This window comes from Paraglaciecola arctica BSs20135, assembly GCF_000314995.1.
Lineage (GTDB): Bacteria > Pseudomonadota > Gammaproteobacteria > Enterobacterales > Alteromonadaceae > Paraglaciecola > Paraglaciecola arctica.
In genome coordinates this window covers 230,686-288,356 of record NZ_BAEO01000027.1, presented here as the reverse complement: position 1 = coordinate 288,356, position 57,671 = coordinate 230,686, and the positions used below count along the sequence as shown (strand labels likewise).

Sequence of the window (57,671 nt, the reverse complement as noted above, 5' to 3'; positions counted from 1 at the left end):
CAAACTAGTCTATTTTGAGCAACTTGAAGATATGGATAGCGCAATACTTCGAGAGAAAAGGCTCAAGAAATGGAACAGAGAATGGAAAAACCGACTCATCAATGAGTTAAATCCTAGCTGGGAAGACTTATATTTTGACTTGGTTGGGTGAGAATCGATTGAGCTTACTGAGACTATTTAGGGGTTCCCGCCTTCGCGGGAATGACGTGTAATAGCTTGTAAATCTTCACCGTCTGAAAATGCTATAACCACTATGTCGGCCAGCGAGCTATGTCTGTCGGGTATTCGCACAAACTTCACCATCAGGCTTAACGCTCGACTGTCTGCTATTAGGCTCTTTTTTGTCAGTCAAACTAAGCTGCGTTTTATCTGATTTCTTAACAACTATATTGCAGTTCCTCATTAAAATTATCAGACTTTATTATAATTCAAAGCAAACAATGCTTGAAAAAAAGATCAAACATTAAAGCTGTTTTGCTCAGATAGACCGCAAGTTTTTATCAAGCTTTAATATGTTCGTACACTTGTGGTTTACAAATAATGTTGGAAAGTGACGACGGTCTAACCGCAGTCACATTTACCCATACAAATCAATGACTTAAAAATATGCATTTTTACTTAGTCACTGATACGATGGCAAAGATGGTGAAGATTTAACGCTACTTTTTCATCATTACAGTGCAGCAATACAAAATAATCTAAGTTGATTCAAGGACACGGAGAGTATTTTATTTTGACGAAGAACATCGAATTTTCCTTACCTTGATGAACATGACCCGTTATTTTTTCAATTGTCTTAGAATGCTGAGCAAGCTTTCGCTGCCGATCCTACCAGCAGTTTAATCAAACTACGCCAGCTCAGTGGAGCCTTTTCTCAAGAAGTTGCCGTTCATTGTGGGGTGTAATGCTCTAGTGATCTTGTAGAGGTTTTCTTGGCTATTACGGTTAAAAAAACACATTAAACATACATAAGTGCTTAATCATGTATAGAAATTGGGATGATCTATGCAGGTTTATTAGCTTGTGTTTATAAAACCGAACTTTATCGACACAACATGCCTTCATATCGACGGCATCGACATTGAATCAAACGTATCGAATTAATTAACTTCTATCGACATAAGAACTTACCTGTCGATCTCATCGACATTTACTCACTTCATATCGACAAAACAAGATAAAACAAACATAAAATGGCAAGCCGATATTCCATTTAATCAACTCCACCACTGCCACCCGCAGCAAAGGTGGTGGATTTTATTGCTGTGCTTAAAGCTTGTATTCCGGCCCGGGCAGCCTTAACCGAACTTAAACAGGCAGAGACATTATTACCCTATCAAGCTTTACTGATTAATTTATTGCCCTTGCTAGAAGCAAAAGACAGCTCTGAAATTGAGAACATTATCACCACCTCAGATAAGTTGTTTCAACATGCGCAAGAAGATAGCCAGGCAGATCCTGCCACCAAAGAAGCTTTGCGTTATCGGACTGCTTTGTATGATGGCTTTATACGTTTAAAACAGCGGCCTTTGTGTACCTGAACTAGTCATACAAACACCAACTGTAACAAATACATTGAGCACGTCATGGACTTGGTTCCATTTATTCAGCTCACTGTTTTTGAGTCATGACCATACGTGTAGTTCCCATTTCGTGGATACAAGCACCAGGTGCTGTTAGGTTATTACTCACTTGAATGTTCACAGCTCCAGCCGTTTCGAAATATTTCCTTATTGCAGCATTTTTTGAGAATATAGTGACGTCAGCAACAAAGCATGAAAGTCTGTAACTTTAGTTCATAAAAGGTGCTTTAAGTTTGATTGGTCACAAATAGCAGGATCTAGTTCGAAAGTGGCCTATATTCCTGTTACAACAGTAACTATTTAAATGAAATTGGTGTTTATATTTGATTTATATCAGTCCAAAACTTTATATCAGAGTAGCGCTGGCCATCGCATTAGTGGCAGTAGTTGTATCGTTCTTCGCTTCAGCACTATCCTACTATTTAGGTTTGGAAACTCGGCAACAAAGTAGTTATTTGCTTGCAAAACAATTGTCAAAAACAGTAGAAAAAACAGCCGTGATTGCGGCATATGTAAATGATCCGGAACTCGCCCAAGAAATTGTTAACGGCCTAGCCATCAACCCGTCAATAAAAGGCGCCAAGCTTAGTAATGACAAAGGCTTAGAAGTAATATCAGGCGAATTCACTGGCAACTCAGATCGGATTTCCAGTACCTTAAACCATCCTTTTATTGCGATTGAACAAGTGGGTGTTTTAGAAATTTATTTAGACGAAAAATTTATCCAACAACAAACAAAAAATGCTACTAAAATAGAAATATTTAGTTTGTTATCTCTTTCGTTAACCTTGGCTTTTTTTGTATCAGTGCTAGTTCACCGCTGGCTTACTAAACCCATTCAGAAACTAATCGACAACGTCGACCAGATCGATCCACGCAGCCCAACCACTATGCGCATGTTGCCCTACCAAGGTAAGGATGAAATTGGCAAACTTGTCATAGGGATCAATGCATTGATGCATGAGTTACACCATTCGTTCAATATGGAAAGAAACCTTAGGGTAAAAACGCAAATTCTTGAAAGTAAATTCAGACTAATATTTGAACAAGCAAGTGCAGGAATTTGTTTGGTAGATGATAAAGATAACATCAGTACTTTTAACCCAGCATTTGCTGCCTACTTTACGGCACAAGGTAGCGATGACCTTAGTTCTCTACATTTCCCCACACTGATGACAAATCCTGATAAGTTACAACAATTGTTACGTGAGATACGCAACAAACCCGAAATAGCACAAGTTGCCTTGGATATTGAATGTCAGGTGGGTGATAAACAAAAATGGATGCATTGTTTGTTTGCCAAAGTCACAGATCAACGGCAACAGCCAGACATTCCAAGCTCCATTATCGAAGTCATCTTATACGATGTAACCGAAAGAGCCGAACGAGAGCTGCAGACTCGTTTTGAAGCAGATCACGACCTACTAACCCATTTATTAAATAGGCGATCTGGTGAGAAAAAACTAAACAAGATGTTATTTTTTAGTATTAAAAATCAACAACCTTTTGTATTGATGATGATTGATTTAGACAAATTTAAGCCTATCAACGATACCTATGGTCATGAAGCTGGCGACAAAGTACTCCAGCAAATATCCAAACGAATTACCACAATGTTTAGCCTTGATGTTGACGTGTGTATTCGCTGGGGAGGCGATGAATTTGTTATCGCTTTTCATATGCATGATGCAGACAACCAAGCTATTAAAAAACAAGCCGAAGCATTGTTAGTACAAATACAACAGCCTATTCAAATTCAACCCGATCTGAGTTGCACCGTAGGCGTAAGTATTGGAATAGTCATTGCTCCTGAGCATGGCAAAGTACTCCATGAATTATTGGTCAATGCAGATAACACTATGTACAAAGTAAAAGAACAGGGACGTGGTCACGTCGAAATTTATTCACCTATAAATTAGTCCTTATTTATCTGTCTGACTAACATGAATTACATTGCTTAAACGCCTCTAATAAACTTAAACAACAATGGCTAATGACTCACCAATAAGCCGCTCATCATTTTCAAATCTAATGCGCAATGCTCTCTCCGATAAAAATCACTAGAGCATAGCACGCTGAATTTATTGCATTTAATTGCCGAATTTATATTAGGCTTGAATAGCTACAATGAGCTAGCATAATTAACATAAATTTAACTTGTGATTATTCGGCTGATCCACTCAGTGAATATTAGGTAACACTATGCAACAGCCTAGAAAAGTAAGAATGGGAATGGTCGGTGGCGGTCAAGACGCTTTTATTGGTGCAGTGCATCGTATGGCAGCCAACCTAGATGGCAATATTGAATTAGTATGCGGCGCTTTCAGTTCAGATCCAGCGAAAAGTATATCCTCTGGGCAAAGCTTATATTTGCCTGCTGAACGCTGTTATGCCAATTATGCACAAATGTTTACCGAAGAAGCGAAGTTACCAGAGCAGCAAAGAATGCAGTTTGTCTCTATAGTTACGCCTAATCATTTGCATTTTCCTATTGCCAAAGCGGCGCTAGAAGCAGGGTTTCATGTACTAAGTGATAAACCTGCCACTTTCACGCTACAAGAAGCCTTGGATTTAGCTGATGTATTAAAGACATCCAAGCAACTATATGGCCTCACCCATACGTACAACGGCTACCCTTTGGTTAAACAAGCCAAACACCTAGTTGCAACAGGGGTTTTAGGAAAAATCACTAAGGTGGTAGTGGAATACAGCCAGGGCTGGCTGGCTAACAAAGAAGATGAAGGTAGTAAACAAGCACAGTGGCGTGTTGATCCTAAAAGAGCAGGTGTTAGCTGCTGCATGGGTGATATCGGGGTACATGCTGCCAATTTGGCTGAATATGTCCTAGATGCCAACATTTCAGCCATGTGTGCAGATCTAAATGCTGTGGTTGAAGGCCGGCAACTCGACGACGACGGTACCGTTTTATTGCGTTTTGACAACGGCGCTCGTGGAGTGCTGATGTCTAGCCAGATATCAGTAGGTGAAGAAAACAACCTACGTTTACGAGTATACGGAGAAGAGGGCAGTCTTGATTGGTCACAAATGGAACCCAATAGTTTATGGCTTAGAACTAACAATAAGTCAACGCAACTTATCCGCACTGGTGTTGGGGATTTGTGCCCCGCTGCACAGGCCGCCACACGCACTCCCGCTGGGCACCCAGAGGGCTATTTAGAGGCTTTCGCGAATATTTACCAAAACTTTGCCATTCAAATACAGGCATTTGAAAAAGGTGTTCCATGCTCAAATGAAGCTTTTGACGTACCTGGAATCGAACAAGCCATCCGTGGCATGGCTTTTATCGAAAACACAGTGAAGTTCAGCCAGTCTGAGTTGAAATGGCATGACTTCGATTTATCCCCCTTAACAATTTCAGGATCAGACTAATGAAACAAATCAAAGGCCCGGGTATATTTCTCGCGCAATTTGCCAGTGATGACAGTCCATTTAACTCTTTTCCAGAAATTTGTGCTTGGGCGGCAGGATTAGGTTTTAAAGGTATTCAAATTCCGTCATGGGATGGCCGATTATTTAACTTAAAAAAAGCAGCAAGCAGCCAAGACTATTGCGACGAAATCAAAGGCATTGCAAGCCAAGCAGGGCTAGAAATTACTGAGCTTTCTACCCATCTGCAAGGCCAATTAATAGCCGTAAACCCAGCTTATGACCAGATGTTTGACGGCTTCGCTCCTACCCAAGTACATAATAATCCCAAAGCACGTACCGACTGGGCAATTCAACAAATGATGTATGCCGCTAAAGCCAGCCAAAGATTGGGTTTAACGGGTCATGCAACTTTTTCTGGCGCACTATTATGGCAAACCATATATCCATGGCCACAGCGTCCAGCAGGTTTGGTTGAACAAGGTTTTAAAGAATTAGCGAAACGTTGGTTACCTATTTTGAATGCTTTTGATGAAGCCGGTGTAGACCTTTGTTATGAACTACATCCAGGTGAAGATTTACACGATGGAGTGACCTTTGAGCGCTTCTTGGAAGCGGTCGACAATCATCCTCGAGCTAATATTTTATATGATCCCAGCCACTTCGTATTACAACAACTCGACTACCTAGCCTTTATCGACATTTATCATGAGCGGATCAAAGCCTTCCATGTAAAAGATGCAGAGTTCAATCCCAATGGACGCAGTGGTGTGTATGGCGGCTACCAAGATTGGATAGACAGACCGGGTCGTTTCCGTTCTTTAGGTGATGGTCAAATCGACTTCAAAGCTATTTTTAGCAAAATGATGCAATACGATTTTGATGGTTGGGCAGTGATGGAATGGGAATGTTGCATTAAACACCCCGAAGATGGCGCGGCAGAGGGCGCTAAATTTATTAGCGACCACATAATTAGACCTACAGAAAAAGCGTTTGACGATTTTGCCGGTGTGGAAAAAGACGTTGAAATGAATAATAAAATACTAGGCATTAAATAAGGTAAAACAATATGAATGCGACAACGGCCATTTCAGATGAGGACGCTAAACGCGTATTTAAAATAAGTTGTATAGCCCTAATAGTAACCGCTATGACATTCGCAATTCGCGCGGGGATCTTAGGTGAATTAGGTGAACAATATGGTTTAAGCGGTAAAGAACTAGGCTGGATAGCCAGCATGGCCTTTTTAGGTTTCCCTCTTGCCATGATATTTGGCGGCGCACTTTATAATGCAATTGGCGCAAAACTGATTGTATGGTTAGCATTTATCGGACATGCCTTAGGGTTAATACTTACCATTGTTGCTGATGGTTTTTGGGGCTTAATGATTTCAACTTTTCTGGTAGGTTTTGCCAATGGATTAGTAGAAGCCGGCTGTAACCCCATTATTGCGCAACTTTATCCTAACAATAAAACGGCTATGTTAAACAAGTTCCATGTATGGTTCCCAGGCGGCATTGTAATTGGCTCTCTTGTATCTGCAGGCATGAACAGTTTAGGTCTAGGCTGGGAAGCACAAGTAGCCACTATGTTAGTGCCTACTGCTATTTACGGCATCATGATGTTAGGTTTTAAATTCCCTGAACTAAAAACCGAAGACGATTCAACTAGCGGTAATTTAAAAGCATTACTTAACCCAATCTACATTTTCTTAGCTGTTTGTATGACTATGACAGCAGTAAGTGAGTTTGGTCCAGGACAATGGATAAACAAAATTCTAGAAGCATCTGGCGCCACTCCAATGCTTATATTAGCTTTAATTACCGGTATCATGGCTCTTGGTCGATTCTATGCTGGCCCCCTTGTACATAAACTAAGTCCCCCTGGTGTTTTATTAGCGTCTGCAGTTTTAGCTAGCATAGGTTTATTCTTAATGACTCAATTGCAAGGTACTGCAGTCTATTTTGCCGCAGTTGTATTTGCTTTAGGTATAACCTACTTCTGGCCAACTATGATTGGTTGTACTAGTGAATACGCTCCTAAAACAGGCGCGTTGGGCATGTCTTTAATGGGTGGTGCAGGTATGTTTGCAATGGGCATATGGAACCCGATTATTGGTGGTTGGATAGATTCAGCTACAGCAGAAGCCGCAGCTAAAGGCCTAACCGGTAATGACCTAGCCCTAGCTTCAGGTCATGCTGCTTTAAACAACCTGATCCTGTTCCCACTTGTGTTGATAGTATTATTTGCTGGGTTTTATTGGATTATGCGTAAAGTAAATTCTAAGTCGACCACGCATTAATGAGCTGGTATTGCTAAATAAAGCGATTGTTTAAATAGAATATTGAGGAGATGGGTATGCCTACTAATTCAAACAAAACCGAATTAGAAAAAAGAACATATGACGAGGATAATCGTCGAATGTTTATGAAAAAAATGGTCGCTTTATTTGGCGCCACTACGGCAGCAGCGGTGCTGTCGGGTTGCAGTGTGCCAGTGGCTGAACAATTTGCAGCGCAAAGGTCTAATCCGCCCAAGGACGGCAACTTGTTTTCAGAGCAAGAATTAACAGTTCTTTACAGCTTATGCGAAACCATATTACCTAAAACAGACACGCCTAGCGCAGTCGAAGTGGGATGCCATGAATTTGTCCCTCATCAGTTGCTACATTGCCACTCCAAACAGCAACAAGATGATTGTATTCATATTATTAATACAGTTGATTTGCTGGCGACTAGAGAATTTGCTAAATCATTTGTGTTGTTGCAACCACAGCAACAACAGCAGCTATTGGTGGATTTTGAAACTAATAGTATGTCTACAGATAGTGAAAAAGACCAATTTAGATTTTTAAAAGCACTGATCGTATTTGGTTACTTCACTTCTGAAGTTGGGGTGACAAAAGCACTCAATTACCAACCTATTCCTGGTGGTTTTATCGGCGCTATCCCTGCCAATGCAGAAACAAAATCTTGGAGTCCGCAGGCTTATTATTAATTTTTGATAATGACAGCAAACAGACATAACAAACAGAATCACGAGTAAATAACATGACGACAGATTTATATATTCAAGAAAGTGACCAAGAATACGATGTCATAGTGGTAGGTTCAGGTATCACTGGAGGTTGGGCTGCCAAAGAGTTTTGTGAACGTGGTATGCAGACATTAATGATAGAGCGCGGCCGGGTAGTCGAACATCGAAAAGACTATATTGGCGAAGGCAAAGGCCCTTGGGAGTTTGAAAACAGAACCAAGGTCGATAATTTGCTCATTGAAGAAAAATACGCTGTACAAAAAAAATGTTATGCCTTCAGCGACGCCACTAAACACTTCTTTGGTAACGACAAGGACTTACCCTACACTACCAAAGAAGGAACAGGGTTTGATTGGATTAGAGCCAACCAATTAGGAGGAAAGTCTCTTCTGTGGCATCGTCAATCTTATCGCCTTAGTGATTATGATTTTTCTGCCAATAAAGCAGATGGTCACGGAAATGATTGGCCTATTCGTTACAAGGATCTTGAATCTTGGTATAGCTACGTAGAAACATTTGCAGGCATAAGTGGCAGCAATGAAGGTCTAGAACAATTGCCTGACAGCGAGTTTTTACCTCCATTTGAAATGACTGCACCCGAGTTACATGTTAAACAAAAAATCGAAGAACAGTTTCCCGACAGACATTTAATCATGGGCCGCACCGCCCACTTAACACAGCCTACACAACTACATTTAGAACAAGGGCGTGTTACTTGTCAGGCAAGAAACGAATGTCAAAAGGGATGTTCTTTTGGGGCTTATTTCTCTACCCAAAGTTCTACTCTGCCCGCTGCGGCTAAAACAGGTAACTTATCAATTGCCCCAAACAGTGTGGTGCATAGCCTAATCTATGATGAAAAAACCCAACGAGTGAAAGGTGTCAGAGTTGTAGATAACGACAACCTAAGTACTCGTGAGTATTTTGCAAAGGTAGTGTTTTTATGTGCCTCGACCCTAGGCTCGGCACAAATCATGTTGAACACCAAAACTAAGTCGTTTCCAAACGGAATTGCGAATAGTTCTGGAGTGCTTGGCCATTATTTGATGGATCACAACTACAATGCGGGTGCCGTAGGCACAGTAGAGGGTTTTGAAGATGAGTACTATTCAGGTAGACGACCGTCAGGCATATTAGTCCCTAATTTTCAGTACAAACCATCGTTATACAAGAAAAATTATGTCCGAGGGTATGGACTTTCGGGTGGCAGTCAACGGGATAACTGGCAGGGTAACGCGAATCAAAATGGCATAGGTGCCGATTACAAAAATAAGCTCAACAAACCAGGAAAGTGGAGTATGGGTCTTCATGCCCAAGGTGAAATGTTGCCCCGTTTTGATAATTACATGGCGCTACACCCCACTAAAACCGACAAATGGGGTATTCCCCTTATTGATATTGATTGTACTTGGTCAGAAAACGAAAAATTAATGATGGCAGACGCCGAGCAAACGGCCTTTGATATGTTAACCAAAGCAGGGCTAACAGAAGTTAAGAGTTATAACTCTATCGGTGAAAACAACCCAGGTCTTGCCATACATGAATTAGGCACAGCACGGATGGGACGCGATCCAAAAGATTCAGTGCTAAATGGCTTTAATCAATGTCACGACGTGGACAATCTGTTTGTAACTGATGGCGCTAGCTTTTGCTCAAGTGCAGTACAAAACCCTTCTCTAACCTTTATGGCAATAACAGTGAGAGCTGTAGACTATTGTGTGAATGAGATGAAAGCCAAAAGGATATAAATGCCTTTCAACTCGGGAGAAGCAAGCTTCTTGGTACTGCTTTCATTCAAAGTGAACAATTTTAAAAGGGCTAAGACTAGCTAGTTTTAGCCCTTTTTTCTGAGTAATAAACGCTTCAATTTATTTTTAGCCGGAGTCCATATGGTAAAGGGTTTTCTAGGTGCCACTGTCAAAACATGGGCAAAATCTCGCTCAGAAAACTCCACTTCACCACCATGGGCCAGCATAATGGAAGCAGGTCGCAAGGCTTGCAGAGTTAGAATTGAAGCGAGATACTGACTAGGATAATTCACTGGAATAGGTGGAATAAAGCGGTCTTTAACTTTGACCAATAAATCTCCTACATAGATCCGTTTTGAAGCTAGGTGCAACACAGATAAATCTCGATCTGTATGACCTGGAGTCAACAACACACACCATTCATCAAAACCGGGGAGTTTAGCTTGATCTGCTAAGGCATAATCAATTTTAAGATGGGCTGGATACCATAAATTTTTTCTGGTTTTGCCCATTCTACTCGCCACCCACATGGCTAGAGCAATATCCACCAAATGCATAAACCTGCCCCTTAGGCCTTTATACCATTGGCTCGACATATTCGCACTCGCAATTTTACAACCTGTAATTTTACGCAATTTGTGAGCGGCCCCTGCATGATCAGGGTGCATATGGGTGACAACAATCAGCTTTAAATCAGAGAATGGCCGAGCTAATTCCCCAGCAATAAACTGCTCAAGTTTACTGATATCTGCACGACAACAACCATCAAGTAATAACAATTTTTCGGCATACTCCACCAAATAAATGGTTTGAATATGCCCTTGCAACTTATGGACTTTCAAGAAAGAAAGGCTTTAATTCTCATCATTAGAATCTGCGTGTTGTTCAATATACTGAATAGCCTTTTGTAAACTGCCAAAAGCACTGATCAAGTTTTGTCGGCCTTTATTCATCAGTTCTGGATCATTGTTTTCGGACATCATCCAAACCCAAGTGCGGATCAAAGATTCTGGGGGTGCATTGTTCATCGCGGACTGTTTAACTCTTAATATTTTTGATTAATCGACTGGCATTATATCGCGCTAAATCAAGGTAATCGAGTAGAGTTTTAATAAACCTGAAGTCGGGATAAGCCATACCGTCCAGCACCGCTATTATTGCGCCTATCTTCGTTGAACTTGCTCTCAATAGCTGGCTATTGCTTCACAAGCTCGCCTTGATAAACACAATAATATCGGCACTGGATGAATTAAATAAGCTACAAAACAAATAGTAAGCTTCTAACCTATTGTTTTTATTATAGTTACTTTAAAAGAATCGGCACGTCTTAACCCGAATTCAGATTAATAAAGTGCTTAATGCTACAATTTTGTCATTTAACTTAGATTAACTTAGATAATTAACCGAGCAACTGAATGATAAAGATTGTAGTGGGATCAAAAAACCCAGTAAAGATTAACGCGGCTAAGTCAGCAATATGCGATATGTTGGCGCTAGAAGAAGTAGAATGTGTTGGTGTAAACGCACCATCAAAGGTAGCGGAACAGCCTATGACGAGTCCAGAAACACAGCTTGGCGCCATCAATAGGGTCAAATATTGTCAACAACACAGTCAAGCCGACTTTTATGTGGCTATTGAAGGCGGTGTCGACCAATTCGAATACGGTCCCGCCACCTTTGCTTTTGTTGTTATCGCCAATCAAAAACACATGTTTATTGGGCGCAGTTGCAACCTACCTTTACCACCCGTAATTTATCAAGCATTACAAAACGGCGAAGAACTAGGTCATGTGATGGACAGGTTATTTAACACTAACAACATCAAACAAAAAGGAGGCGCTATTGGCTTATTAACCAACGGCTTAGCCACTAGGGAGAGTGTATATCGTCAAGCGACTTTACTGGCTATGGCACCTTTTATTCATGCAGATTTATATCTTCAATAATAGCTGGAATAGTTGTCCCAATTAATGTGCCCTGCGTTTGTGAAATCAAGCTTCAGTCTGAAAACCTTGGTTTTCTGGAATTAACTGGTATCGTGTCGCTAAATAAAAGCCAATGTATTTTGAGTCAAAAAACCATAGAGGTTAAACATGCAGAAAACCCCAAAAGAATCGAATTTTTTCCTCTCCAAATATTTAAGCAAAGTCGAAATGTTTGGTTGGGGACTGTGTATTTTTTCGATGCTTACAATCATCTTTGCCAAACAACTTTCACCCGAAACTGAAGCTTATGCATGGATAGGCGCAATAATAGGTGCAGGTATCATAGGTTGGGGAATGGCACGTAAACACAAACAAGGCTAGATCTATACCTAAGCCTAAGAGAAGTGGCTCGGTATTATTCTTTAAACCTGTTTCCTTGTTAAGAATACTCTGGTTTAATATTTCATCCGTCTATTACAATAGTTCGTTTTGAAATTTTATTGATTTTTTGCTAATGCATCACAAACTATTAATTCCCCCTCAATGTCAGGTTAGTTTTCCGTTCTACAATAATAACCAATGCACCACTGTGGCCTTTGCCAATAATCAGCTCAATTTCCCAATCACCAATTCGACTTATATCATCAACAACGTGCGGGCGCTCATCAATACTTATGCGCTTCTTAATAAACCCTCTGCCAGCTTGTTTATCCTTACTACGTGATTGATAAACTTTACCTTTAGTTGTTTGGCTATTTTATTTTGGCTCATACCTATTTTACTTAAAGTATAAATCCGGCATCGTGGTTCATAGGTCAGTTGTTTATATATATTCATTGGTGCACATCTTGCCGGAGAAAAAGCGATTAGCATATATTCAGCTGACCGCTTTTTCTACCCTTTCAAGTTATGCACTTATTATTTGAATCCAAGCGCCTTAAAAAATCGATTCCATTCTATTTAGAGCGTTTTTGATAAAAAACTGCCCGATTCAGATAAGCATTAGAGCTATTTTTCTCCTATCATAAAAACCTAAATTTAATGAAGAACCAAATCATACTTCGGTGTTTATTGGTTACACCAATTCCGGTATGGATACAAAACCCTAATTAAAGAGTAGGGCCAATGTTTCATAAACACCATGTTAAAAGGTTAGGTTGATATTAGAAAAAGAATGGTCAACGTAGTGCATATTCCGCAAGGTAGATAAGGACAAATGTATTCAAAAACAATCTAAATATTAAGTATTTACCACTTGCTGAAATCAAGTGCAAAAAGCCAAAAACCACTAAAAAAAAGAGGTAAACAATATGGTGCAATTTGTACCATCAGCAGTTCTCGCACACCATCAAATTAAAAATATATAAAGGAAGTATTTTGAAAAAATTATTTATCACAAGTCTGTTACTTGCAAGCACAAACTCATTTGCAGGGCTTGTTTCTCAAGAAGTTAGCTTCGGAAATCAGGGAAGCACAAATGATGTTGAAATTGGTTTCTTAAATGAAACGCTATCAATTAACTCATTTGATACTGCCCTTGGCACGTTAACTGGTGTCGGCATCACAGTATTTGGTCAAATGAATAGCGAAGGCTCTTAGCAAAACACAAGTATTGCTAACGGACGAGCTGATGTTGGTATTTCTATATTCCAAGATTGGAAAGTTAGTACTAGCGTAGCAGATGACTTTATATTTCGCTCATCGACAGAGACCAACCCTTTTTTAAGTGACTCAAGTGCTTTACCGGGGACGTTTAACCTAATTACAAATACTGTTGACGACACTTTCAACTATAGCTTATCAAGTGGAGAAATTAGCTCAGCCTTAACAAATGTTGATTTTTCAGCATTCACTTTAGGCAATGATATTGAATTTAATTTTTCGGGTTTTGCACAAACAATTATTACTAATAACGTTGACTCTGGGACTGGTTTTTTTAGAAATTCATTTCAAACCGGTTCATGGGGTAAAGTTGCAGTAAATTATACCTATGAACCTGATGCTACGACCGCTGTACCAGAGCCTTCTACATTTGCCATTTTTGCATTAGGCCTTATGGGATTATCAGCACGTAGATTTAAAAAACAATCTTAATTTTTAGAATATTTCGAACTTAAATTGGTTAACAATTTTTAATGAGAGACCAATAGTATTTTTACTTTTGGTCTTTTTTTAATTTAGTGCTTTCATTCTCCAACTGAAATTACTCCATTGCATTTACAAAGTACTTAAAAAACAGACACCATTCTATTTAGAGCGCTTTTGATAAAAAAACGCCCGATTCAGATAAGCTTTAGAGTTATTTTTTTCCTATCATACGCACCGAAATTTAGTGTTGGGATTCATCAGCAACATCAATAGTATTTAGATGGTTTAATGAATAACCAAATCATACCCCGGTGATTATTGGTTACACCCATTCCGGTAACAACAAAGAATTAAGTGCAGAATCTTAACTCAAAGGAAAGCAGCCTATGTTCAACAAATTTGCCATAAAACGGTATGTTAAAAAGTTACGTCCATTATTAGAAAAAGAGTATGGGCAACGTAGTACATATTCAGCAAGTCAAATAAGGACGACCGTATTCAAAAAGAACTTCAATGCTAAGTATTTACCACTTGCTTACATTATGTGTCTCAAAAAGGAAGAAACTCAATTGGTATTATCTGTGGAATTCCCTGATTTGTGTGTCTCTGCTTTTAAAGAGACTATAAATAATTTGGTTGATTCAGCAGAAATCACGCAGTGTTTCAATACTTTATCCTCCTAATCATAAGAATATCATTAGGGTAAAATAAACTCTCTTGCTAGCTGTTTATGCTAATCCGCATAAGTATTTGCTTACACTTACTGGTTAAAACTAACAATGGCTACGTTGCTTTCAATCGCAATAGCTCGCCATTACTCAATCAAGCGTCTTGCTCTTGTTAGTTTTTCCTGCGCAATCATTGATCACCTATTTATACGCAATGGTATTATTGCTATTTTAAGCATTACACAATAATTATAAATGTGAATATATCTGGTTCATTGGTTTCTCGTAACAATGAGTTCCCGTTGAACCTGTTTGGGGGGGTTCTGAAACTTATCTTTAAAGCATTTCGAAAAATGTGCCAAGGTTGTAAAACCACAAGATAATGATATTTGCAAAATACTGTCGCCAGATTTTAGCATCTCATAAGCACACTGCAGTCGGTATTCTCGGATTATATCTTTGGGCTTTTGTGACAAATAAAGTTCTGCTTTTCGCCTCAACGTTCTTTCATCCATAGCCAATAATTCTGAAAGCTTCTTTACATTAAATTCAGGGTCGGGAAAATGTACTTTTAAAAAGCCCTGAGTCCGTTGAATAAAACGATTGCGCGTGTCATCTTTTGACAGCTCTACTTGAAAGCGACTGGATGCTGATTCTGTAATCTTGTTTCTTGTTTCAGTTGATGAATCTAATAAATTAGCTATTTTTAATTTTAATATTTCGCCGCTAAAAGGCTTACTTAAATAGTCTGTTGCCCCAGCCTGTAATCCTTGTTTTTGGCTTAACATATCATTTTTAGCAGTGAGCAAAATAATCGGAATTTTATTATAAGGCTTATTGCTTTGCCTGATAAATTGGCATAACTCAAACCCATCCATTAGCGGCATCATAACATCGGATAAAATCAAATCGGGTTGAAAGTCATCAATAAGTTCAACAGCTTCTTTACCATTGTGTACACTTAATACTTGATAGCTTGATGCTAATAACTGCACCAGAAATTGGTTTATTTCCAAATTATCTTCAACAATAAGCAGTCTTCTTTTATCTTGATTTGGAGCTGTGTTTGTTTGCAAACTCGCTGCTATTTCATTTTCAACTAATGTTTGGTCGATATTAAAAATCAGATCAATTGGCAGCGAAACAATAAACTGAACCAAGTTGGGCTGGGAATTATCCAAAGTTAACGTACCTTGATAGGACTCAGTTAGCTCTCTACTAGACGCAAGTCCTATTCCTTGACCTTCAGATTTATAATGATGTTCTAGGCGGTAAAATTTTTCGAAAATAGAGTCTTCGAATTCTGCGGGAATATTAGTTCCAATATTAGTGACTTTAATAATGCAAAAAGGATTTTCTAGCATACAGATGATTTTAATTTCACTTGAACTGTCTGCATATTTGATTGCATTAGAAACAAGATTACTCAGGATTGTCTCTAATACTTGAGTCTCAATAATCAGCTCTGCATTTGTTTTGCAATCAAGCACAATAGTCAGGTCTCTTTCTGATGCAAAAGTAGAAAAATTATTAATGACTTGTTTACCAATATGAGACAGTGCAACGATTGATTTTATCGCAGTCGACTTTTCATTATTGGCAAGAGACAACAACTGTTCTACAAGGTTTAACAAACGTTGCCCATTATGTTTGATATTGCTGATTTTTTTATTATTTTCAACACTTAATTCGGCATTGGATATTGTTTCTAAAGCGTTAAAAATCAGGGTTAATGGGGTTTTTAATTCATGTGATATATTTTCAATAAAATGCTGTTTTTCTTTAGTACGTGCTTCAACTTTACTTTCTAATTGCGCATTGAGCTGTCTTTCAAAAATCAATTTATGTCGTTGCGAACGAATATAAACAAAAACTACAATCAGTAAAATCAATCCATACAAGCTATATGCCCACCATGTTTTCCATGGCGGTGGTAATACCATTATTTGCAGTGAAGCTCCTTGTTCATTCCAATAACCGTCTGAATTGCTCGCTTTTACTCTAAAGGTATATTCACCAAAAGGTAAATTAGTATAAGTTGCTCTACGATTTTTATAATCAGTATTTACCCAATCTTTATCCCAACCCACTAGCTTATAGGCAAATTTATTCTTTTTAGTGTTTCTATAGTGTAGTGCCGAGAATTCAAACGTAATTATATTGTCTCGATGGGTCAATATTATAGATTTAGTCGCATGTATTGCTTTGGTTAAGCTAAAGTTGGTATTTTTTTCGATTATTTGATTATCTGGAGTTTGGCTATTTATTGTTTGGGAAGCGGTTGCGGCAATAGGCACTGACTGATTCAATAATAACATATTGGTTATTACGACTTTGGGCGGTTGTTTATCGTCCTTACTATTTCCAGGAAAGAATCGATTTAAGCCATTTATTCCACCAAAGAATAATTCTCCGGTTTTACTTTTAAAAGATGCACCAACATTAAATTCGTTACTTTGCAGGCCATCACTTACATTATAGTTCTTAAATGTTTCAGTCTTAGGCTCCATACGTGACAGCCCCAAATTAGTGCTTACCCATATATACCCTTGCTTATCTTCCTCAGTACTATAAATAACATTGTCAGGTAAGCCATTGACTTTATTGTAGGTTTTGAATTTGTTTAATCTTGTATCAAACATGTTTAGGCCATTATAGGTACCCACCCAGATATTACCGCGGCTATCTTCTGTAAGAGTTGAAACAGCATCATTACTTAAACTATTTGAGTCATTGGCTTTATGACGGTAGTGGGTAAACTGTTCAGTTTTTGGATTAAAATGATTGAGTCCTTTAGATGTGCCAAACCAAAGGTTACCTTGGCTGTCTTCTAGCATGCTCATAACAGAGTCACTGCTTAAGCTATTCGTATCATCGTCTTGATGACGATAGTGGCTAAACTCCTTGTTTGTGGTATTAAAATGATTGACGCCACTATAAGTGCCAATCCAAAGATTACCATGGCTGTCTTTTATCATGCTCAAGACAACGTCGTGACTTAAACTATTCGAGTCATTAATCTGATGGCTATAATGGGTAAATTGTTTGTTTTTTATATTAAAATGATTAACGCCTTTATTCGTTCCAATCCAAATATTGCCATCTCTACCCTCTATTACACTCGCAACAATGTCATGACTTAAACTATTAAGGTTATTGGCTTGATGACGGTAATGGGTAACCTGGTTGTTTTTTGAGTCAAAATGATTGAGCCCCCCGGTTTGTGTTCCAACCCAAAGATCACCTTGACTATCTTCTAAAATGCTAAAAACATTGTTATGACTTAAACTATTGAAGTCATTGGTTCGGTGACTGTAATGGGTAAATGGTCCATTGTTTATATTAAAATGATTGACTCCCCCACCCACTGTTCCAATCCAAATATTACCTTGGTTATCTTCTGTAAGATTGATGACAGCGTCATGACTTAAACTATTGGGGTTGTTACTCTGATGGTGATACTGAGTAAACTGCTTACTTTTTGAATTAAAATAACTAAGTCCTCCACCGAATGTGCCAACCCAAATATTGCCTTGGCTATCTTCAATAGCTGTATAAACGGAATCATTATTCAAACTATTAGGATCATTTTTTTGATGACGGTAATGGGTAAACTGGCCATTTTTTGTATTAAAATAATTAAGGCCACCACCCCGAGTTCCAATCCAAAGATTATCTTTGGAATCCTCTACAATGCTAAAAACATTGTTATGGCTTAAACTGTTTAAGTCATTAGGATTATGATGATACGAAGTAAACTGTTCATTTTTAATATTAAAATAATTAAGGCCATTACCCGTTCCAATCCAAAGATTGTCGTGATGATCTTCAACAATAGTCATGACATTGTCATGACTTAAACTTGTTGAGTCATTTTCCTGGTGACGGTAATGAGTAAACTCATGGTTTTTGGTATTAAAAAAATTAAGGCCACCGCCCACGGTTCCAATCCAAAGATTGCCTTGGTTATCTTCTATTAAGCTATAAATAAAATCATGGCTTAGACTGTTAATATTGTCAGATTGATGACGATAATGAGTAAACAGTTCAGTTTGGGTATTAAAAAAATTAAGCCCTCCCCCACGCGTCCCAATCCAAAGGTTGCCTTGGCTGTCTTCTACAATTTTTGTAATGTAATTGTGGGAAAGTGAATTGTTATCATTTAAATCGTGTTTAAAAACTTTAAAACTATAACCATCATATCTAGCCAATCCAGTTTCGGTACCAAACCACATAAAACCAGTGCTATCTTGAAGAATAGTAAGCACACTATTTTGAGGTAAACCATCCTCAATACTAAGGTGCTGAAAGCGAATAGTCGTTTCTTTTGAAAATGAGGTTGAAGAATATAGTAGTGCTAAAATTAAGGCTGAAAGAGAGATGGCAAACTGTATTAATATCTTCTTAAACAAGGAAAGAACCTTATAAACAAAAAATTATTTAGTCTACTTAAATTCGTGAAGAATAAAAATAGGGCAACATTTAAAGGCATCTCACCAGTATCGACCATTTGGGCGGCTAACCCATTGAACTGGCAACTTAAGCACCAATTGACATCAGTTTCTGTACCTACCCAAATAATGCCATCACTATATCGAAAGATGGTTACACATTTGAGTGATTTAATCCCTGCAGTTGAACCAAGTGATCAATAGAAACTACCAGGCAAGATTGTGAATTAAATAAAACATACAAAAGCAAAACCTAGTAATAGTTCCTTTTATTATTTTTGATGGCATTTTAAACAGTTTATTCATCGCTTTTATTAATACGTCATGATTGTCGTATTCCAGACAATGATCCTGAAGTTATTTTCATAAAATACCAAAACCACATTTAAGCCACCTAAAACGATAATTCCAGCCTATTTAGACCGTTTTTGATAAAAAAACGCCCGATACAGATAAACGTCTGAGCTGTTTTTTACCCTATCATACCTCCTGATTATAATCTCGGAATTCATCTGTGATGCCATAAACGAGATATCAACTAGTTAAGGAAGGAATAAATAAATGAATAATAAAATGTTATTAGTTGTAGGTGTTTTAGGCACCTTAATAACAGCCCCCGTATTTGCATCAAATGATGCAGGTCATGGTGACCCAAAACATATCCCTGGTGTTTTTATCGGCTATACCCATGCTGATGGCGAATCAGAATTCTCTTATGGTATTGAATATGAATATAAATTCTCAAAGCAATGGGGCGCGGGTTTAGTTTATGAAAAAACCGACGAGGCTCATCATGGTGCCGGTATTGATATTACTCTTGCAGCCGTTTATTTACATCCATGGAAAGAGTTACGAATTGGTTTAGGCATAGGCCAAGAAAAAGTGGGGAGTTATACCGACAATAGCGATATTGAACACCCTCATTATCATAGTAGCCATAAAGAAGATGTGGTTCGCGCATCATTTAGTTATGACTTTCACGTAGGCAACATTGGTGTTGCTCCCACAATAGCATTTGATTTTGTTGATGGCGAAACAGCCACTGTTTTTGGTGTGGCATTTGTAAAACCTTTTTAAGCCCTAATTAAACCACAAAACAACTTTAGCTCTTGATTTATAAAAGTTATTTATTGTCTCGTGGTGTTTTTACTCCAAGTTATAGTGTTGTAAATGCTATATCAAATACGTAACTAAGGAATGATGAATGAATAATAAAATGTTTTTAGCCGCCAGTGTTTTCACTGCACTTGCCACATCGGCAGCGTTTGCGTCATCGGATGATGCTGTTTCAGATGATGAAATTGCACATCAAAGAGCTGAATTAGCAACCAACACAGATGGTAAAGGTTTTGGCCCTCAATCTCCTCGCGATATTGCTCTTGCCTTGGGGGAGAACGCTATTTTATTTGATACCGCACCTTTGGTAGAAGATATGAACCTTTGTAATATTCATTTTCATGAAAACGCCGAACATAAAGGTGGTGAATTCACTGAATATGCTGGTAACGGTGATGGACATGGTTATCACAGTGGCTACAAGTATATAGGCGCGCTAACAGAAACTGAACTTACAGCAACGGCTGAAGAAACTTGTCCAAGTTCGCACGGTTCTTTAGAGCCTGGTGCAACCATTGAAGTTCATTATGTACATTCCACCTCACAGGTTGATCCAGGAACAACTTTAGGAGCGTGTTTCAATGACGCTATCGGGAATCCACAACTAAGAGTAGAAACTCAGGTGTATGTTCTTGTGAATGATGCTGATGCCCTTGACTTTACTACTCTAACTGCTCATGAAAAAACTACGGGTAAAAACCAAGCAATGAATATCCCGACTAACACTGGCACCCCGATCCAATACGCCGGCTCAACAACAGGCCCTGGTTACAATGAGGAAGGTTCTCCATACCAAGTAACTTGGAGTGTCAGACCTCAAGTTGCCAAAGTAAATATTGAAAGTGTGGGCACCTGGTGTCAGGGAAATGTCTTTGAAGAAGATCATGCACACGGTGTAAGAAACTTAGTTCAAAACCCTAACTTACTCTCAGAAATCAACTAACTGTTTCATATGGTTTTAGGTTGATTTCAAAGAAAGTGAACGGTTTGTGGTAATAAAATTTGGAGTAGAATGTATGAAAAAGAAATTACTGATTGGTCTTTTAGGATTCAGTGTACTTGGTCTGAGTGCGTGTAATTCAGACTCTGATAAAGAAGTTATAGTTGAAGAAGAAGTCGTAGAAGAAGAGCATTCTGATGCTGTTGCAGATGAAATTATTGCGGATCAGAGAGCTGCGCTAGAAGCCAATACAACTGACAAAGGATTTGGCCCTCAATCACCACGTTTTATAGATGATATTAATGGTGATAATGCCATTTCATTTACCGCAACACTTTCAGCAGAAGATATGAACCTTTGTAATATTCATTTTCATGAAAACGCTGAACATCAAGGTGGAGAATTCACTGAATATGCCGGTAATGGCGACGGTCATGGCTATGGCAGCGGTTATCAGTATTCAGGGCAATTATCTGAAAGTGAACTTGCATCGACGGCTGAAGAAGTTTGTCCTAGTGATCACGGCTCTTTGGAACCTGGCGCAACAATAGAAGTGCACTATGTCCATTCTACAGCGCAAGTAGACCCAGGCCCAACTTTAGGTGCGTGTTTTAATGATGCAATCAAGAACCCACAATTAAAAGTAGAAACTCAAGTGTATGTACTTGTAAATGACGCAGACGCCCTCGATTTTGCTGATTTAACAGCATACGCAAAAACCACAGGAAAAAATCAAGTATTAAATATTCCTGATGACACAGGTGTTCCTGTTTCATATACAGGCTCAACAACAGGACCTGGATATAATGAAGAAGGCTCACCTTATCAAGTAAGCTGGAGTGTCAGACCTCTAGTTGCCAAGGTTAATATTGAAAGTGTTGGTCAATGGTGTAAGGGAAATGTCTTTGAAGAAGACCATGCCCACGGCGTTAGAAACTTAGTACAAAATCCTAAATTGCTTTCGCAAATTAATTAACTACCTCTATTAGATTATAAATTGCATTCGAAACACTCCTGAACAGCAGTGTTTCGAAACTTTTTATTTTTATATCAATGTTTTACAAAATTCATTTTTTTAATCAAATCAAATGAATCGTCACTAGAAGTATAAAAAATAACAATATCTTTTAACCAACATATTGGTGATCCATGATTAAAAAAATCTTATCATTGTCAGCATTAATGCTGCTCTCGTTTTCAGCAACTGCCGTTGATGTACAAATATCAACATTAACCGACTCGCCTGATCCCGCTCCCCGTGGTGGAGAGATCACCTATGCCATCGCATTATTAAACGCCCATAATGACACCGCAGTTAATGTCACTTTAGCGACTCCTTTGCCAGCATCAACAAGTTTTGTATCGGTGGATGATACTGACTGTTCTCATGATGGCGGCACTCCAGGTATAGTAACGTGTAGTTTTGGCGATTTTGTTGGATCAGTAGTAACCAACGTCAACTTAGTGGTAAAAACAAGCGTTGGGACGGGTAATACCATAGCGTTAACAACTACAGTTACCACAGACTCAACAGATAGTGATACTAGTAATAATAATGAGACACAAAACACCACTATTGGTAATGGCGCTGACTTAAATATTGTACAAACAAGTAACCCTAGTGCGGTATCAGCGGGCGCACTCTATAATTACACGTTAAATATTAATAATATTGGCCCTGATCATTCCAACACAATCACAGTAACTGATACGTTACCCACTGGTATTAGTTATGTGTCTGCTAATGGTTCAGGCTGGAGTTGTAGCAACTCAGGACAAACAGTTACTTGTAATAGAAGCAACATTGACAGTGGGGACAGCGCACCAGCAATCACACTTAATGTAAAAGTGACTGGCGCCATAACAGGTACAGTGACTAACTTAGCAGAGGTCAGCACAACAAACCCAACGGTAAATGACCCTTATTTAAGTAATAACACTTCTTCAGCAAATACTGTCATATCTGAAGGCACAGATTTAAGCATCACTAAAACGGTAGCTAGCCCAGTTGTTGGCGGTGCCACTACCAGCTTTACCCTAAGACCAAGAAACCTTGGCCCTTTTAACGCTGATAATGTTGTCGTTACAGATGCCTTACCCGCAGGATTCGACAACCCAAGTTTCTCAGCTTCTGGTTGGACATGTACTTCGACACTAAATGTAACGACAACAGTAGAGTGTACTCGCACTTCTTATAACGTTGGAGAAACCGACGATATTGTGATTACCACTGACGTCCCCACTTCGGGCACAGGTATCGTTAACAATGCCGGTATTACTAGCGACACAAGCGATCCTATTCCTGCGAATAATGACGATGATGTTACCTTTAACGTTGTGCCAGATGGTGCAGATTTAGCAATAACCAAAGTAAAAACACCTAATCCGGTTGCATTAGGTGAATCAATGAACAGTAGAATTCGAGTGCATAACTATGGTCCACAGACCACAACAGGTACAGTTACTGTGGTTGATAGTTTAAGTCCGAACGAAACCTATAATGGCACATTCACAGGTAATAATTGGACTTGTACCCACCCTACCCCTGGAACACTTGGTGGCGATGTCACTTGTGAATATAGTTTGCAGCTCATCAACGGTGCAGATAGCTCTTACCTTGATATAGTAACTGTAGCAACAAATGCCGGTTCATTAACAAATACCGCCTGTGCACGCGATATTGGCGGGCAATCTGATCCTGTTCCTGGTAATCACTGTACTGACGGCACGGCAAACAGCACAACCGACATAGCTGATTTAGCCATTACTAAAACAGTGGCTACTACTGGCGGAGTTAATGATGTATTAGAAGTGGGCGAAAGCACCATAACTTATGTATTAACCGTATCAAATACTGGCAAGGATATTGTTGATACGGGCACTGATAACGGTGTAGTTATTCAGGATACTATTCCAGGGTTTGTTAATGGTGAAACACTGGTAACTGCAAATATTACTGGAGGCTCACAACAAAATTTCACCTGTGGTATATCAAACGCAACGGTACAATGTGTATTAAATGATAATGAAACTTTTGGTGGTACTACTGGTACCGGTGCTGACACGGTCATAATTACCATTACCACTGCACGTGGCTTATACGATGGTACTTTTACTAATACCGCCAGCGTATATTCTCAAATTTTAGGTGAACAAAACACAGCAAATAATACTGCCAGTGTTGGCATAACAATTGACCCTATTGCCGATGTTGAAATGACAACCTTATCAATTTCACCTGACAATACCGAAGCAGGTACAGAAAGCACTTATGTTTTAAGTTTTAAAAATAATGGCCCTTCTAGTGCGGCTAATGTTGTGGTAACACACGAGTTCACACCCGACAGCTCAAGAACTTATGAATTAATATCAACAAACCCTTCGAAAGGAAGTTGTTCAGCGTTAGCTGGTAATACTTTAACTTGTAATATTGGCACCTTGACAAGGAATGAAACCGAAACCATCACCTTGAAAGTGCGTCCTGGTTGGGATGGAGCAAATACGCCGTGGACATTAGTGAATAAATCTTCTATCGCAACAGATACTGATGAAAGCATACCTGTTACGAACAATAGCCAAACAGCTGATCTTAATGTAATAAAAGCGGACCTCGATTTATTAGTTAATAACACCGATGTGTCAGATCCTGTGGGCTGGGCGTTAGCCCCGGGGGCATTTCCTGGAAGTTTAAATAATATTATTATTTATGAAATTGAAATGACCAATCAGGGGCCATCCCTTGCTACAGGCGTAAAATTAACTGACGTTATGACACCTAAAGCAGGGAAACAAATCACTTTTTTATGTGACGACGCTAGCAGCGCAGGCTGTACAGTAGACACTTCAATTTGTAATAACACCAATACCTCAGCAACAGGTGCCGCAACAATAACAACTGTCTGCTCTTTGCCTGACGATATCCCAGCTAACACCACAACGACCCGTTATTTATACTTCAAAGCGGATACCAATACAGCTCCCGATGCAACTGGTGATACTCATTCTAATTTAGCAACAATCAGTTCAAATGAAGATGATCTAATTCCAACTAATGATAGCGAAGGTGAAACAACCTCCCTTCGTGCACTGGTTGATCTTGCGGTCACAAAAGCCCCTTCCAAAGCTTCCGTCTCAATCAATGAACCCTTTAATTGGGATATTGTTGTTACCAATAACGGCCCAGGAGACAGTGCAGACTCGGCTTTATCCGATAATTTACCTGCAGGAATGCAGCTAACAAGCCCCCCTGTACCAAGTCAAGGCAACTGTACTGGTATTGCTGGCGACAATAGCTTTACGTGTGATTTGAATACTATAGTTAGTGGCGCTAACACAACAGTAACCGTCCCCGTTAAAGTCACAGCGATGCCCGGAGGCGGGAGTACATCAAACACCGCAACAATTAGCTCCTTTGGTGTTGATTCAGATGATAGTAATGACAGTGATACAGGCACGGTAACAGTAACTGAATCGTCTATCGCTGGTACTGTTTATAACGATCAAGATGACGATGGTTCAATTGATGCTTCTGAGCACGGCATAGCTACCGTTACTATGAAATTAACAGGCATAGATAATTGGGGTAATACGATTAATGAAACTGTTGTAACGGATGCGAATGGTGATTATATATTTGACCATTTACCAACCAGTGATGCTAATGGTTACACGGTGACAGAAACTCACCCAGCAAATTTTGATGATGGCTTAGAAAACCTTAATGGCACTATCGACAATAGTAGTCGAATCACAGATGTTATTGCCGCGATCACATTACCTACCAACACAGACATCATCAATTATGACTTTGGTGAACTTGGCAAAGCCAGTTTACAAGGTAGTGTTTGGTATGACGCTAATAACGATGGCATTAAAGATGTTGCTGAAACAACCGCTATTGCCAATACACTGATTACACTCACAGGCACAGAAACGGTTAGTGGTAAGGCTGTTAATTTTACTAACACCACCGATGTAAATGGTGAGTATCAATTTACCAATCTAACTGCTGGCACTTACATTATTACCGAAACGCAACCAACAACATGGAGCGATGGTAGTGAACAGTTAGGGGATAAGGGTGGCAATAAAGCAACTAATGATACTTTTTCAGCAATCACCTTAACGGCTAATCAGTCTGGTACGGGTTACAACTTTGGTGAGCAAGGGGGCAGCATATCAGGGTATGTTTATCGTGATCCTAACGATAATGGCATATTCGACAACGGTGAAGCAGCGATTAGTAATGTTCAAGTGACTTTGACAGGTACTGATAATAACGGCTTTACTATTAACCTAACCAGCACCACCGATACCAATGGTTTTTATAAAATTTTAGGCTTGCCTGCATCAGACGCTACTGGCTATACCCTAACTGAAACACAACCTAGCTTAATCTTCGATGGTAAAGATACCGTCGGCACTATAGCCGCAGCATCAGTAGGTACGTTAGCTAACGATGTTATTTCGGCCATTGTTCTTCCCGTGAATGGTGAAGGGATTGATTATAACTTCGGTGAAGGGGGCGATATCGCCTCAAGTATTTCGGGCACTGTTTTTATCGATCTCAATGATGACGGCATAAATGATGCCGATGAAGCGATCATTGAAAATGTAACAATCACCCTGACCGGCACTAATAGCTTAGGTGTGACCATTAATAAAACACAAACAACCAATGTTGTTGGTCAATACAGTTTTAATAACTTAGCACCAAGCAATGCCAATGGTTATACCATTACGGAAGCTCAACCTACTAATTTTGAAGATGGCCTAGATAGCAAGCAAGGACAAGTATTGGTAAATAGCCGTACTAGTGATGTTATCAGTAAAGTCATCTTAGGGATTGATGAGCACTTACCCAATAATAACTTTGCCGAGTTATACCCAAACAAAATTTCAGGTACCGTTTTTATTGATACCAACGATGATGGTATTCAAACCAGTGATGAACTAGGTATTGAAGGTGTATCTATAACATTAACGGGCACTGACAACTTAAATAGAGTGATTAGTAAAACCTTGTTAACGGATGAGAATGGCGATTACAGCTTTACTAATTTGCCTGAAAACTCAGTGACTGGTTACACCATTACCGAAAGTCACCCTAGCAAATTTGAAGATGGTTTAGACAGTAAGCTTGAACAAGTAATTATTGATAGCCGTACTAGTGACGTTATCGACATGCTTACGTTAAAAAGCAACGAGCATTTAACCGAAAATAATTTTGCCGAACTCTATTCAGGTAAAATTTCAGGTACGGTCTTTATTGATGGAAATAATGATGGCTCGCAAGCAACAGATGAGCTTGGTATTGAAAATGTTAGTTTAACGCTCACAGGTACAGACTACTTAAATAGAGCAGTTAGTGAAACGCTAGTCACTAACGCCAATGGTGAATATACCTTCACACATCTACCTGCAAGTGATGTAAATGGCTATACAGTAACTGAAGCGCAACCTAGTAACTATGTTGATGGCTTAGATAGCAAGCTTGGACAAGTCATTGTTAATAGCCGAACCACAGATGTAGTTGAAATGCTCGTCTTAGCAGATCATCAGCATTTAACCGCTAATGATTTTGCAGAATTAGAGCTCGGTAAAATATCAGGCAGCGTTTATATTGATGCCAATGATGACGGTGTAAAAGATAGCGCAGAAACCGGTATTGAAGGTGTTACGGTAACATTGACAGGAGTTGATTTCACCGGCACTAGCGTTACTAGTGTATTAACCACTGATGAGCAAGGTGATTATTCTTTCGATAATTTGTTACCGAGCGACGAAAATGGCTATCAAATCACAGAAAACCAACCCGAAGAACTGTTAGATGGGTTAGAAAGCATAGATAGTATTGTTATCGCAGGCAGTCGTTTTAATGATGCAATAACCTCTATTGTACTTGCAACTAACCAAGAGCTTGATAACTATAATTTTGGAGAGCTTGATACCGCCTCTCTTTCAGGCACAGTGTGGGTGGATGAAAATGACAATGGCATCATAGATGATGATGAAGCTATGCGTATTGCTAATGTCACCATTACCTTATCTGGTATTGAATCTCATGTGGCAGTAGGTGGAACACCACAAGAGGTTACTGCAACCACAGTCACAGATGAAAATGGTGACTATAGCTTTACAATGCTCAGTGCTGGTGAATACAGTATTACTCAAGAACATCCTAGTGCATGGATGGACGGTAAAGATCACTTAGGTACATTGTCAGGTGAGTTAGGCAATGATCTCATTGAAGCCATTAAACTTAATGCTGGACAAAACGGCACGGATTATAACTTTGGTGAGCGCGGTAGTGATTTACAAGGCGTCATTTATAACGATTTAAACAATAATGCCCAAAGAGAGCCCAATGAAGCGGGTATTCCAGAAGTAGAAATGACACTTACGGGTACAGATAGTAATGGTCAACCCGTTAACCGGATCACGCACACCCTAGTTGATGGCCAATATCTTTTCGAACATTTACCTTTACCTAATGCTGAAGGTTATCAAGTACATGAAACCCAACCTGAACAAGTGGATGACGGTAAAGATTCATTAGGTAGCCACGGCGGCACCCTTGAAAATGACCTTATCAGTGAGATCATCTTTACCACTCACTTTACGCATGCGACAGAATATAATTTCGGAGAGTTAATTAGAGATCCTGCACGTATTAGCGGCATGGTTTGGCTTGATAGTAACCATAACCGCAGTGAAGATGATGGTAATGGCCTTGAAGGCTGGACAGTGCAGCTAATTGATAGCCGTGACAATGAAAAAGACAATCTCAATGTTATCCCTATTGCTACTGTTATTACGGGTAAAGATGGCACTTATTTATTTGATGGCTTACCACCGGGTGAATATGAAGTAAGGTTTATTCATCCTCAAGGTGGCGTTATTTACGGTTACCCTGTATCTGACGAACCGGGTGTTGATTTAGCCGCAGGTACAATTCGTAAGTTAATACTTGAGGCTGGCGAACATATTGACGAACAGAACCTTCCAATAGATCCATCAGGTGTGGTCTATGATAGTGAAACTCGTGAAACCGTTGCTGGAGCGACAGTGACGCTTGTCGCTCCCCCAGGATTTGACCCTGATCGTGACCTAATTGGCGGCCAAGACAATATGTCGCAAATTACCGGTGATGATGGTTTATACCAATTCTTATTCTTCACTTCAGCACCTAGCGGCGTATATCGCTTAACAGTTACTGAACCTATGGGTTATTTACCGGGCATTTCTACTCAAATTCCGGCCTGTATTAATACCCCTAATATATTGAGCAGCCCTAGCCCTGCCCTCGTTCAACTTAATGATACTCCGCCACAGATTGGTGCTGTCATTCATGATGTTAATAACTGTGGCACAAGCTCTGCTGACTTTAAGCAAGGTGAAAATAGCACACAGTATTATTTAAGCTTTACTATTAATCCGCAATTGCCATCAGCGAATGTACTCAATAATCATATTCCTGTTGATCCTATGAATGGTGAAATGTTGGGTGTTGTTAAAAGCACACCAACAACAAATGCAACTCGCGGTGATTTAGTGCCTTACAGCATTACGGTAACCAATAATCTTGAACGTCAGCTCAATAATATTGCAGTGGTTGATCAACTACCGCCAGGGTTTAAGTATGTACTAGGCTCGGCAAAAATTGATGGCATGACACTTGAACCAGAGGTTAATAATCGCCAACTGATTTGGAATAACATTGATTTTGATGTCTTAGCACAACACAGCTTTACTTTAATGACTGTCATTGGTGCTGGCGTTGGCGAAGGCGAATATATAAACCAAGCGTGGGGGCAAGCAGGCGATTTATCACGAATAATTACTAATGTTGCCAATGCAACGGTTCGAATAGTGCCAGACCCTCTTTTTGATTGTTCCGATATTATCGGTAAGGTGTTTAATGATAAAAATATCAACGGCTATCAAGACAAAGATGAAATGGGCCTACCTGCCGTTAGAATTGCTACCGCACAAGGTTTACTGGTAACAACCGACAAAGATGGTCGATATCATATTGCCTGTGCCGAGGTACCTAATTCACTGCGAGGATCGAACTTTATATTAAAAGTTGATGAACGTACGCTACCTTCAGGTTTCAGAATTAGCACTGAAAATCCAAGAGTAGTTCGCCTTACTCGCGGTAAATTAGTTAAAGCAAACTTTGGCGCAACCATACATAGAGTGGTGCGTATTCAACTTAATGCCATGGCATTTGATGGCAATACTCTGCTCGCAGAACACCAAGAAGCATTAAACAAAACCATACAAGCACTGCAATTGAAACCATCAATTTTACGTTTAGCCTACCAACAAGATGATGAAACAGAAGAAGTTGTTTCAGAGCGTATTGAACAGCTCACTGAAAAAATTGAGCTGCAATGGCAAGACTGTGATTGCCAATATGAATTAATTATTGAGCAAGAAATAACCCTAGCAGGTGATGATTTGGAGTTATTAAATCAAACAGGGAGCGCTAATCATGAATAATTTCAATGCAACAAAAAACAGTTCCTTTAAGAAAAATATTATTGCCACGGCTATAACCTTAGTGGTGGCCTATAACACTAGCGTTTATGCTACACAGCAAAATACTAACCAAAAATGTCTTGATGAAAGTGCTTGTAGCTCTAGAGATAATGAGGGAAAAATTGCAGACGATGGTAGCTATTTTAATAGTAGAGTTTTAGAAGATACTGAAAAATTATTAGCGAACAACAATTGGACTTTTCACGGCTTAACGCCTGTGGCTGTCAGTCAAACAGTAGTTCCGTTAATTGAAAATAAATCATTAACACTTGATGATATTCCTCACCTAAATTTTGCCTCGGGCAAGCACTTTATTACGGGTAAAGCTCAAGAAAGTTTAGATAAGGTTATTGCGCAATTAGCAGGTAAACAGAATGTGCGTTTACATTTTGTTGGCCATACTGATAACCAACAATTAAGCAGCCGAGCGAAAAAAATATATCAATCGAATGCTGGCCTTTCTGATTTTAGAGCATCCATTATTGCGAAATACTTTCAGCAACAATTAGCTCTAGAGAACAGTGCCATAACGACTGAAGGAAAAGGCAGTTCGTCGCCAATTGCCGCCAATGATACCTTGGCAGGTATGGAGAAAAACCGTAGGGTTGAGCTTTTCGCTTGGTACGATGACGAAGTGAAACCAGCTGTGATGACTGAAAATTCAGATTTTCTTCGCCATGATGTTTGCCAATTAACCAAAGTAGCGGCTGCCCCTTTTGTTGTTACCGTTGACGGTAAACCTATGGTTGCAGAGCAGTCAGCAAATGATGCAGATCATCAACGCTGTACTGATATTGCGTTAGACAATGCTAATGTTCAATTACACTATGATAATTTAAAAATCCAAGCAGCCCTTAACGTGACATCTGTGGTTCGTCATCATAACAATGGTGATAATGACGATAGCATTACTGTTGATTTTCAAGGGTATAGTAATTATTCAAGCTTTATCCACAAAGCAGAAGTTCGCATTTTCAGCAACAATAAATCAGTGCAAAGTGAGCCTGCTTTTATTATTAGTTTAGACAAAAATAATCGAGCAAAATGGCAAAGTGAACAGCCATTGTCAACACTAAGCTCAGATGAACCCTTACATTATCGTTTAAGAGTGTACAACGATAATGGTCAATTTGATGAAACCCAAACCTTTACACTAAACCTTAGCCAACAAACTAATGCTGAATTACCAGTGAAACAAGCGCTACTCGCTGGTTATGGTGACAGCCATTTAAGCATACAGAATATAAAACTTAGTGGTGGTACCTTAACGGTTAATGGCGACAATGTACCTAGTGATCATTCGGTCTATTTCTTAGGCAAAAAATTGCCCGTAAATGATCAACAACAATTTGTTGTTGAACAGATTATTCCTTCGGGCGTTCACAATGTTGAAGTGGCCGTTTTGAATGAACAAGGCAATGGTCAGCTATTTCAACGCCACCTTGAATTAAAAACGAATGATTGGTTTTATGTTGGTATGGCTGATCTTACTTTAGGCAAAAACTCTACTAGCGGGCCTATTGAATTAGTTACTGGTGATCTACAGCATTTTAATGGTGATTTATTTGTTGATGGACGACTCGCTTTTTATGCAAAAGGTAAGTGGAAAGATACTTATACCATTACAACTAGCCTTGATAGCCAAGAAGAACCTCTTGAAGATCTGTTTTCTAATTTGAATAAAAAGGATCCAAGCAGTTTATTACGCCGCCTTGAAGAAGAAAACCATTACGCTGTTTACGGTGATGATTCTACAGTAGTTGAAGATGCGCCAACACAGGGGCGCTTTTATGCCAAAATCAACGATGATAAATCTCATTTAATGTGGGGTAATTTCATCGCTGATATTAAAGACACTGAATTTTCACGTATCGAGCGTGGTTTATATGGTGCCAGTCTTGATTGGAACAGCGAAGACTTAAGCCAATTTGGTGAAAGAGTAGCTAATGTAAAAGTCTTCGCGGCAGAAGCAGGCACCAGTGCTGCTTATGAAGAATTACGGGGTACAGGTGGTTCTCTTTATTATTTACAAAATCAAGATATCACTCAAGGTTCAGAGCGAGTAACTATTGAAGTAAGAGACAAAGACTCCGATCTTGTTATTAGTTCAACTCCCCTAGCCGCAGGGCAAGACTATGACGTAGATGCTTTGCAAGGTCGAATATTACTAACCAAACCATTAGCCTCTATTAGTAGTGATAATTTAGTTGTCCGTACGGGCGGTTTATCAGGTCATCCAACTTACATAGTGGTTAATTATGAATATACGCCAGGCTTCGAAGAACTCGATGATTTAAGCATTGGTGGTCGTGCAAGTTATTGGCTCAATGACAATTTAAAAGTAGCCATAACAGCTAGTAAAGAAGATCTGGGCGTAGAGGATCATCAATTAGCAGGAGTCGATTTAACTTATCGATTTACAGCACAAAGTTATCTTAAACTAGAAACCGCACAAACCCAGGGACAAGGCATTTCTGGGGCAAACTCTAATAATGGTGGTTTTAATTTTACTGACATTTCTTTAGATAATTCGGCGAATACCTCATTCAATGACAAAGCTAATGCTTATCGCATAGAAAGCGCGTTTATTTTTAGCGACCTAGGTTTTGCAGAAGATACAGATAATGCATTGCAAAGCCGAGGCAATCTTTATTGGCAACAACGTCAACAAGGGTTTTCAGGGATCGGGCAGTTTAGTCAATATGATACAGAGCAAGCAGGTGTGCAGATCCAACTCCCTGTAACCGAAAATACCGAAACCAGTTTACGCTTAGATACACGAGATGAAGACGGCGGTATTGATAAGTTAAGTGCAGAATTAAATGTTACTCAGCATCTCAGTGAACAGTGGCAACTGAGCGCTGGCTTACGTGTTGAAGACAGTGAAACTGCAACACAACAAACTCAAAATACCGGTAAAAGAACCGATCTTGCAGTGCAGCTTGATTACCAAAACTCATCTAAATGGGGAGTATACGGTTTTGTGCAAGGAACACCCCAGCATGATGAGTCTAAACTAGCCAATAACCGCATTGGATTGGGTGGTCAATATCAAGTCAGCGATGCAGCTTCTCTACTTGGTGAAGTATCAGAAGGAAATCAAGGTTTTGGCGCAAGAATAGGTACCGATTATCAATACAATGACGGCAGTAATATCTATCTAAACTATGAATTAGACCCTGATAGGACAGATAATGGATTGGCTGGAAGAAATGGCCAATTAGTGAGTGGTGTACGTCATCGTTTCACTGATGCAGTTAATGTTTATGGCGAAGAAAGATATCAGCATGGCAGCAGTGGTGTTGGTTTGACTCATGCTTATGGTATTGAGTTTCTTCCAAGTGAACGTTGGACTTTAGGTTTAAGTTATGAAAATGGTGAGTTAGAAGGTACTGGACAAGGAACAATCAAACGTAATTCAATTGCATTAAATGCAGGCTTTGCAAAGCAAAGTTTTAAATATAGTAGCGCATTAGAATATCGTAAAGATGAACAGAATGAGGAGCAACGTGACTCCTACTTAATACGTAATAATATGTCCTATAAAATGAATCCTGACTGGCGTGCCCAGCTACGCATTGACTTTGCTATTAGCAACTCAAGCAGTGAGGACCAATTGAATAGTGATTACACTGAGGCATTGTTAGGTTTTGCCTATCGCCCAATTGATAATGACAAGTTCAATGCATTAGCTACATATAATTATTTATATGACTTGGCACCTGCAGAGCAGTTTACTAACAGTGGTCAACAATATGATTACCAGCAACGTAGTCATGTATTTGCTTTTGATGGTAATTATGACTTAACCGCAAAGTGGACTATAGGGGCAAAATTTGCACATAAGTTTGGTGAAATTCGTCAAGGACGAGAAGAGGGAGAGTGGTTTGACAGTACAACAAATTTATATGTTGTAAGAGCTGATTGGCATGTTATTCGCCATTGGGATTTTCTTGTCGAAGCAAGATTATTAGACGTTAAAACTGCACAAGATAAACGCAAAGGTTTTTTGACTGCGATCCATCGTCATTTTGGCCAAAATCTTAAAGTTGGTATTGGCTATAACTTTACTGACTTCAGTGATGATTTAACTAACCTAAATTATGATGCTAAGGGTTGGTTTATCAATATTATTGGCAAAATTTAACTCCCCCTAAATTAAATAATATAAACAGTGGGGTCACTTCAGACACGAGTTGGTGTTAGGGGTGACTTTACTGAATTATCTAATCTGAGTTCGGGATTGCTAACAACAACCTTATCAAGGTCATCTTCACACTAACCCTTAAACACTAAGGTCACTACTACACCGGATTTATCTTTAAGATTATCTATTCTGATATCACCTTGGTGATATTGGGCTATGATTTTTGCAATATATAAACCTAAACCTAAGTGAGGTTGCTCGGTGTTTTGTTGCTTACGCACTGAGACCATAGAATCAAGTAATTGGTGCTGCATATTCTCTGGTAACAAGCTGCCTTGGTTAACTATAGTGAGCACATAACCTTGATCGCTATTGACCATTTGTAAATTAATTTCAGAATTGTTTTCACTGAATTCGACCGCATTGGCAATGATTTTATCTAACATCTGGGCGAATAATTCAGGCGCCCCGTGAAAAGTCGAATTAGACACCGACACTTGCACACTAAATTTTCGATCCCCGTAAGCTAAACGGTAACCAGCAACACAGCCTTGCAATAATTCTTCTAAATCAAATGTCTCGCGATCACTACTTTGGATCGCTTGCTCTAATCGTGTTGCTTCACTCATATTGGAGAGTATTTTACTTAACCGAGTAATACCTTGTTTGGCACGATCCACATATTGTTTTTTCTCAGGGTTTTGTTCTTCTAATAACAAAATGTCTAAGGAGGAATTAACTATGGCTACTGGGGTACGTAATTCATGAGACAAACGAGAAGCCATATTCTCTAAATAAGTATTGTATTGACTCAGTCGACTTAACACATGGGTAAAGGTACGGGATAAATCACCTATTTCGTCGCGAGTAGTGGAAGGCACAATATCGCCAATAATTTTGCCTTGTTGATCTATTGCACTTTCGGCTTCATTTCTAAGCTTACGAATACGCCAAGAGATACGTGAAGCCATTAAAAATAGTGCCACTGTACTGATTAAAATGACCAGTAAAATATAATGAAATTGCTGTTCAAGGGCTTTATTTCTGAGGGTACGAATACCATTAGTGGTTTGTTCTACTACCACAGCCCCCATTACCGTTTCGTCAATATAAATTGGGTGAGCGGCCGACATAATCACCGCTTTATTATCCGAACTCAAGCGCCATAAAGAACTTGGTGTACCATTTAATGCTTGGCTTATATCTTGGCCTTGTAAGGCAAATGCATCGCGCAAGTCATCCACAAAGTCAGCAGGTGGCTTTGTCAGAATATGATAATACAGAGGTAGCAACCAGTTGCTTTCTATATATTTCCACCAGCTGTTTGGGCTTTGTGGCTTAGCCTCGTTACCAAAGCCGAGATGTGAATTATGCTGCGTTCCACTTTGTACTCCAGATGCTCTTTGAATATTGCCCGAACGAGCAAGAACACGCATATGTTTATCCACTACCCATACTCTAGCGTTTGAGTATTTAAGCCCTTTGAGAATTTTTTCTATTTCAGGTGATGGCACTAGCACTGTGCCCAGAGAATCCAATTGAGACGGATTGGCTGTGCCCATTATGTGTTCCACTGCCCTAGTTTGTGGATCGTCAACATCGACAATAGCAAAGGCAATTTTGCTCGACATCATGGCCAAGGGAAAGCGTAATTCGAGTTGATAACCTTTTGAGGTGTTACGCCATTGCCCCTGAATTCTGGTTTCTAATCTTTCTGGTTGTAGGGAGTCTAAGTCATCTTTTAGCAAGTAGGCGTTCACCCAACCTGCGTGTGAGGGGGCAATGATATAACGCTGAAACAAACCGTTCTGGTCTGTCATGGCTATTTGTAAATGATCATTCTTATCGATACGCAAACTATTTTGTGGTCTGAGTAGTACCTTGTTATCTGTGACATCAAACATGGCATACAAGAATCTATCGTATTGCCCCACCATATGAGTAAAGTGCAAACTGTCTAATTGATAATCTTGAATAGGATCAATTAGGTTTTGTTCGCCGTAGGCAATAGCTAAATGCCGATAATCTTGCCAATCGTCTAACTTGCCATCTAATTGAATAGGGTAAGCAATTTTATGGGCATATAAATCTGTACCAGGTTTAACGTCAGTCAAATAGGCCGATTGACTATCAAACAAAGCGGGTCTTTCATGTAAGGCTGTAGCTACGGCTCTAGCCGTACCCACCATAGTTTGTTCTTGGCCGATACGCAGATAAGTTTCCATCTCCCACACATATTGATAACCCAACCAAGGAATGGCCAGCAAAAACGACGAGAAAAAAAGTAGTTTAAGGCGCAGGCTAAATCGCAGTCGGCTCAACAACTTGCTACCCACAATATTAAGTTTGGCAATGCAATCATGGTTAAATACTTTTCCATCTATATCCCATACCGTAAACCGTTTCCACGCAGTCAAAATTTTGGTCTACTTGCATAAATTTTTTACGAATACGTTTAATATGAGAAGTGATGGTAGTGTCATCCACAACCATTTTTGATTCATCCATCAACTGTTGACGACTTTTAACGTGCCCGGAAAATTTGGCAACAGCGTGTAACATCCAAAACTCAGTGACCGTAAGTTCGATTCCCTGCCCTTTCCAACTGACTGTCATGCGTTTGCTGTCCATCAACAAATCGCCGGTTTTAATCAGATCAGTTTGTGTTTGTGGCCTATCTAATAACTCTGTACGTCTAAACAATGCCGCTATTCTGGCTAATAAATGTGGCAAACTGATGTCCTTGGTTAGATAATCATCAGCGCCCATACGCAACCCACAAATAGTGTCGTAATCATTATCTCGTGCGGTAAAAAATATGATGGGTAAGGTTTTAGATAAACTTCTTAATTGCTGACAAACCGCAAAGCCCCCATCAATCTCATCTTCAAGGCCAATATCAATGATTGCCAAATCTGGCAGTCGCTCAGAAAAAGCTTGCTCTGCACTACTTCGATTAGCATAAGGTTGTACCTCGTAACCTTGCTTACTAAGCGCTGCAATATAATTTTCTCTAAGAGCTTGGTCATCTTCAACCAAGGCGATACGTTTTGACATAGTCGGCGCCTGTTTACTTTATGGCTGCATAATTTATAGCTGAACTATATCGTAAAACTTCTTTAGGTTTAGTTGATAAATAGCGCAAAGATGCAATTTCCATTTTTTCGCCACAATTGACCTCAAGATTGCCATTTTTCCTCCCTGAATCAGCCACACAATCTTTGTTTACTAGAGAGGAATCAAACAACCACTCTTTTGGAGAAAACCATGAAACTAACTAAAAATACTATCACCACAGCTATCGCATTCACTTGTTTATTATCTGGCAGCGCAATTGCTGAACAACGCAGCAAACAAGAAAAAACCAATGAAGTCGTTGGACTCAGTTCTGGACTAATAATTGGTACGGCCATAGCCGGGCCATTAGGCGGAATAATCGCTGGCGTATTTGGTGTGATGATAGCTGACGATGTAAACACTGATAAAAGACTGGAAACCGCTCAGCATTCACTTGAAAAAAAAGGACCAAGAACTCTTTGTGATGCAGCAAAACTTCCAACAAGCAAAAGAACGCTCCATGGCGCAAATTGCTTCCATGGATAATGCTTTAGAACAAACTACGTTTAAACAAAACGTTCCAGAAATTGAAAGTAACATTCAGTTTAAAACGGCTTCATACGTTTTGGAGAAACACTATGAGTCACAACTTGATTTGATAGCCCAAACTCTGCAACAAAATCCTAAGTTAAGTATTACATTATCGGGTTTCGCTGATAAACGTGGAGATACTACTTTTAACCAAGCGTTATCCGAGCAACGTGCATTAACAGTAAAGAACTACCTTATAAATAAAGGAATTAAAGAAAAGCAAGTAATCACTAACTCTTTTGGTGAGTCTGAACTTGTTAGCGCGGGTGAATATTTTGAAGATGATTTTTTTGATCGCCGGGTCATGTTAAAGGTTTCTGATGGACAAACAGAAATGACTGCGGCCAATCAATAAATTCACGTCTACTTTGCATCAACTTCCCATTAACAAGGAAATATATCATGTCATCACTACCTAAACTTGCAGTTGTTAGTTTGGTGGTTATTGCGATAGGGGCACTGCAGTTTGCAGTGCCCGCTTTTACCAATAAACAAACCGTCACTCCCATTTCAAATGCCATAGGATCTCCATCCAAACAGCAAAGTAGTCCTCTAATTAACCAACCTATAAGTGATTATCAAAATGCTCAAAGTGGCTCTTTGTATTTTGTAAGTGAACAATCTGAGCAAGGCGACCCCAACCAACAACATGTATTAAGCCCAGTGCTCAAAACCAAAGTTGATATCAAGGTAACCGGCATTATCGCCCGCACTAGACTAACCCAAACCTTTAAAAATGCCGGTCAAGATTGGGTAAACGCTTTATATGTATTCCCCTTGCCTGAAAATGCCGCAGTTGATCATTTATTGATGACTGTAGGTGAGCGCAAAATAGAAGGGCAAATTAAGGAAAAAAGTGAAGCAAAAAAGATTTATCTTCAGGCTAAAGAACAGGGTAAAAAAGCCAGCTTAGTGGCACAACAGCGCCCCAATATGTTTTCTAATGCCATTGCTAATATCGGCCCTGGCGAAACAATTGAAGTGACGATTGAATATCAGCAAAAGCTACACTTTGACCAGCAACAATATAGCCTGCGGTTTCCCATGACTATTACGCCTAGATACATGCCCAGCAACACAACTGTAGAACCACTCATACAAGCTGAATTTTCTCCAAGTCAGACCAATAGCAATATTGAATTGCAGGTCAACTTGCATGCTGGTTTTGAGGTACAAGATATTAAAAGTGAATTCCATGCAGTCAAGGTTAAGCAACTATCAGATGGAAGCCAGCATATTCAGTTATCAAAAGGCGACGTTGCTAATCAAGATTTTGTTCTAAACTGGCGGCCAGAATTAGGCGCAGCGCCCCAATCGGCCCACTTTACGCAACAGGTTAACGGTGATGAATATGGCTTAGTTATGTTATTACCTCCCATCGACACTGAGCAGGCAACACCTACACAACCGCGCGAGGTGATTTTTGTGCTCGATACATCGGGCTCTATGGAAGGTGATTCGATTAAACAGGCTCAAAAAGCCCTACTTTTAGCGATCGAACAACTTACAACAACAGATCAGTTTAATATTATTGAATTTAATAGCTACGCACAAAACTTATGGAAATCCCCCAAAACAGCCGACGCGATTAATAAAGAAGATGCCAAACACTTTGTTAATAGTTTATCCGCCAATGGTGGAACAGAAATGGAAACTGCCTTTAAACTAGCGTTTTCCCAGCCTAAAAGTGATACGTCGACAACTTTGCGCCAAATAGTATTTATTACCGATGGTAGTGTTGGCAACGAAGAATCATTAATGCAGTTGATCAGCAACAAACTTGAAAACTCACGCTTGTTTACTGTGGGAATTGGTAGTGCACCCAACAGTTACTTTATGAGTGAAGCCGCCAAGATGGGAAGAGGTACTTTCACTTATATTGGCTCAGTTGATCAGGTACAAGAAAAAATGCTTAAACTACTGACTAAATTACAGCACCCAGCCATAACGGATATTGAGTTACAGCTAAATGCCAGCACTTTACAATCCAATCGGCAGTTGGAATTTTACCCCAATGTAATAAGCGACCTATATCAAGGCGAACCTTTAGTGCTGAGCTATAGGTTAACTGACGCTAGCATCGACTCCGGCAGCGCTAACAGTTATTTGTCAAAGCTAAACCTATCTGCTCGGTATCAAGGAAAAGCTTGGGAAAATCCTCTAGAACTGAATGCTCAAACCAGACAGTCAGGACTCAATGTTTTGTGGGCCAGAGAAAAGATCAGCCAACTAACTAGGGATAAACGTCGAGCAAGCATGGCAGTAAATAGCTCTGCAGCCATGCAAGACGAATACAAGTCTCAAATAACAGCAACGGCTCTCTCTCATCATTTGGTCAGTCAATACACCAGCTTAGTTGCCGTAGATGTCACGCCAACCCGCCCTATTGAAATTCAATCAAAAAACCAAAAGGTGGCGAACTCACTACCTAAAGGCACCTCAAATCAGCTAGTTCAATTACCTGATCGTCTCCCTCAAACTGCCACTTCAGCACAACTAAAAATAATTATAGGCTTAATTTTAATAGGATTAGCAATATGTATGCACTTACTTACGAAAACAAAAGTAGTATTTCGAAATTACTATCACTAGTTGCCAAGCATAAATGGATAACCTTGAGTTTGTTGCTAGGTATTTATCAATTTTCAGGTGGGCTTTATATATTTGCTAAAGCAGAGTTAGCGCAATACTTAATAGCCCATGCTTGGCACAAAAACCTTCAATCAGAGCAACAACACAAACCTTGGCCATGGGCAGATACCCACCCAATTGCTGAACTGATCATTAAGGACAAAAGCTGGTATGTGTTGGCTGGTGCAAGTGGCAGAAATTTGGCCTTTGCACCTAGCCACGTTAGCTCAACACCTGACCCAGGAGAAATCGGTAACAGCGTGATAGTGGGCCATCGCGACACACAATTTAACAGTCTAAAAAAACTACAAAAGGGAGACGTTATCGAAGTGAAAACCAAACAAAAACGTCAACAATTCAAAGTGACAATGTTGCGAATTGCGGTGTATTCACAACTAGAATATCTACAAAGTAATATAAACAACGACACATTTGATGATGATCAGTCCAGTTTAACACTGATCACCTGTTATCCCTTCGATAGTGTGTTGCCCAACCCAACTCATCGGTATATTATTCGAGCGATCGCGATATAATGCGATCTGTCGTCAATAAAAGACAAAAATAACAACTTTTCCTGACTAATATAGCGTAACCTGTGTAAATACCTTAAATATCAACGTTTTGAAAACATGGAATGGAATTTGCGTACGGCATTTTCTAAGAACGCATTAAGCGAAAACTATTAATTAAAAACACTACAAGGAATAATAATGACTTTATCTAAAACGACTCTAGCAATAGCATTTGCCGCATTAAGCATGGGGCTAATGGCCTGCACCGATAATCAAAAAGATTCAGCTACGGAAGCAGAAACAGAAGCCAAGGAAATGGCAACTAAAGCAAAAGAAAAATCAGTTGAATTGTATGAAAAAACTAAAGAGGGCGCATCTGACCTAGCCGATAGCGCAGCTGATATGGCCGGTGATGTAAAAGACAGCACTGTCGAGGCTTATGATGAAGCCAAAGATAAGGCCAGCGAGGCTTACGATACCACTGCCGAAAAAGCCACTGAATTAAAAGCTGATGCCGCAAAAAAACTTAAAGAAGCATGTATTGCGACTAAGAAAAAAATGGGTGAAGATCCTAAAGACTGCGAATAATAGCGTCTTCAATTAGCGACAAAAGGGCGCTCTGCCCTTTTGTCTTTTTTACTTAGTATCTAAAAAATAAATTAATTCCAATCAGCTCTGATATAAATCAAAACAATTTACTCATAAACTTGAATTAACATTAGTCGACACAATATTATGCCCTCCTAGTGATTTATTTCACTTCTCAAAAAACATACTTTTAGCAACTTTAGTCGTTAGAAGTCGGTATAGATATGCGTTACCTAAAATGCCTAGGTATATCGCAGATTCGATTCACACCTAAACTGGCTATCAATATGAACGCATTAAATATCAAAGGATTAACTAAAACCTATAAAGGCGGCACCCAAGCCCTAAAAGGGATTGATTTAGTGGTAAAGCAAGGAGATTTTTTTGCTTTGCTTGGGCCTAATGGAGCCGGAAAATCAACCACTATTGGTATCGTCAGCTCCCTTGTGAATAAAACCCATGGGGAAGTTGATATATTTGAGTACTCGTTAGAGACACAGCCCATCGAAGCAAAATCTTGTATTGGCTTGGTGCCACAAGAATTTAATTTTAATCAATTTGAACCCTTAATACAGATCATGCTAAATCAAGCAGGGTATTATGGTGTACCTAAAAATGTAGCTAAACCCAGAGCCGAAAAATACCTTAGGCAACTCGACTTATGGGACAAACGCAACACACCCGCCAGGCAACTTTCTGGTGGTATGAAAAGACGATTAATGATTGCCAGAGCACTAATGCATGAACCTAGACTGCTGATCCTGGACGAGCCTACCGCTGGTGTAGACATCGAAATACGGCGCTCTATGTGGTCTTTTTTACAAGAGATTAATCAACAAGGTGTTACGATCATTCTTACCACCCACTATCTCGAAGAAGCCGAAATGTTATGTCGCAATATCGCCATTATTGATAAAGGCATTATTGTCAGAAATACCAGTATGAAAGCGTTACTTGCCACATTAAATATCGAAACTTTTGTGCTGGATTTATCTGAAAATTTAAGTTCTTTAACCTTAGATGGCTTTGAAAGCCGCTTAATTGACGAACATACTTTAGAAGTGGACGTGCCCAAGGAGGCCGGTCTTAACTCGGTTTTTGAACAGTTAACTCAAAAACAGATACAAGTATTAAGCATGCGTAACAAGTCAAATCGGCTGGAAGAACTATTCGTTAGAATGGTCGAATCAGGAAAAGCTACGGCAGATGTTAATTCAACCATAAAAGTTGAAGGAGAGACCCATGAATAGCCTCAATATGGTGGCCCTTACGACAATGTGGCGCAAAGAGTGTTTACGTTTCTTAAGAATATGGATCCAGACCTTACTTCCACCAGCCATTACTATGTCACTGTATTTTGTGATTTTTGGTAGCTTAATTGGCAGCCGAATAGGCAATATGGGTGGCTTTAGTTATATGGAGTTTATTGTGCCTGGCTTAATTATGATGGCGGTGATCACCAATGCCTATGCCAATGTATCGGCCTCTTTTTACAGCGCTAAATATCAACGAAACATCGAAGAATTATTAGTTGCACCGGTTTCCAATTGGATCATTATCGCTGGCTATGTAGGTGGTGGTGTAGCTAGAGGAATGCTGGTCGGCATTATTGTTACCATTGTCTCGCTATTTTTTGTGGATATACATATTCACAGTTTTCTGATTATATTTATTACTTTATTGTTAACAACAGTTTTATTTTCTACCGCTGGGCTGATAAATGGCATCTTCGCCAACTCATTTGATGATGTGAGCATTGTACCCACCTTTATTTTGACTCCTCTGACCTACTTAGGTGGCGTTTTTTACTCATTAAGTTTATTACCTGAATTTTGGCAGTGGGTCAGTAAAATTAATCCTATCGTATATATGGTAAGTGGCTTTAGGTACGGTTTTTTAGGTGTCTCAGATATTAGCTTTTATTTATCTTTGGGCATATTAGTAGGGTTTAACATAGTGTTACTTGGTTGGGCATACTCTTTGATCAATAGAGGTGTGGGCATTCGTAGTTAGGGTGGTATGGGTATATACAATTCTGCAATAACTAAACATTAAGAGTAATAGGAACCTATGCAACAGCAAGCTCGCTCAATCACTACTAATCAAATTGGTATTCATCAGAATTTACATAAGGTTGTTGCCCGACAACTTGCGAATGTCAGTCAAAAACCCCTATCACCGCATACTCAACAGGCCTTTCAAGAAGCAATGAGTTGGCTTGGAGATTGGCAGGGAGATCTTATTTTAGACTCTTGTTGTGGTGTAGGTGAAAGCACTGTGAATATTGCGCGGCAGCATCCAAATGCTCGCGTAATAGGAATTGATAAATCTGCTTTACGCACCGAAAAACACCCAGCTTATGCAAGTACTTTAGAAAACTATGTTGTGTTACGAGCAGACCTTAATGATTTTTTGAAATTACTGGTTCTTAATGATAAAAAACTTACTAAACACTATTTATTATACCCCAACCCCTACCCTAAATCGGCCCACTTACAACGCCGTTGGTACGCGACATCAGCGTTAAAAGACATTCTAAGTCTAGGTGGTGTGCTTGAAGTAAGAAGTAATTGGCAGCTGTATATACAAGAATTTTCTGCGGCTTTGGATATCGCCAAGGTCAATAATCAGATTGGTGTATTTGCAAGCGAACGAGCGATCACCCCCTTCGAACGCAAGTACTGGCAAAGCGGACAAAATAGCTGGCAACTGTTAGCTAACTTATAATTAAATAAGCTGGAGGAAATTAGACTACTTTTGCCTTAGGTTGACTAAAATAAAACCCTTGAGCGTATTTGATACCCAGTTTCTTAACCACTTCTAAGGTTTCTTGACTCTCAACACGTTCAGCTATGACTTTGATATTATTGCTAGCGGCTGCATTAATGAGCCCTTTCACAAAACCAGCCGTTGTCTCATCACTTGTTACCTTATCAAATAATGTGGCGGATACCTTTATCGCAGATATTGGCAAACTTAGTATTGCCTGAAAATCACATGCTTGTTGATCAAAATTATCTATCACAATGTTGATACCCAAAGCTCCACAAATCTTCGAAAACTCACTGAATTTAGCACTTTTTATTAACGCATTTTGAGCGGTAATTTCAATTGAAATTCGCTTAGGGTTTGGATAACCCGTCAGTTGAGATTGAAGAAAATTAAGGGTCTCTAAGTCAGTCATATCCGACAAACTCAGATTAATATTCCACGCCATGTTGATATCTCTAAAATAACTGGCGCTACGACTCAATACGGTTTGAGTCAATAAGGCGACTGATTGTTGCCTTTCAACCAAAAACAAAAACTCGGTAGGTAAATAACTATTTTGATCAAAAGTAAGAAGCCGAGCTAAACATTCATAACTCCAGACGACCTCATTTTTTAAATCCATAATCGGCTGAAAAAAGGGCACAACATTATCTAAGTTAAAACTATCTGTTACTTCAGTAACTTGCATAAAAAGGCATACCTTTTAAATCCTGTGTTTTGACAATATAACAACAATTTAACAATTACCAGATTAATACCCATAAGTGGTTTATTTGCTTCTTAGATTGTTGGTCTCCAGCAGGAATTAAGGTAAAGTGCGCGACTTGAGAATTTTCAGATAGGGTTACAATAGTGGGTGAAGCTGAGGTTAGTTTAGAGTATTTGTACAAGGTATTTACCATGCCTGAAGGCAAAGATTCTAAACTTGCACAGATTGAACAACATCTGTCCAATAATCTGGCCGATTTCCTGTCACAACATGTGGTGACTAAGGTGAATTCTCTTACGCAAATAGAAAAAAGTTTTGCTGAGTATTCTGTACCTGAATCTCCAGAATTTGTATCAAAACATGCGGAAGACCTACTGGATAAGTTAGTCGCTAACTCTGTTAATACCTACTCCCCTAGTTTTATTGGTCACATGACCTCTGCACTCCCATATTTCCACCTACCTTTAGCAAAACTAATGGTGGGGTTAAACCAAAATTTGGTGAAAATCGAAACATCTAAAGCCTTCACACCACTTGAGCGCCAAGTGCTGGGCATGATGCACGAGTTGGTTTTTAAGCAACCAAGTGATTTCTATCAGAACTATTTACACAGTGCGAACTATGCTTTAGGTGCATTTTGCTCAGGTGGGACCATCGCCAACATCACTGCGTTATGGGTTGCGAGAAATAAAGCATTACCCGCCACTACCCAGTTTAAAGGAGTGGCCCAGGAAGGTATGGCTGCAGGAATGATGCATTATGGCTACAAAAAAATGGGAATAATTTCATCTAAACGCGGCCATTATTCCTTATCTAAAGCAGTTGATTTGTTAGGTTTAGGCCGCCAACAAATGATTACAATAGACTGCCCAACGCAACGCCTGTCAGCAGAAAAAGCCCTAGCTATGGGCAAACAATACCAACAAGATGGAAACAAGGTATTGTCTATAGTAGGCGTAGCAGGAACAACTGAAACAGGGCATATTGACCCACTTGATGAACTCGCTGATGTAGCCAAAGAGTTAGGTTGTCACTTTCATGTGGATGCGGCTTGGGGCGGAGCAACCTTATTTTCAAACGAATATAGCCGTTTACTTAAAGGTATTGAAAAAGCGGACTCTGTGACCATAGACGCCCATAAACAAATGTATGTGCCGATGGGCGCTGGCATGGTGCTGTTTAAAGATCCCAATGACAGTAATGCTGTACGCCATCATGCCCAATACATATTACGGGCAGGGTCGAAAGACTTAGGAGCGACAACATTAGAAGGTTCGCGAAACGGTATGGCGATGATGGTTTATTCCTCTTTGCATATATTTGGTCGCCAAGGATATGAATTACTGATTAATCAGAGCATTGAAAAAGCGAAAATATTTGCTCGGATGATCCAGTCACACCCAGATTTTGAACTTATCACATCTCCCATTCTGTCAATATTGACCTACAGATTGAATCCTGAAAATGTGCAAATCAAAATAAAAACACAGTCAGATATGGGTCATGAGTTAAATATGGAGCTGGATAAACTGACAGTATCCGTTCAGAAACAGCAACGAGAAGCTGGCAAGTCTTTTGTCTCTCGTACCCGGTTACAAACTGAAAAGTACCCAGATCAAGCCATAACAGTATTCAGAGTCGTTTTAGCTAATCCGCTAACCACAGAGAGCGACTTACAAAATATATTAGATGAACAAATCGCCATAGCCAGCAATATTGATATTTGGAAAAAGCTTTGTTTAGCAAGCTAGGTTAGCTTGCTAATATTTCCATATTTTTGTTTGGATTAGATTTATAAGCTAATCTGCATATTATCAATCAAACGGGTTTTTCCTAAAAATGCTGCCGCTAATAGCACTAAATGTTGATCTTCATGACCCGGCTGCAACAAGTTTTCTACGTTGCGGATTTCTAAATAGTCAGGGTTAAAACCAAGTTTAGCCAATTGCATTTTATATTCTTGAGTGAGTCTAGAAAAATCTCTACGTCCCCCATGAATCTCGTCTACTAACTCCTGCATTTTTATATACATAGTGGGCGCTAACTTACGCTCTATGCCGCTTAAATAATGATTTCTAGAACTCATAGCTAAGCCATCATCTTCTCGGGTAGTGGTCACTCCAAAGACTTTGAGGTTCATAGATAAATCAGTCACCATGGCCTTGATCACTTGCAATTGCTGAAAGTCTTTTTCACCAAAGAAAGCTAAATTGGGTTGCACCATATTAAATAATTTACACACTATGGTTGCCACACCACGGAAATGACCAGGGCGACTGGCACCACAAATCATATAAGATAACCCTGGTACTTCTACAAAAGTCTGTTGCTCTAAGCCTCTTGCATAAATGTCGTTCGTGGTGGGCATAAAGAGTGCATCGACCCCTAAGTCTTCTAATAAATAACGATCATTTTCCAAAGTTCTTGGATAAGCTTCTAAGTCTTCATCAGGGCCAAATTGCAAAGGATTGACGAAGATAGATACCACCACAATATCAGCTTGCTTTTTGGCTTCACGTACAAGGTTTAAATGCCCTTGATGTAAATTCCCCATGGTAGGAACAAAAGCAATTACCTTGGCGCTGTTTTGCCAATTCCGTCTGATTTCACGAAGTTCTGAAATGTCTTTGATAAGTTGCATAGTGGTTATTTACTTTGATAATGAATGGATAGTACACCCCAAAGGGTGCACTAATTAAAACTGTGCTCGTCTGAGGGGAAACTCCCATCCTGCACTTCTTGAATGTACTGGCTCACAGCTTCGCGCATATTATTGCTTTGCTGCAAATAGTTTTTGGAAAATTTAGGCATATAGTTGGCACTCACCCCAAACATATCGTGCATCACTAATATTTGTCCATCAGTTTGCGCGCCAGCACCAATACCAATAACTGGAATTCTAAGATTTTGAGATATCTTGGCAGCTAATTCCGTTGGGATACATTCCAGAACTAATAACTGTATTCCGGCTTGTTCTAATTGTTTGGCTTGTTCTAAAATATTTTCAGCTTGTAAGTCATCGCGGCCCTGCACTTTAAAACCACCGAATACGTGTACTGACTGTGGTGTTAGGCCTAAATGTCCACACACGGGTACACTGCGTTCGTTCAACCCTTTAATAGTTTCAAGTAACCAACTACCGCCCTCTAACTTAACCATACTTGCCCCTGCGCGCATTAACTGCGCAGCACTTAAGTAGGTTTGTTCAGGTGTTGAATAAGACATAAAAGGCATATCTGCCACCACAAAGGCTCGCTCAACACCCTTTTTGACAGAACGAGTATGGTAGGCAACATCTTCAAGGGTAACGCTTAATGTATCGTCATCACCTTTAAGCACCATACCAAGGGAGTCTCCAATCAACAAAACGTCAATGCCTTGTTCATCAAACATTTTTGCAAAACTTGCATCATACGCAGTTAAAGCAGTGATTTTAGTATTCTCTTGCTTCAATTTTAGCAAGCTTGAAGTCGTTACTTTTTTCATTAGATATACTCCAATTTTTGATGTCATCAAACAATACTATTTACTTGCTTGGTACAGCACGTAAGGTAGACGCACTATACTAGATTTTTTATTAATTTCTAGATTAGTACCTAGACAGTCATCTTCTGTAAACCATTTATTGGACATATCAGAATAAGATCGGATAATTTTTCACCACAAGGTAAAATTAATTCCTGGGCGATTTCAAACAGCGGGTAAAGTACAAACTCTCTTTGTTTCATACCAGAGTGGGGAACTGTTAGACGTTCGTTATCAATCAACTGTTGACCGAACAGCAATATATCAAGATCTAAGGTTCTGGGTCCCCATCGGTTTTCCTTGCGTATACGCCCTTGCTGGCACTCTATTAATTGAGTTTGTTGCAACAAAGATTCTGGAGAGAGTGCAGTTTCTATCAGTGCAACTGCATTTACATAATCTGGTTGATCTTGTGGTCCCATAGGTCGGCTTTGGTACAAACTTGAACATTTGATAAACACAGTATCAGGTAGCGAAGCCAAACTTTTACAGGCTGCTTGTATTTGTTTTTCAGGCAGTTCTAAATTACTGCCTAAGCCAATATAAACTTGGATCATACTTTGGGTTTAGGTTTCTTGCGGTTACGCCTCGGACGCCTAGCAGGTGCCCCTTGCTGTTCACGTAGAACTTCTAGCATAGTCTTACGTTGCGCTTCGTCTGCCTCTTGGAAAACAGTCCACCAATCAGCTAACTCTAGTAAATCGCCCCCTTCAATTTGGCCACGCAACAACAAGAAGTCATATGCGGCTCTAAATTTTGGATGCTCAAGCAATTGATAGGCTCTGCGACCATAACGCTTAGGTAAACGATTTTGTAACTGCCATATTTCCCGAATAGCGGTGCTAAAACGTTTCGGGATCATAATGCGTTGAATTTGGCGATGCATGACATCGTTTAGCGCAAGATTAAAGGCATCAAAGTGATTTAATCCACCTTCAACCATTAATTGCTGACAACGTTCTTCTAATGGATACCACATAAACGCCGCAAAAATAAACGCAGGCGTGACTCTTTGCCCAGTATTTATGCGGTTATCCGTATTAGTAAGTACTTGCTCTACAAATTGATTTTCGCGACTGCCAGGCTGTAACAATAATGGGGCTAGTTGTGGGAACAGCGCTTCAAACAAATGAAATTCTGCTAACAACTTATAAGTCGCCAATCCCTGCCCTGATAATAATAGCTTGAGTATTTCTTCAAATAATCTGGCAGCTGGAATATTTGCCATCAGCGGCGCCAATCGTTTAATCGGTTCGGCACTTTCTTCGCTGATATGCATATCAAGTTTGGCAGCGAACCTCACGGCTCTGAGCATTCTAACCGGGTCTTCACGATAACGGGTTTCAGGATCGCCTATAAGCCTAATGCTTTTATCTTTAATCGCTTGCATACCGCCAGCAAAATCGCTAATCGAATAATCAGCGATATTGTAATACATGGCGTTAATGGTGAAATCCCGTCGTTGTGCGTCTTCTTCAATACTACCAAATACATTGTCACGCAGTAACTGACCGTGATCGCTATGTTTACTGACTTTAGATTCACCTTCATCATTATTTTCGTGATGACCACGAAAAGTCGCGACTTCGATTATTTCTCGTCCAAACACAATATGCGCCAACCTAAATCTGCGCCCAATCAATCGGCAATTGCGAAATAGGCCTTTGATTTGTTCTGGAGTAGCATTAGTTGTCACATCAAAATCTTTAGGCTCTTTGCCTAATAATACATCGCGTACACAGCCACCAACTAAATATGCTTGATAACCACTGTTGTGCAGACGATAAAGAACTTTAAGTGCATTTTCACTCATTGAGTTGCGAGAAACAGTATGCTCCGCACGGGGAATGACAGTCGCAACAAGTGCAGCGGGGTTGTCTAAGGTTTTAGTGCGCAAAACGCTCCTGACTTTGTCAATTACGCGAGAAATAATATGCTGTGCTCCTTGTTTGGGCCTGTATTACTTTTATAGACCGCTGTTTTGAGCGGAAAAATTCGGCGCTTATCATATACTGTCTGCTTGCCCAATTCTATTGTCAATACACTCTGTTTTAGCGGGTATCTTATTCAAATCCCACTGATCGATAGCCCAATTCAATATATTTTGCACGGATTCCCGACTAAGTTCTTTTGTTAGCGGTAATCCTAGAAAGCCAAGGGCATTTATCAAGTTAGCACAGACATCATCTGTGTTTACTTTTCGGGCATGATTTTGTTTGCTAAGTTTTTTACCGGATTCAGTCACCACAACAGGGAGATGTAAAAACTTCGGGGCTGGGCAATCAAACGCTTGATACAGGGCAAACTGTAATAATGTGGCGTCTAATAAATCGGCTCCTCGTGCCACTTCAGTTATCCCCTGCTGTATATCGTCAACCACCACAGCCAACTGATAAGCAAACAAACCATCCTTACGCTTAATCGCAAATTGTGTAGGTATATCGTGCTTTGGAAAGTCAACTTGGCCTAATAACTCATCATAAAACTTTTGCTTGAAATTATGAAGTCTGAACCTTATCGCGCTGTTTTCACTGCTTAGATTTTGATTAATGCAGCCACATAGCTGGCCAAACTTAAGACTAGTTAACTGGGCTCGGCTACACCGGCAATGATAGGTTAATCCTTGATCAGTTAAGTATTGAATTTTTTCATTGTATAAGTCGCTTCTGTTGCTCTGATAAACAACTTCACCGTCCCAGAATAAATGGTGAGCTTCTAGACAACGCATAATCGCATCGCTTGCACCAATCACTTCCCGTGGTGGGTCAATATCTTCTATTCTGAGTAACCATTGTCCACCTTGACTTTTTGCTTGTAAAAAACCGCCTAACGCAGTCACTAATGAACCAAAATGAAGGTGACCGGATGGGGAGGGGGCAAAACGGCCAATGTAGCCATTGTTAGGTGTAATAATCTTCATATGAGGATATTTGAGTGCATTGGTCATAAAACCAAAGATATCATCCTAAGTAGCTGATTAAAGAATTAATCGCTACTTAGGATAGTAGGCAAAATTAGCCCTGAAGTTGTTTTTCTTTAATTTCTGCCATGGTTTTGCAATCAATACACATGTCTGCAGTAGGCCTTGCTTCCAAACGACGCACACCTATTTCAATACCACATGCATCACAAAAACCAAAATCATCCTCATCAATACGTTTGAGGGTTTTTTCGATTTTTTTGATTAATTTACGTTCTCTATCACGAGTACGTAGCTCAAGACTAAACTCTTCTTCTTGAGCCGCACGATCGACCGGATCAGGGAAGTTAGCTGCCTCATCTTGCATATGGTGTACAGTACGGTCGACTTCTTGACGAAGTTGATCGCGCCAGGCTTTTAATAATAAACGAAAATGCGTCATTTGCTTTTCGTTCATGTACTCTTCGCCTTTTTTCTCCTCGTAAGGAGTCAAACCGGCTAGGGCTAATAACCCAAGTGTTTTATTCGTTTTTGCTGTTGGCATATGCCAATTCTCCTAAACTACGGCATGAGCTGTTTGCGCAAGCGGCTATGTATATCAAAAAGCCGTAACACAGGCAATGTCTTGCTCGTAACATCTTCCGTTACAGTGAAAACAATTTTCTAGCAAGGCAATATGGAGGCCTTACAGAAAAAATCAACTTCTATTTTACGAAAAAAATTGCAAAGGCTGATTTATATAGATTTTTTCTGAACTAATCTCACAACCGTAGCATAAAATCTGCACTCCGTTTAGCATAGCTTGTTTAAGTTCCATAGCGTAATCGGGATCAATATGTTTTGCCACTTGCACCGATTGAATACCTGAATGTTGCACACAAAAAAACAAGACAGCACGTTTACCCTGACTTGCAATGATACTTAACTCTCGTAAATGCTTTTGCCCACGTAGGGTTTTTGCATCAGGAAAATAACCCGCTTTATCGTCTAATAAAGTAACCGATTTAACTTCAATATAGCAGTCAGCTTTTTTATGATCCGTAAGTAGAAAATCAATTCGGCTATTTTCTTCACCAAACTTTACTTCAGCCTTTAAGGTTTGATAGCCGACTAACTCGGCTATCCTATTTTCTTGTATGGCTTCTTTAACTAGCACATTGGCTTTGTGGGTATTTATCCCAATCCAATGATGTTGATCAGTTAACACCACTTCCCAAGTGTATAACAATTTACGTTTGGGATTATTACTCGGTGATAACCATACCTTCCAGCCAGGCTCTGCGCAGCCTGTCATTGCTCCTGTATTGGGACAATGTGCTATGACTATGGAGCCATCTGCTAACTCTACATCGGCTAAAAAACGCTTATAACGTTTAATCAATGTGCCTTGAATTAAAGTGGAAGAGAACTGCATGATTACTACTTAAATGATGTTGGGTTAAACACGTCATGCTATTCTAACCATCTTTGTTTAGAAGGAGTAGTTCATGTCTCGTTTATCTGTTTTTATTTCCAATCAAGCTCCAGCCGATTATTATTCAGCTGGCACAGTTTTATCTATTAATGGTCAAACTGCACAAATTCACCTTGCTGATCCTCAGAATGATTTAGACCAGATTAAAAAAGCGGCTCGTAGTCTTGATAACTCAGGAGTAATGCAAGTTGAGTTGTCGGGAAGCTGGCAAATTGAACAACAATGGGCTTTTGCACAAAGCTTTACCACCACGACCAAACAAAACCATATTAAGTGGTGTGACGATAACAATGCAAATGAGTTATCCCACCGCTATCAAGCTATGATCTTTACCCGCAATATCATCAATGCTACGCCAGAAGATTTATCACCAGAAATACTTGCCAACACCTGCCAAGATTGGCTTACCTCAATCGATGCAAAACACATAACCAGCAAAAAATGGGTGGGCGAAGCGCTCAAAGAACAAGGCTGGATGGGTATTTATCATGTGGGTCGCGGCAGCACCCGCCCCCCGGTATTAATTGAGATTGATTACAACCCAACAGGAGATAACAACGCGCCTATTTCTGCCTGCTTAGTGGGTAAAGGCATTACTTTTGATAGCGGTGGTTATAGCATCAAAAGTAGTGAAGGCATGCTCAGTATGAAGTGTGACATGGGTGGAGCAGCAACAGTTACTGGCGCCCTTGGCTTAGCTATTTTACGAGGCTTAAAAAAACGAGTTAAGTTATTTTTATGTTGCGCCGAAAACCTAATTAGTGGCCATGCTTATAAGTTAGGTGATGTGATCACCTACAAAAATGGCACAACTGTAGAGGTCGTCAATACAGACGCTGAGGGCAGATTAGTATTAGCTGATGGCTTAATGGCAGCCACCGAAACAGGTGCTGAGCTGATTATTGATGCGGCTACACTTACAGGCGCAGCAATGGTGGCTTTAGGCGAAGAATACAATGCTTTTTTCGCATTAGACAAGGCACTGCAGCAAAGAGTATTGGACTATTCAGCGCAAGAGTTTGAACCTTCGTGGGGTTTGCCTTTGGAAAAATGGCATCAAAATAAATGCCCCTCTGCCTTTGCTGATACTGCAAACAGTAAAGCACAAAAAGGTGGCGGTGGTGGCGGTGCATCTAACGCGGCAGGTTTCTTATCAAGGTTTGTCAACGAAGCAGGCAAAGGCTGGTTGCATATTGATTTAGCTGCTGCATATAACGCAAGTGGCACAGTACATATGCCTATAGGCGCCACAGCTCAAGGAATTAGAACCATAGCTCGAGCGTTATTAGAGGAGTAGAGTAAAATAATATCGAAAGGGCGGTAATTGTCACAGCCGCCTTTTTGTTATTTAGGACAGGTTATAAACCGCCTAAACGTTCCGCAAGTATTTTATATTTTTCTACTGATTCTTTTTCAAAAAGTGGGCTTCCATCTGCATCTTTATCTGCAGCAGGTAACAAACTCTCTCTTTCCAGTCTCTCGACTCTTACATTCTGAACACCAAGAAACTCGGCGACTTGTTCTACAGTCATCAGACTCATTGGACAATCCTCTTATTTTCTATTTTTATTTAGATGACTTAACAGTAAAGTGCAAAGCTTGAGTTTTGCTAGTACAAATTTCATCTATTTATATGAGTACAAATTGATTTAATATCTTTGCACTCAGATATTAAATCATCAAGTTATTGAAATTAAAACTATTTTTAGGCCATAACAAGGAAATGTTATAAACTAAAAGAAAAGCGACATATTTTTAGAGAAAACCTATGGACACTTGGTCAGCTGCTATCACCCTATTTTTAATTATGGATCCTTTGGGTAATTTGCCAGTATTTATGTCTGTTCTAAAGACTATTGAACCTAAACGAAGAAGGCTAGTTTTGGCGAGAGAACTATTATTCTCGCTAATTATCATGTTCACTTTTTTATTTAGTGGCCAAGCTGTTTTGGACTTTTTAAACGTTCGCCAAGAAAGTGTCAGCATAGCGGGCGGGATTATTCTATTTCTGATTGGTCTTAAAATGATATTCCCGCAACCAGGAGGTATAACCGGATTAACCTCTGGTGAGGAACCCTTTATTGTGCCTTTAGCTATACCTATGGTAGCGGGTCCGTCTGTACTTGCAGCACTCATATTATTAGCAAACCAAGATCATAGCCGTATGTTAGATTGGTCTATGGCACTAGGAGCTGCGTGGTTAGCCTCAGCAAGCATTCTAATGCTCTCTAGCACCTTGCACAGACTATTAGGTGAAAGAGGGCTAATCGCCATAGAAAGACTGATGGGCATGATCCTGATAATGATTTCTATCCAAATGTTATTGGACGGAATAGGAAAATATTACTCACTAGGGTAACTTAGTAGCAGGGACAATTTACCTTAAAGTCTTAAGACACATAGTAAGTTTTGCTATTTTGGCAAATGGCTATTGCGCTCGTAGCTCGTAGCTCGTAAAAATTTTAATGAGAGAACTTTTGAATAAAAAACTAAATATATTCCAACAAGTTAGAGAACTCGAAGGTTGGTATGCAGTGGCCTTTTCAGCCACACTTTTGGAACGCATGTTACCCAACTATGTACTTTTTTGTGAAGCCACAGAATTTGCTGATCCCGCGCAATACCGCAATAGTTTAAACGCTATTTGGGAATGGTTAGCGGTGCCAAAAGCCAAAATAAATTTTGTGGCTCAATTAGAGAAAGTTGAAGACGCGGTGCCTGATGCCAGTGACTTTGATAATTATGGTGTGTACCCAGCAATCGACATGGCTATGTCACTGTCTGCCACCATTTTACTGATCCAAGGCGAAGACCCTCAAGGAGCCGTTGTTGTTAGCAAACTCTCTCAAGGTGGTGTCGAAGCCTTTATCGAAGCAAGCTCTGAAGAAGCCATCACTGATTTGGAAATTAAACAACATCCGTTAATGCAATGGGAGATCGAAACCCAGCAAGAACTATTGGTATTTTTATCAAAGTGTCCAAAAAATGCAGAAAGCTGTAAACAATTAAAACAATTAGCTACCGCCGAAGGGATGAGCAACATTGGCATAGAGATTTAGATAAGCTCATTAGCTTGTTCTTTGATAAACTCTAGCCAAAATCTGCGCACTGCGTTTTTCTTTAATTAATTGCCAATTTTCAGGTACAGAATAACCAGCACCCTGCCCCTCACATTCGATATAAATGACGCCATCGATTGCTAATAGGGATTTTTCAACAATACGTACAATCGTTTGTGTAAGTAGATTTTGATTAAAAGGCGGGTCTAAAAAGATTAGCTCATAGGACTGCTCCAAGATATTTAGCTTATCTAAGCTATTACCTTGAATGATTTTCGCCTGTTCAACCGATAAGTCCAATAATTGAATATTATCTGCCACATTTTTTGCCGCGTATTTATCTAGCTCGATAAAAGTGCAACTTTTTGCATAACGAGATAAAGCTTCAAATCCTAGTCCACCACTACCGGCAAACGCGTCTAAACACCTTGCATCTATTGTGTATGGCATCAACCAACTAAATAACATTTCCCTGTTTTTATCAGTAGTAGGACGTAAGCCTTGTTTATCGAGAACCGGCAATTTACGCCCGCGAAAACGACCACTTATAATCCGCACAGTGCCACTAGGTTTTGAGCTTCGTACTACGCGGCTCTTTGATGAACGTTTTTCGTCTCGCTTCATTTGGTATAGAAATGCTATTATTGTGAACTGAATTAAATAGTTTACCCAATTAACTAGGATTTCTCACCGGTATGTCAAAGTTTTTCAAATGGCTCAAAAAAGATAAGCAACAAGAAGAGTCTCCTGTCGTTAACGAAGTCCCAGTGCAAGCGGCGGATGAACCAGTAAGTTCAGAAGCAGAATCAATAAAGAATGATAGTTCTGTCACTAAAGATTTAATTATAAAACCTAGTGAAGAGAATCAACCAGAACAAGCTGTAATCGCGAGCGAACCTGAGCCTAAAGTCTCTATTAACAAGGAGTTAGGTGCAAACACCTCAGTAATAGAAAACAATCATTCTTATACTAAAACTGTTGAAGAAGACGAGTCGAGAAAGATTCCAGAAAGGGTCGAGCCGGAACTAAAGACCAAAGAATTTATTACTGACTCCCTAATCGAAAATCCCCCAACAGAAAAAAACACCTCTTTGGAAGAGAATAAACCAAGTATAGAAATACTAGATGCTCCTAATGAAGATCCTACTATTGAACAACAAGAAGCTGAGACGATTGGTTTTTTTAGTAAGTTAAA

At 39.6% G+C, this 57,671-nt stretch carries 43 protein-coding genes and 3 pseudogenes (2 of these 46 only partly in view); 30 read left to right on the top strand and 16 right to left on the bottom strand.

Going from position 1 to position 57,671, the window contains the following annotated elements; translation table 11 throughout:
• The 8 genes and pseudogenes from GARC_RS10445 to GARC_RS10410 all read left to right on the top strand — a co-directional run.
• On the top strand, positions 1 to 151 hold the 3' portion of the coding sequence (locus tag GARC_RS10445) for a GIY-YIG nuclease family protein (RefSeq protein ID WP_007619642.1). It extends 140 nt beyond the left edge of the window; 151 of the gene's 291 nt are visible here — the last part of the coding sequence; its start codon lies beyond the left edge, outside the window; it ends in the stop codon at positions 149 to 151.
• Between the two features lie 1,037 nt (positions 152 to 1,188).
• A pseudogene (locus GARC_RS10440) lies at positions 1,189 to 1,538 on the top strand (Fic/DOC family N-terminal domain-containing protein); the annotation flags it as partial.
• A gap of 368 nt (positions 1,539 to 1,906) precedes the next feature.
• Positions 1,907 to 3,502: a sensor domain-containing diguanylate cyclase gene (locus GARC_RS10435; protein ID WP_007619636.1), complete on the top strand. Its 1,596-nt coding sequence runs from the start codon at positions 1,907 to 1,909 to the stop codon at positions 3,500 to 3,502.
• Positions 3,503 to 3,785: 283 nt separating this feature from the next.
• Complete coding sequence (locus GARC_RS10430; protein WP_007619635.1) at positions 3,786 to 4,973, top strand: Gfo/Idh/MocA family protein; 1,188 nt, start codon at positions 3,786 to 3,788, stop codon at positions 4,971 to 4,973.
• Complete coding sequence (locus GARC_RS10425) at positions 4,973 to 6,028, top strand: sugar phosphate isomerase/epimerase family protein (RefSeq protein WP_007619634.1); 1,056 nt, start codon at positions 4,973 to 4,975, stop codon at positions 6,026 to 6,028. The genes GARC_RS10430 and GARC_RS10425 overlap by 1 nt, the downstream gene beginning before the upstream one ends.
• An 11-nt stretch (positions 6,029 to 6,039) precedes the next feature.
• Positions 6,040 to 7,272 carry an MFS transporter gene (locus GARC_RS10420; RefSeq protein ID WP_007619633.1) on the top strand — a complete coding sequence of 411 codons (1,233 nt, stop codon included), beginning with the start codon at positions 6,040 to 6,042 and terminating at the stop codon, positions 7,270 to 7,272.
• A gap of 56 nt (positions 7,273 to 7,328) precedes the next feature.
• Complete coding sequence (locus GARC_RS10415; protein ID WP_007619632.1) at positions 7,329 to 7,967, top strand: gluconate 2-dehydrogenase subunit 3 family protein; 639 nt, start codon at positions 7,329 to 7,331, stop codon at positions 7,965 to 7,967.
• A 53-nt stretch (positions 7,968 to 8,020) separates the two neighbouring features.
• Complete coding sequence (locus GARC_RS10410; protein ID WP_007619631.1) at positions 8,021 to 9,754, top strand: GMC oxidoreductase; 1,734 nt, start codon at positions 8,021 to 8,023, stop codon at positions 9,752 to 9,754.
• Positions 9,755 to 9,840: 86 nt separating this feature from the next.
• On the opposite strand, the gene GARC_RS10405 is transcribed toward GARC_RS10410, so the two are convergent.
• Positions 9,841 to 10,596 (bottom strand): MBL fold metallo-hydrolase, encoded by a 756-nt coding sequence (locus tag GARC_RS10405; RefSeq protein WP_039989301.1) that lies wholly within the window; start codon positions 10,594 to 10,596, stop codon positions 9,841 to 9,843.
• Between the two features lie 12 nt (positions 10,597 to 10,608).
• Positions 10,609 to 10,782, bottom strand: a complete 174-nt coding sequence (locus GARC_RS27005; protein WP_007619625.1) for a hypothetical protein — start codon at positions 10,780 to 10,782, stop codon at positions 10,609 to 10,611.
• Positions 10,783 to 11,169: 387 nt separating this feature from the next.
• On the opposite strand from GARC_RS27005, the gene yjjX reads away from it, so the two are divergent.
• The gene (gene yjjX / locus GARC_RS10400) at positions 11,170 to 11,700 is read left to right on the top strand and encodes an inosine/xanthosine triphosphatase (RefSeq protein ID WP_007619624.1); all 531 of its coding nucleotides are present in this window, start codon (positions 11,170 to 11,172) and stop codon (positions 11,698 to 11,700) included.
• A 147-nt stretch (positions 11,701 to 11,847) separates the two neighbouring features.
• Positions 11,848 to 12,060 (top strand): hypothetical protein, encoded by a 213-nt coding sequence (locus GARC_RS10395; protein WP_007619623.1) that lies wholly within the window; start codon positions 11,848 to 11,850, stop codon positions 12,058 to 12,060.
• Between the two features lie 160 nt (positions 12,061 to 12,220).
• Here the strand turns inward: GARC_RS10395 and GARC_RS27815 are convergent.
• Positions 12,221 to 12,421: pseudogene (locus GARC_RS27815) on the bottom strand (IS30 family transposase); the annotation flags it as partial.
• 578 nt (positions 12,422 to 12,999) lie between these two features.
• On the opposite strand from GARC_RS27815, the pseudogene GARC_RS27270 reads away from it, so the two are divergent.
• Both GARC_RS27270 and GARC_RS10385 read left to right on the top strand, forming a co-directional pair.
• Positions 13,000 to 13,773, top strand: a pseudogene (locus GARC_RS27270) (choice-of-anchor E domain-containing protein).
• Between the two features lie 380 nt (positions 13,774 to 14,153).
• Positions 14,154 to 14,450 carry a DUF6559 family protein gene (locus GARC_RS10385; protein ID WP_039989299.1) on the top strand — a complete coding sequence of 99 codons (297 nt, stop codon included), beginning with the start codon at positions 14,154 to 14,156 and terminating at the stop codon, positions 14,448 to 14,450.
• 257 nt (positions 14,451 to 14,707) lie between these two features.
• On the opposite strand, the gene GARC_RS25915 is transcribed toward GARC_RS10385, so the two are convergent.
• Positions 14,708 to 18,847, bottom strand: a complete 4,140-nt coding sequence (locus GARC_RS25915; RefSeq protein WP_007619618.1) for a two-component regulator propeller domain-containing protein — start codon at positions 18,845 to 18,847, stop codon at positions 14,708 to 14,710.
• A 600-nt stretch (positions 18,848 to 19,447) separates the two neighbouring features.
• Between GARC_RS25915 and GARC_RS10375 the strand changes: the two genes are divergently transcribed.
• From GARC_RS10375 to GARC_RS10355, 5 genes are all read left to right on the top strand, one after another.
• Positions 19,448 to 19,963 carry a hypothetical protein gene (locus GARC_RS10375; RefSeq protein WP_007619616.1) on the top strand — a complete coding sequence of 172 codons (516 nt, stop codon included), beginning with the start codon at positions 19,448 to 19,450 and terminating at the stop codon, positions 19,961 to 19,963.
• Between the two features lie 127 nt (positions 19,964 to 20,090).
• Entirely contained in the window at positions 20,091 to 20,945 is an 855-nt protein-coding gene (locus GARC_RS10370) for a delta-class carbonic anhydrase (protein ID WP_007619614.1), read from the top strand.
• 73 nt (positions 20,946 to 21,018) lie between these two features.
• Positions 21,019 to 21,918 (top strand): delta-class carbonic anhydrase, encoded by a 900-nt coding sequence (locus GARC_RS10365; RefSeq protein ID WP_007619613.1) that lies wholly within the window; start codon positions 21,019 to 21,021, stop codon positions 21,916 to 21,918.
• A gap of 173 nt (positions 21,919 to 22,091) precedes the next feature.
• On the top strand, positions 22,092 to 30,449 hold the full coding sequence (locus tag GARC_RS10360; RefSeq protein ID WP_007619612.1) for an SdrD B-like domain-containing protein: 8,358 nt from the start codon (positions 22,092 to 22,094) through the stop codon (positions 30,447 to 30,449).
• Positions 30,442 to 34,635: an OmpA family protein gene (locus GARC_RS10355; protein WP_007619611.1), complete on the top strand. Its 4,194-nt coding sequence runs from the start codon at positions 30,442 to 30,444 to the stop codon at positions 34,633 to 34,635. The genes GARC_RS10360 and GARC_RS10355 overlap by 8 nt, the downstream gene beginning before the upstream one ends.
• Before the next feature lie 131 nt (positions 34,636 to 34,766).
• Here the strand turns inward: GARC_RS10355 and pdsS are convergent, their stop codons facing one another.
• Both pdsS and pdsR read right to left on the bottom strand, forming a co-directional pair.
• The gene (gene pdsS / locus GARC_RS10350; RefSeq protein WP_039989337.1) at positions 34,767 to 36,956 is read right to left on the bottom strand and encodes a proteobacterial dedicated sortase system histidine kinase; all 2,190 of its coding nucleotides are present in this window, start codon (positions 36,954 to 36,956) and stop codon (positions 34,767 to 34,769) included.
• A 43-nt stretch (positions 36,957 to 36,999) separates the two neighbouring features.
• The gene (gene pdsR / locus GARC_RS10345; protein ID WP_007619607.1) at positions 37,000 to 37,692 is read right to left on the bottom strand and encodes a proteobacterial dedicated sortase system response regulator; all 693 of its coding nucleotides are present in this window, start codon (positions 37,690 to 37,692) and stop codon (positions 37,000 to 37,002) included.
• A 210-nt stretch (positions 37,693 to 37,902) separates the two neighbouring features.
• Here pdsR and GARC_RS27260 point away from each other — a divergent pair, with 210 nt between their 5' ends.
• The 8 genes from GARC_RS27260 to trmB all read left to right on the top strand — a co-directional run bounded on the left by GARC_RS27260 (position 37,903) and on the right by trmB (position 44,744).
• Complete coding sequence (locus GARC_RS27260) at positions 37,903 to 38,238, top strand: hypothetical protein (RefSeq protein ID WP_226989107.1); 336 nt, start codon at positions 37,903 to 37,905, stop codon at positions 38,236 to 38,238.
• On the top strand, positions 38,213 to 38,638 hold the full coding sequence (locus GARC_RS27255; RefSeq protein WP_226989106.1) for an OmpA family protein: 426 nt from the start codon (positions 38,213 to 38,215) through the stop codon (positions 38,636 to 38,638). Before GARC_RS27260 ends, GARC_RS27255 begins: the two co-directional genes overlap by 26 nt.
• Before the next feature lie 47 nt (positions 38,639 to 38,685).
• Positions 38,686 to 40,875 (top strand): VIT domain-containing protein, encoded by a 2,190-nt coding sequence (locus GARC_RS10335; RefSeq protein ID WP_007619600.1) that lies wholly within the window; start codon positions 38,686 to 38,688, stop codon positions 40,873 to 40,875.
• Positions 40,821 to 41,450 (top strand): class GN sortase, encoded by a 630-nt coding sequence (locus GARC_RS10330; protein ID WP_226989103.1) that lies wholly within the window; start codon positions 40,821 to 40,823, stop codon positions 41,448 to 41,450. The genes GARC_RS10335 and GARC_RS10330 overlap by 55 nt, the downstream gene beginning before the upstream one ends.
• A 177-nt stretch (positions 41,451 to 41,627) precedes the next feature.
• Positions 41,628 to 42,017: a hypothetical protein gene (locus tag GARC_RS10325; RefSeq protein WP_007619597.1), complete on the top strand. Its 390-nt coding sequence runs from the start codon at positions 41,628 to 41,630 to the stop codon at positions 42,015 to 42,017.
• A gap of 287 nt (positions 42,018 to 42,304) precedes the next feature.
• On the top strand, positions 42,305 to 43,267 hold the full coding sequence (locus tag GARC_RS10320) for an ABC transporter ATP-binding protein (protein ID WP_007619595.1): 963 nt from the start codon (positions 42,305 to 42,307) through the stop codon (positions 43,265 to 43,267).
• On the top strand, positions 43,260 to 44,030 hold the full coding sequence (locus GARC_RS10315; RefSeq protein WP_007619593.1) for an ABC transporter permease: 771 nt from the start codon (positions 43,260 to 43,262) through the stop codon (positions 44,028 to 44,030). Before GARC_RS10320 ends, GARC_RS10315 begins: the two co-directional genes overlap by 8 nt.
• Before the next feature lie 57 nt (positions 44,031 to 44,087).
• Positions 44,088 to 44,744, top strand: a complete 657-nt coding sequence (gene trmB / locus GARC_RS10310; protein WP_007619592.1) for a tRNA (guanine(46)-N(7))-methyltransferase TrmB — start codon at positions 44,088 to 44,090, stop codon at positions 44,742 to 44,744.
• 19 nt (positions 44,745 to 44,763) lie between these two features.
• Here trmB and GARC_RS10305 read toward each other — a convergent pair whose 3' ends face one another.
• Entirely contained in the window at positions 44,764 to 45,477 is a 714-nt protein-coding gene (locus GARC_RS10305; protein ID WP_007619589.1) for an EAL domain-containing protein, read from the bottom strand.
• A 164-nt stretch (positions 45,478 to 45,641) separates the two neighbouring features.
• On the opposite strand from GARC_RS10305, the gene panP reads away from it, so the two are divergent.
• The gene (panP, locus tag GARC_RS10300; protein ID WP_007619587.1) at positions 45,642 to 47,249 is read left to right on the top strand and encodes a pyridoxal-dependent aspartate 1-decarboxylase PanP; all 1,608 of its coding nucleotides are present in this window, start codon (positions 45,642 to 45,644) and stop codon (positions 47,247 to 47,249) included.
• 41 nt (positions 47,250 to 47,290) lie between these two features.
• Here the strand turns inward: panP and panC are convergent, their stop codons facing one another.
• The 7 genes from panC to sfsA all read right to left on the bottom strand — a co-directional run bounded on the left by panC (position 47,291) and on the right by sfsA (position 53,357).
• On the bottom strand, positions 47,291 to 48,139 hold the full coding sequence (panC, locus tag GARC_RS10295; RefSeq protein WP_007619585.1) for a pantoate--beta-alanine ligase: 849 nt from the start codon (positions 48,137 to 48,139) through the stop codon (positions 47,291 to 47,293).
• A 50-nt stretch (positions 48,140 to 48,189) separates the two neighbouring features.
• Entirely contained in the window at positions 48,190 to 48,984 is a 795-nt protein-coding gene (gene panB, locus GARC_RS10290) for a 3-methyl-2-oxobutanoate hydroxymethyltransferase (protein WP_007619584.1), read from the bottom strand.
• A 110-nt stretch (positions 48,985 to 49,094) separates the two neighbouring features.
• Positions 49,095 to 49,580: a 2-amino-4-hydroxy-6-hydroxymethyldihydropteridine diphosphokinase gene (gene folK / locus GARC_RS10285; protein WP_007619583.1), complete on the bottom strand. Its 486-nt coding sequence runs from the start codon at positions 49,578 to 49,580 to the stop codon at positions 49,095 to 49,097.
• The gene (gene pcnB, locus GARC_RS10280) at positions 49,577 to 50,872 is read right to left on the bottom strand and encodes a polynucleotide adenylyltransferase PcnB (protein ID WP_039989334.1); all 1,296 of its coding nucleotides are present in this window, start codon (positions 50,870 to 50,872) and stop codon (positions 49,577 to 49,579) included. Before pcnB ends, folK begins: the two co-directional genes overlap by 4 nt.
• 156 nt (positions 50,873 to 51,028) lie before the next feature.
• Positions 51,029 to 51,943: a tRNA glutamyl-Q(34) synthetase GluQRS gene (gluQRS, locus tag GARC_RS10275; RefSeq protein ID WP_039989333.1), complete on the bottom strand. Its 915-nt coding sequence runs from the start codon at positions 51,941 to 51,943 to the stop codon at positions 51,029 to 51,031.
• Between the two features lie 94 nt (positions 51,944 to 52,037).
• On the bottom strand, positions 52,038 to 52,487 hold the full coding sequence (dksA, locus tag GARC_RS10270) for an RNA polymerase-binding protein DksA (protein ID WP_007619580.1): 450 nt from the start codon (positions 52,485 to 52,487) through the stop codon (positions 52,038 to 52,040).
• A 165-nt stretch (positions 52,488 to 52,652) separates the two neighbouring features.
• Positions 52,653 to 53,357 (bottom strand): DNA/RNA nuclease SfsA, encoded by a 705-nt coding sequence (gene sfsA / locus GARC_RS10265; RefSeq protein WP_007619578.1) that lies wholly within the window; start codon positions 53,355 to 53,357, stop codon positions 52,653 to 52,655.
• 73 nt (positions 53,358 to 53,430) lie between these two features.
• Between sfsA and pepB the strand changes: the two genes are divergently transcribed.
• Positions 53,431 to 54,714, top strand: a complete 1,284-nt coding sequence (pepB, locus tag GARC_RS10260; RefSeq protein WP_007619576.1) for an aminopeptidase PepB — start codon at positions 53,431 to 53,433, stop codon at positions 54,712 to 54,714.
• Positions 54,715 to 54,775: 61 nt separating this feature from the next.
• On the opposite strand, the gene GARC_RS10255 is transcribed toward pepB, so the two are convergent.
• On the bottom strand, positions 54,776 to 54,958 hold the full coding sequence (locus GARC_RS10255) for a hypothetical protein (protein ID WP_007619574.1): 183 nt from the start codon (positions 54,956 to 54,958) through the stop codon (positions 54,776 to 54,778).
• Positions 54,959 to 55,185: 227 nt separating this feature from the next.
• On the opposite strand from GARC_RS10255, the gene GARC_RS10250 reads away from it, so the two are divergent.
• A complete protein-coding gene (locus GARC_RS10250; RefSeq protein WP_007619572.1) occupies positions 55,186 to 55,776 on the top strand; it encodes a YhgN family NAAT transporter in 591 nt (196 codons plus the stop codon).
• Between the two features lie 106 nt (positions 55,777 to 55,882).
• Positions 55,883 to 56,476, top strand: coding sequence for a YjaG family protein (locus GARC_RS10245; RefSeq protein WP_039989297.1), 594 nt, complete (start codon positions 55,883 to 55,885; stop codon positions 56,474 to 56,476).
• A 9-nt stretch (positions 56,477 to 56,485) separates the two neighbouring features.
• On the opposite strand, the gene rsmD is transcribed toward GARC_RS10245, so the two are convergent.
• The gene (gene rsmD / locus GARC_RS10240) at positions 56,486 to 57,100 is read right to left on the bottom strand and encodes a 16S rRNA (guanine(966)-N(2))-methyltransferase RsmD (RefSeq protein ID WP_007619560.1); all 615 of its coding nucleotides are present in this window, start codon (positions 57,098 to 57,100) and stop codon (positions 56,486 to 56,488) included.
• 71 nt (positions 57,101 to 57,171) lie between these two features.
• On the opposite strand from rsmD, the gene ftsY reads away from it, so the two are divergent.
• A protein-coding gene (gene ftsY / locus GARC_RS10235) for a signal recognition particle-docking protein FtsY (RefSeq protein ID WP_007619558.1) crosses the window boundary here: on the top strand, positions 57,172 to 57,671 show its 5' end (the start). Its footprint extends 919 nt past the window's final position; 500 of the gene's 1,419 nt are visible here — the first part of the coding sequence; it begins with the start codon at positions 57,172 to 57,174; its stop codon lies off the right edge, out of view.

Bases quoted from the DNA above. Each gene is read 5' to 3' on its own strand.
- GARC_RS10430 (WP_007619635.1), top strand. From the start codon at position 3,786: ATGCAACAGCCTAGAAAAGTAAGAATGGGAATGGTCGGTGGCGGTCAA.
- GARC_RS10425 (WP_007619634.1), top strand. From the start codon at position 4,973: ATGAAACAAATCAAAGGCCCGGGTATATTTCTCGCGCAATTTGCCAGT.
- GARC_RS10420 (WP_007619633.1), top strand. From the start codon at position 6,040: ATGAATGCGACAACGGCCATTTCAGATGAGGACGCTAAACGCGTATTT.
- GARC_RS10415 (WP_007619632.1), top strand. From the start codon at position 7,329: ATGCCTACTAATTCAAACAAAACCGAATTAGAAAAAAGAACATATGAC.
- GARC_RS10410 (WP_007619631.1), top strand. From the start codon at position 8,021: ATGACGACAGATTTATATATTCAAGAAAGTGACCAAGAATACGATGTC.
- GARC_RS27005 (WP_007619625.1), bottom strand. From the start codon at position 10,782: ATGAACAATGCACCCCCAGAATCTTTGATCCGCACTTGGGTTTGGATG.
- yjjX (WP_007619624.1), top strand. From the start codon at position 11,170: ATGATAAAGATTGTAGTGGGATCAAAAAACCCAGTAAAGATTAACGCG.
- GARC_RS10395 (WP_007619623.1), top strand. From the start codon at position 11,848: ATGCAGAAAACCCCAAAAGAATCGAATTTTTTCCTCTCCAAATATTTA.
- GARC_RS10385 (WP_039989299.1), top strand. From the start codon at position 14,154: ATGTTCAACAAATTTGCCATAAAACGGTATGTTAAAAAGTTACGTCCA.
- GARC_RS10375 (WP_007619616.1), top strand. From the start codon at position 19,448: ATGAATAATAAAATGTTATTAGTTGTAGGTGTTTTAGGCACCTTAATA.
- GARC_RS10370 (WP_007619614.1), top strand. From the start codon at position 20,091: ATGAATAATAAAATGTTTTTAGCCGCCAGTGTTTTCACTGCACTTGCC.
- GARC_RS10365 (WP_007619613.1), top strand. From the start codon at position 21,019: ATGAAAAAGAAATTACTGATTGGTCTTTTAGGATTCAGTGTACTTGGT.
- GARC_RS10360 (WP_007619612.1), top strand. From the start codon at position 22,092: ATGATTAAAAAAATCTTATCATTGTCAGCATTAATGCTGCTCTCGTTT.
- GARC_RS10355 (WP_007619611.1), top strand. From the start codon at position 30,442: ATGAATAATTTCAATGCAACAAAAAACAGTTCCTTTAAGAAAAATATT.
- pdsR (WP_007619607.1), bottom strand. From the start codon at position 37,692: ATGTCAAAACGTATCGCCTTGGTTGAAGATGACCAAGCTCTTAGAGAA.
- GARC_RS27260 (WP_226989107.1), top strand. From the start codon at position 37,903: ATGAAACTAACTAAAAATACTATCACCACAGCTATCGCATTCACTTGT.
- GARC_RS27255 (WP_226989106.1), top strand. From the start codon at position 38,213: ATGGCGCAAATTGCTTCCATGGATAATGCTTTAGAACAAACTACGTTT.
- GARC_RS10335 (WP_007619600.1), top strand. From the start codon at position 38,686: ATGTCATCACTACCTAAACTTGCAGTTGTTAGTTTGGTGGTTATTGCG.
- GARC_RS10330 (WP_226989103.1), top strand. From the start codon at position 40,821: ATGTATGCACTTACTTACGAAAACAAAAGTAGTATTTCGAAATTACTA.
- GARC_RS10325 (WP_007619597.1), top strand. From the start codon at position 41,628: ATGACTTTATCTAAAACGACTCTAGCAATAGCATTTGCCGCATTAAGC.
- GARC_RS10320 (WP_007619595.1), top strand. From the start codon at position 42,305: ATGAACGCATTAAATATCAAAGGATTAACTAAAACCTATAAAGGCGGC.
- GARC_RS10315 (WP_007619593.1), top strand. From the start codon at position 43,260: ATGAATAGCCTCAATATGGTGGCCCTTACGACAATGTGGCGCAAAGAG.
- trmB (WP_007619592.1), top strand. From the start codon at position 44,088: ATGCAACAGCAAGCTCGCTCAATCACTACTAATCAAATTGGTATTCAT.
- GARC_RS10305 (WP_007619589.1), bottom strand. From the start codon at position 45,477: ATGCAAGTTACTGAAGTAACAGATAGTTTTAACTTAGATAATGTTGTG.
- panC (WP_007619585.1), bottom strand. From the start codon at position 48,139: ATGCAACTTATCAAAGACATTTCAGAACTTCGTGAAATCAGACGGAAT.
- panB (WP_007619584.1), bottom strand. From the start codon at position 48,984: ATGAAAAAAGTAACGACTTCAAGCTTGCTAAAATTGAAGCAAGAGAAT.
- folK (WP_007619583.1), bottom strand. From the start codon at position 49,580: ATGATCCAAGTTTATATTGGCTTAGGCAGTAATTTAGAACTGCCTGAA.
- gluQRS (WP_039989333.1), bottom strand. From the start codon at position 51,943: ATGAAGATTATTACACCTAACAATGGCTACATTGGCCGTTTTGCCCCC.
- dksA (WP_007619580.1), bottom strand. From the start codon at position 52,487: ATGCCAACAGCAAAAACGAATAAAACACTTGGGTTATTAGCCCTAGCC.
- sfsA (WP_007619578.1), bottom strand. From the start codon at position 53,357: ATGCAGTTCTCTTCCACTTTAATTCAAGGCACATTGATTAAACGTTAT.
- pepB (WP_007619576.1), top strand. From the start codon at position 53,431: ATGTCTCGTTTATCTGTTTTTATTTCCAATCAAGCTCCAGCCGATTAT.
- GARC_RS10255 (WP_007619574.1), bottom strand. From the start codon at position 54,958: ATGAGTCTGATGACTGTAGAACAAGTCGCCGAGTTTCTTGGTGTTCAG.
- GARC_RS10250 (WP_007619572.1), top strand. From the start codon at position 55,186: ATGGACACTTGGTCAGCTGCTATCACCCTATTTTTAATTATGGATCCT.
- GARC_RS10245 (WP_039989297.1), top strand. From the start codon at position 55,883: ATGAGAGAACTTTTGAATAAAAAACTAAATATATTCCAACAAGTTAGA.
- rsmD (WP_007619560.1), bottom strand. From the start codon at position 57,100: ATGAAGCGAGACGAAAAACGTTCATCAAAGAGCCGCGTAGTACGAAGC.